At 64.7% G+C, this 57671-nt stretch carries 46 protein-coding genes and 4 pseudogenes (1 of these 50 running past the window's edge); 20 read left to right on the forward strand and 30 right to left on the reverse strand.

Annotated elements, in window-relative coordinates; genetic code table 11:
* Positions 1–912: 912 nt before the first annotated feature.
* Together G6034_RS13235 and G6034_RS19535 are read right to left on the reverse strand one after the other, a co-directional pair.
* The gene (locus tag G6034_RS13235) at positions 913–1530 is read right to left on the reverse strand and encodes an NADPH-dependent F420 reductase (RefSeq protein WP_176635586.1); all 618 of its coding nucleotides are present in this window, start codon (positions 1528–1530) and stop codon (positions 913–915) included.
* 93 nt (positions 1531–1623) lie between these two features.
* Positions 1624–1734: pseudogene (locus tag G6034_RS19535) on the reverse strand (SDR family oxidoreductase); the annotation flags it as partial.
* A gap of 572 nt (positions 1735–2306) precedes the next feature.
* Between G6034_RS19535 and G6034_RS13245 the strand changes: the two are divergent.
* A complete protein-coding gene (locus G6034_RS13245; RefSeq protein WP_176635587.1) occupies positions 2307–2876 on the forward strand; it encodes a TetR/AcrR family transcriptional regulator in 570 nt (189 codons plus the stop codon).
* A gap of 581 nt (positions 2877–3457) precedes the next feature.
* Here the strand turns inward: G6034_RS13245 and G6034_RS13250 are convergent.
* Positions 3458–3751 carry a hypothetical protein gene (locus G6034_RS13250; protein ID WP_176635588.1) on the reverse strand — a complete coding sequence of 98 codons (294 nt, stop codon included), beginning with the start codon at positions 3749–3751 and terminating at the stop codon, positions 3458–3460.
* A 171-nt stretch (positions 3752–3922) separates the two neighbouring features.
* Here G6034_RS13250 and G6034_RS13255 point away from each other — a divergent pair, with 171 nt between their 5' ends.
* The 6 genes from G6034_RS13255 to G6034_RS13280 all read left to right on the forward strand — a co-directional run bounded on the left by G6034_RS13255 (position 3923) and on the right by G6034_RS13280 (position 10952).
* A complete protein-coding gene (locus G6034_RS13255; RefSeq protein ID WP_176635589.1) occupies positions 3923–4954 on the forward strand; it encodes a LacI family DNA-binding transcriptional regulator in 1032 nt (343 codons plus the stop codon).
* Positions 4955–5120: 166 nt separating this feature from the next.
* Positions 5121–6374 (forward strand): sugar ABC transporter substrate-binding protein, encoded by a 1254-nt coding sequence (locus G6034_RS13260; RefSeq protein WP_343038051.1) that lies wholly within the window; start codon positions 5121–5123, stop codon positions 6372–6374.
* 187 nt (positions 6375–6561) lie between these two features.
* A complete protein-coding gene (locus G6034_RS13265) occupies positions 6562–7401 on the forward strand; it encodes a carbohydrate ABC transporter permease (protein WP_218063908.1) in 840 nt (279 codons plus the stop codon).
* Between the two features lie 3 nt (positions 7402–7404).
* Positions 7405–8331, forward strand: coding sequence for a carbohydrate ABC transporter permease (locus G6034_RS13270; RefSeq protein WP_176635592.1), 927 nt, complete (start codon positions 7405–7407; stop codon positions 8329–8331).
* Between the two features lie 91 nt (positions 8332–8422).
* Positions 8423–9325 (forward strand): carbohydrate kinase family protein, encoded by a 903-nt coding sequence (locus G6034_RS13275; protein WP_176635593.1) that lies wholly within the window; start codon positions 8423–8425, stop codon positions 9323–9325.
* Positions 9326–9368: 43 nt separating this feature from the next.
* Positions 9369–10952: a glycoside hydrolase family 32 protein gene (locus G6034_RS13280; protein WP_176635594.1), complete on the forward strand. Its 1584-nt coding sequence runs from the start codon at positions 9369–9371 to the stop codon at positions 10950–10952.
* Positions 10953–11829: 877 nt separating this feature from the next.
* Here G6034_RS13280 and G6034_RS13285 read toward each other — a convergent pair.
* Both G6034_RS13285 and G6034_RS13290 read right to left on the reverse strand, forming a co-directional pair.
* Positions 11830–13575, reverse strand: coding sequence for a DUF5671 domain-containing protein (locus G6034_RS13285; protein WP_176635595.1), 1746 nt, complete (start codon positions 13573–13575; stop codon positions 11830–11832).
* A complete protein-coding gene (locus tag G6034_RS13290) occupies positions 13572–14036 on the reverse strand; it encodes an LpqB family beta-propeller domain-containing protein (protein ID WP_176635596.1) in 465 nt (154 codons plus the stop codon). The genes G6034_RS13285 and G6034_RS13290 overlap by 4 nt, the downstream gene beginning before the upstream one ends.
* Before the next feature lie 858 nt (positions 14037–14894).
* On the opposite strand from G6034_RS13290, the gene G6034_RS13295 reads away from it, so the two are divergent.
* Positions 14895–15620 carry a maleate cis-trans isomerase family protein gene (locus G6034_RS13295; RefSeq protein ID WP_176635597.1) on the forward strand — a complete coding sequence of 242 codons (726 nt, stop codon included), beginning with the start codon at positions 14895–14897 and terminating at the stop codon, positions 15618–15620.
* Between the two features lie 199 nt (positions 15621–15819).
* Positions 15820–16015: pseudogene (locus G6034_RS13300) on the forward strand (cold shock domain-containing protein).
* 174 nt (positions 16016–16189) lie between these two features.
* Here G6034_RS13300 and G6034_RS13305 read toward each other — a convergent pair.
* The 4 genes from G6034_RS13305 to G6034_RS13320 form a co-directional block, all read right to left on the reverse strand.
* Entirely contained in the window at positions 16190–17116 is a 927-nt protein-coding gene (locus tag G6034_RS13305; RefSeq protein WP_176635598.1) for a DMT family transporter, read from the reverse strand.
* A gap of 151 nt (positions 17117–17267) precedes the next feature.
* The gene (locus G6034_RS13310) at positions 17268–17597 is read right to left on the reverse strand and encodes a LapA family protein (RefSeq protein ID WP_176635599.1); all 330 of its coding nucleotides are present in this window, start codon (positions 17595–17597) and stop codon (positions 17268–17270) included.
* A gap of 47 nt (positions 17598–17644) precedes the next feature.
* Positions 17645–18214: a hypothetical protein gene (locus G6034_RS13315; protein WP_176635600.1), complete on the reverse strand. Its 570-nt coding sequence runs from the start codon at positions 18212–18214 to the stop codon at positions 17645–17647.
* A gap of 805 nt (positions 18215–19019) precedes the next feature.
* On the reverse strand, positions 19020–19691 hold the full coding sequence (locus G6034_RS13320) for an NrtR DNA-binding winged helix domain-containing protein (protein WP_343038052.1): 672 nt from the start codon (positions 19689–19691) through the stop codon (positions 19020–19022).
* Between the two features lie 318 nt (positions 19692–20009).
* On the opposite strand from G6034_RS13320, the pseudogene G6034_RS13325 reads away from it, so the two are divergent.
* Positions 20010–20483: pseudogene (locus G6034_RS13325) on the forward strand (transposase); the annotation flags it as partial.
* Between the two features lie 980 nt (positions 20484–21463).
* On the opposite strand, the gene G6034_RS13330 reads toward G6034_RS13325, so the two are convergent.
* The 3 genes from G6034_RS13330 to G6034_RS13340 all read right to left on the reverse strand — a co-directional run bounded on the left by G6034_RS13330 (position 21464) and on the right by G6034_RS13340 (position 25376).
* Positions 21464–22687: a sensor histidine kinase gene (locus G6034_RS13330; protein WP_176635602.1), complete on the reverse strand. Its 1224-nt coding sequence runs from the start codon at positions 22685–22687 to the stop codon at positions 21464–21466.
* A gap of 250 nt (positions 22688–22937) precedes the next feature.
* Positions 22938–24668 carry a transposase gene (locus G6034_RS13335; RefSeq protein WP_218063909.1) on the reverse strand — a complete coding sequence of 577 codons (1731 nt, stop codon included), beginning with the start codon at positions 24666–24668 and terminating at the stop codon, positions 22938–22940.
* A gap of 27 nt (positions 24669–24695) precedes the next feature.
* Positions 24696–25376: a response regulator transcription factor gene (locus G6034_RS13340; RefSeq protein WP_176635603.1), complete on the reverse strand. Its 681-nt coding sequence runs from the start codon at positions 25374–25376 to the stop codon at positions 24696–24698.
* 149 nt (positions 25377–25525) lie between these two features.
* Here G6034_RS13340 and G6034_RS13345 point away from each other — a divergent pair, with 149 nt between their 5' ends.
* Positions 25526–26044 carry a DUF6069 family protein gene (locus G6034_RS13345; RefSeq protein ID WP_176635604.1) on the forward strand — a complete coding sequence of 173 codons (519 nt, stop codon included), beginning with the start codon at positions 25526–25528 and terminating at the stop codon, positions 26042–26044.
* Positions 26045–26070: 26 nt separating this feature from the next.
* On the opposite strand, the gene G6034_RS13350 is transcribed toward G6034_RS13345, so the two are convergent.
* Genes G6034_RS13350 through G6034_RS13360 form a run of 3 tightly spaced genes read right to left on the reverse strand, consistent with a single transcriptional unit; the run spans position 26071 to position 28690 of the window.
* On the reverse strand, positions 26071–26823 hold the full coding sequence (locus G6034_RS13350) for an FAD:protein FMN transferase (protein ID WP_218063910.1): 753 nt from the start codon (positions 26821–26823) through the stop codon (positions 26071–26073).
* A complete protein-coding gene (locus tag G6034_RS13355; RefSeq protein ID WP_176635605.1) occupies positions 26823–27326 on the reverse strand; it encodes an FMN-binding protein in 504 nt (167 codons plus the stop codon). The genes G6034_RS13350 and G6034_RS13355 overlap by 1 nt, the downstream gene beginning before the upstream one ends.
* A gap of 2 nt (positions 27327–27328) precedes the next feature.
* Positions 27329–28690, reverse strand: a complete 1362-nt coding sequence (locus G6034_RS13360; protein WP_176635606.1) for a ferredoxin reductase family protein — start codon at positions 28688–28690, stop codon at positions 27329–27331.
* Between the two features lie 396 nt (positions 28691–29086).
* Here G6034_RS13360 and G6034_RS20495 point away from each other — a divergent pair, with 396 nt between their 5' ends.
* Positions 29087–29521, forward strand: coding sequence for a hypothetical protein (locus tag G6034_RS20495; protein ID WP_425485528.1), 435 nt, complete (start codon positions 29087–29089; stop codon positions 29519–29521).
* 80 nt (positions 29522–29601) lie between these two features.
* Here the strand turns inward: G6034_RS20495 and G6034_RS20175 are convergent.
* A pseudogene (locus G6034_RS20175) lies at positions 29602–30036 on the reverse strand (transposase); the annotation flags it as partial.
* Positions 30037–30742: 706 nt separating this feature from the next.
* On the opposite strand from G6034_RS20175, the gene G6034_RS20180 reads away from it, so the two are divergent.
* Positions 30743–31279, forward strand: coding sequence for a COG4315 family predicted lipoprotein (locus G6034_RS20180; RefSeq protein WP_176635607.1), 537 nt, complete (start codon positions 30743–30745; stop codon positions 31277–31279).
* Positions 31280–32271: 992 nt separating this feature from the next.
* Here G6034_RS20180 and G6034_RS13380 read toward each other — a convergent pair.
* Positions 32272–32700, reverse strand: a complete 429-nt coding sequence (locus G6034_RS13380) for a hypothetical protein (protein WP_246295875.1) — start codon at positions 32698–32700, stop codon at positions 32272–32274.
* A gap of 671 nt (positions 32701–33371) precedes the next feature.
* Here G6034_RS13380 and G6034_RS19540 point away from each other — a divergent pair.
* Positions 33372–33758: a zinc-binding dehydrogenase gene (locus tag G6034_RS19540; protein ID WP_218063915.1), complete on the forward strand. Its 387-nt coding sequence runs from the start codon at positions 33372–33374 to the stop codon at positions 33756–33758.
* A 473-nt stretch (positions 33759–34231) separates the two neighbouring features.
* Here G6034_RS19540 and G6034_RS13390 read toward each other — a convergent pair whose 3' ends face one another.
* Positions 34232–35809: a phospholipase D family protein gene (locus G6034_RS13390; protein WP_343038053.1), complete on the reverse strand. Its 1578-nt coding sequence runs from the start codon at positions 35807–35809 to the stop codon at positions 34232–34234.
* Between the two features lie 323 nt (positions 35810–36132).
* Here G6034_RS13390 and G6034_RS13395 point away from each other — a divergent pair, with 323 nt between their 5' ends.
* Positions 36133–37143: an App1 family protein phosphatidate phosphatase gene (locus tag G6034_RS13395; RefSeq protein ID WP_343038054.1), complete on the forward strand. Its 1011-nt coding sequence runs from the start codon at positions 36133–36135 to the stop codon at positions 37141–37143.
* Between the two features lie 306 nt (positions 37144–37449).
* Here the strand turns inward: G6034_RS13395 and G6034_RS13400 are convergent, their stop codons facing one another.
* Complete coding sequence (locus tag G6034_RS13400; protein ID WP_176635642.1) at positions 37450–38064, reverse strand: bifunctional 4-hydroxy-2-oxoglutarate aldolase/2-dehydro-3-deoxy-phosphogluconate aldolase; 615 nt, start codon at positions 38062–38064, stop codon at positions 37450–37452.
* Between G6034_RS13400 and G6034_RS13405 the strand changes: the two genes are divergently transcribed.
* The gene (locus G6034_RS13405) at positions 38050–38250 is read left to right on the forward strand and encodes a site-specific integrase (protein ID WP_176635611.1); all 201 of its coding nucleotides are present in this window, start codon (positions 38050–38052) and stop codon (positions 38248–38250) included. The two genes, G6034_RS13400 and G6034_RS13405, sit on opposite strands and share 15 nt — an antisense overlap.
* A 383-nt stretch (positions 38251–38633) precedes the next feature.
* Entirely contained in the window at positions 38634–38963 is a 330-nt protein-coding gene (locus tag G6034_RS13410) for a hypothetical protein (protein ID WP_176635612.1), read from the forward strand.
* 153 nt (positions 38964–39116) lie between these two features.
* Here G6034_RS13410 and G6034_RS13415 read toward each other — a convergent pair whose 3' ends face one another.
* The 7 genes from G6034_RS13415 to G6034_RS13445 form a co-directional block, all read right to left on the reverse strand.
* Positions 39117–40178: a glycoside hydrolase family 130 protein gene (locus G6034_RS13415; protein WP_176635613.1), complete on the reverse strand. Its 1062-nt coding sequence runs from the start codon at positions 40176–40178 to the stop codon at positions 39117–39119.
* Positions 40179–40262: 84 nt separating this feature from the next.
* Positions 40263–42323, reverse strand: a complete 2061-nt coding sequence (locus G6034_RS13420) for a hypothetical protein (RefSeq protein ID WP_176635614.1) — start codon at positions 42321–42323, stop codon at positions 40263–40265.
* 48 nt (positions 42324–42371) lie between these two features.
* Positions 42372–43454: a glycoside hydrolase family 130 protein gene (locus G6034_RS13425; protein WP_176635615.1), complete on the reverse strand. Its 1083-nt coding sequence runs from the start codon at positions 43452–43454 to the stop codon at positions 42372–42374.
* A gap of 6 nt (positions 43455–43460) precedes the next feature.
* A complete protein-coding gene (locus G6034_RS13430) occupies positions 43461–44378 on the reverse strand; it encodes a carbohydrate ABC transporter permease (RefSeq protein ID WP_176635616.1) in 918 nt (305 codons plus the stop codon).
* Between the two features lie 4 nt (positions 44379–44382).
* A complete protein-coding gene (locus G6034_RS13435) occupies positions 44383–45345 on the reverse strand; it encodes a carbohydrate ABC transporter permease (protein WP_176635617.1) in 963 nt (320 codons plus the stop codon).
* A gap of 15 nt (positions 45346–45360) precedes the next feature.
* Positions 45361–46668: an extracellular solute-binding protein gene (locus tag G6034_RS13440; RefSeq protein ID WP_218063911.1), complete on the reverse strand. Its 1308-nt coding sequence runs from the start codon at positions 46666–46668 to the stop codon at positions 45361–45363.
* Positions 46669–46759: 91 nt separating this feature from the next.
* Positions 46760–47797 (reverse strand): LacI family DNA-binding transcriptional regulator, encoded by a 1038-nt coding sequence (locus G6034_RS13445; protein WP_176635618.1) that lies wholly within the window; start codon positions 47795–47797, stop codon positions 46760–46762.
* Between the two features lie 792 nt (positions 47798–48589).
* On the opposite strand from G6034_RS13445, the gene G6034_RS13450 reads away from it, so the two are divergent.
* Positions 48590–50695 carry a beta-glucosidase gene (locus G6034_RS13450; RefSeq protein WP_246295865.1) on the forward strand — a complete coding sequence of 702 codons (2106 nt, stop codon included), beginning with the start codon at positions 48590–48592 and terminating at the stop codon, positions 50693–50695.
* Between the two features lie 25 nt (positions 50696–50720).
* Here the strand turns inward: G6034_RS13450 and G6034_RS13455 are convergent, their stop codons facing one another.
* From G6034_RS13455 to G6034_RS13470, 4 genes are all read right to left on the reverse strand, one after another.
* On the reverse strand, positions 50721–52133 hold the full coding sequence (locus G6034_RS13455) for an MGDG synthase family glycosyltransferase (protein WP_176635620.1): 1413 nt from the start codon (positions 52131–52133) through the stop codon (positions 50721–50723).
* 1501 nt (positions 52134–53634) lie between these two features.
* The gene (locus G6034_RS13460; protein WP_176635621.1) at positions 53635–54444 is read right to left on the reverse strand and encodes a DUF1206 domain-containing protein; all 810 of its coding nucleotides are present in this window, start codon (positions 54442–54444) and stop codon (positions 53635–53637) included.
* On the reverse strand, positions 54441–55241 hold the full coding sequence (locus G6034_RS13465) for a phosphatase PAP2 family protein (RefSeq protein WP_176635622.1): 801 nt from the start codon (positions 55239–55241) through the stop codon (positions 54441–54443). The genes G6034_RS13460 and G6034_RS13465 overlap by 4 nt, the downstream gene beginning before the upstream one ends.
* A 925-nt stretch (positions 55242–56166) precedes the next feature.
* Positions 56167–56589 (reverse strand): hypothetical protein, encoded by a 423-nt coding sequence (locus G6034_RS13470; protein ID WP_176635623.1) that lies wholly within the window; start codon positions 56587–56589, stop codon positions 56167–56169.
* Between the two features lie 206 nt (positions 56590–56795).
* On the opposite strand from G6034_RS13470, the gene G6034_RS13475 reads away from it, so the two are divergent.
* A complete protein-coding gene (locus G6034_RS13475) occupies positions 56796–57443 on the forward strand; it encodes a dihydrofolate reductase family protein (protein ID WP_176635624.1) in 648 nt (215 codons plus the stop codon).
* 76 nt (positions 57444–57519) lie between these two features.
* Positions 57520–57671, forward strand: the 5' portion of a protein-coding gene (locus tag G6034_RS13480; protein ID WP_176635625.1) for an AI-2E family transporter. 1057 nt of this gene lie beyond the right edge of the window; the window shows 152 of its 1209 coding nt (coding positions 1–152); the start codon lies at positions 57520–57522; its stop codon lies off the right edge, out of view.

Raw genomic sequence — 57671 nt, forward strand, 5'->3', positions numbered from 1 at the left:
AGGGTCGCGCTGTTCCGCACTCCCCCGACAAATGGCGGTTCTTGGAGTCGATTGGACGCTGATGGAATGAGGGTCCCGAGATTCTCTTGGCCGCCGGCTCGAGTCCGGCCCGCGACACCCAAAAGGGCCTCGGACCTGGGGTTTTTCTGTTCAACCCAGGTCCTCGGATGGGGCCAAACCACGTTCTACTCACGTAATTGAACGAAAACTGGGTCACGTTTTTGGTGGCATGCTCAGGGCCCAAACAGGCCCCATTTCTTCGTCACGTTTCTCAATCAGCGGGCCGGAATTCCGGGAAATTTCCAGACCAGCGTTGCCTTGGCCCGCGCCTGCTAAATATTAGCCCTCCGATCGTCCTACGCCACTCACGGCACTGACGACCGTTGGTTAGCCAAGAACTTCCCTCGAGACTGCAAGCAGCCCGGTTTGCGGAATCTCGGGCATCCGCGACGGGCACTTCGCCCTCACCAGGCGGCGAGAGTCTTTACCTGCCGCCGGCAGGACTCGAGGGGTCGGCATGTTCCTCCACCCCATGGCCTGGCTCCGCTCTGAACGCCAAGTGAGCCACCTAAACCGGACCGTCCCATGGGGAGCGCAAAGGGCCGAGACGGACCGTCTCCCCGGCCTCGGTGCCACCCGCCAATGGGACGTTCTGGAAGAATTTCCACACGTGCAGTGGACCACCTGGGCCGATGTGGAAGGACACCTGTCTTGCGTGCCAGAACATCCGCCTGCAAACCAGCAGACTGTAGGAACGCTCCGTGCATCGTCGGGCACCGGATCTGCCTCGCCTAAGTCCTGAACGTACAAGGAGCCCTCTGCAGCTCAGGTTGCGTGACGGTCGTCGCAAGACCCGTGCCGTGCCTAGGACTGTGACCTATTTATGCATGGTCGAGGAGTTCGCCCCGGTTCTTAGAGGAGCTCGGCGCCGAAGGCGATGTCGAAGCCGGCGCCGTTGCTTGCCAGGCCGACCAGGAGGATGCCGGCCCATTCGAGGGCGTGGGCCATCTTGAGCCCGCCCGCGTCGAGAGGCCGCATGCCCAGGCTCTCCAGGAACGCCGCGACACGGGACTTCGCCTCGGCACTGTCGCCGGCGAAGAACACGTCCGTGGGCTTGTCTTGGGCAATAACGCCGCCGAAGATCGTGTTGAACGCCTTTACGACGTGGGCGTCCTCGGCGGCGGCGGCGGCGATCTGCTCGGACACGGAATTGCCCGGGGTGGTCACGACTCCACTGGCGTCGACGTTGAACGGGTTGGTGATGTCGACCAGGGTCTTGCCGGTCAGTGCATCGCCATAGTGCTTGACTACTTCGACCGCGCCGGAATACAGGACGGCCAGGATGACGATCCCACCTGCCGGCCTTGCGCCGAACGTGCCGACGGTGGCTCCGTTGCCGATCTGATCGGCCAGTGCCTGAGCCTTGGCGTTATTGCGGCTCATGAACTCGACGGCATGGCCGTGCTTGGCCGCCCGGGTGCCGATGGCGGCGGCCATGTTGCCCGAGCCAATGATGCTGATGGTAGTCATGATGTGTGTTCCCTTGTTGTTGATGGATCAGTTGGACGTGGGGTTCTTGCTGGCTTGGTGGGCCGGGGCCGCGCCCCGGCGGCCAGGACGGGGTCAGATCACTGTGGTGCCGCCGTCGACAACCAGCTCCTGTCCATTGACGTAGCTCGAGTCGTCCGAGGCGAGGAACAACGCGACCGACGCGATCTCTTCAGGGTGGCCATTTCCCGCCGAGGGACAGGAGGATCCGGGTCAGCACGTTGACCCGGATCCTCCTGTCCCTCAGCTCGGCCACCCAGCGGCAGAGCTTTTTGAACCGTGAACTGCGTGCCGCGCGCGTTCAGCGAGAAGGCGGCATCGAACTGCTCCTCAGTGATCTCGCCGAGGCTGCCCTGTTCCCCGCCCCGGCACTTGCCCACAACACGCCGAGCGAACCCTTCTCCTGCTTGACAGTTTCGTACAGACGGTCCAGATCGTCGAGGTTTGCCGAATCGCCCTGTAGGCCGGTGACGTTCCGACCGATCACCCGACGGCTTCGTCCAGCGCGTCCTTCCTCCGGCCTTGAATGAAGAGACATGAGAGCCTTCGTCGACGAACAACTTCGCACCGGCCAGCGCCATCCCACTTGTTGCGCCTGTGATTACTGCAACCTTGCCATCGAGCTTTCCCACGAGTACTCCATCCAATCGCCGCGCTGATGTTAGGTACACCGACCTGCGTACCTAACGTATCGAACAGTTTCGCGCTGTGTCAAGCTAAGTACACCGATCGGTACCGATTGGGGTATGCTGGGGAGTATGACGGAGTTGGAGAAGGGGCCGCAGGGCGCGCGCCGCGGTAGGGGCGCACGAGAGCGCATCCTCAGCGCGTCGCAGCAGCTGTTTCCCGACCAAGGCATCAACTGCACCGGAGTTGACCAGCTCTGCGCGGTGGCCGAAGTGTCCAAGCGGACTCTCTACCAGCACTTCACCGGCAAAGACGAGTTAATTGCCGAGTACCTGCGCCGATTCGATCCAGACATCATGCCCGGGGTCTTCGACCGCGCCGATCTCTCGCCTCGTGAACGACTTCTCGCCGTCTTCGACATCCACTCGTCCCTGTGTCCGTTCCTCCGGACGAGCGTCGAGCTCCAGGATCCGGGCCATGCAGCACGCATCCTCGCCCGCGACCACAAGCTGGCATTTGCGCGGCGGCTCACCGAAGCGGCCCGCGAGGCTGGCGCCACCGACCCCGAGCGGCTCGGCGAGCAGCTGGCGCTGCTTCTGGACGGCGCGTCCGTTCGCAGCCGAGTCCTCGACGCCGACACCTTCGCCACCGCGGCCGCCATCGCTTCCATCCTCGTCGACAATGCCATCCCGACGGCCTAACCACGCCTCATGAAACATCGAGGTTAGTTACGTCTAGACGGGACACGCCTTGCGGGACAATCCAAGGTGCGTCCCGTGGCCGGCCTCAATGATACCGAACCTGCATATGAGGTGGTCGCTGCGGTGCCCACCTGACACCTGGTTCGTTTTGATTGCCCCCTGTCGACGCAAGCGCCTCCGGAAAATGGCCACACGGCAGTCGAACGAACTTGTGACAGCGGGTTTCCTTGATGGACACCATGTGTATGGCCAAGCAACTCTCTCACCACGGAGAAGAAGGGGTGGCACGCGCTCGTTACCTGGTGCGGGTGCTCGTCCAGTAGTCGTCGTGGTTGCCCCACATTCCGATTGCTGGCACCGCAGCGTTTTCGGGAGTCGAGTCGTGGTCATTGCGTCCTCGGGATGTTTTTCGGCCGGCCATGTTGTCGGCAAGGGCGCTGGTGCGTTGGGTCCGCGGCGGCCACTGGATCCGGGCACACGGTATAGCCCGCCGTTGACGTCCCTGCCCTTGAATTCGTTGCGCCAGGCATCGACAAGGATTTTCATGACGCAGGGCCCCAGCGCGGGGCCAAAGAGGATGGCTACGTCCTCCGGGCTTCAGCAGTCGGAGTTGATCCCAATGATGGTCCACCGACATGGCCCATGAGTGCTTTCCTTTGGAGTTCATTTCTGGCCAGCCTGGCGACGGGGAGACGAAGGGAGGCGACCGGGTGATTGGTGTCGATCGATCCGGCTCGCTCCCCGTTGTCGAGGCTGTCCTGGATGGCCATCGGGTAGGCCACGATTTCCAGAACCTGGTCATCGGCGTAGCTGCGGTCGATCCAGACATCGATGTCGAACACGGAGTTCAAGTGGGACGGGGTGGTCATGTCCATGGGGTTTTCCTTTCGGGAGTGCGGTATTTGCGCCCAAAAAAGGACCGTCCGTTCCGGTTTTGGGTGCCGGTTATGGTTGCCGGTTGAACCAGTTCGGTACGAATCCTTGACAATGCCAAAACGTTTTTGTAATCTCGTTCACACAATGCCAAAACGTTTTGGGAGTACAGGATGAGCAGCAGGGTAGGGATACGTCAGGTGGCGAAGGCCGCAGGGGTGTCGGTGACCACAGTGTCCCATGCGCTCAACGACGTCGGCGGCGCCCGGGTCAGCGAAGAGACCAAACAGCGGGTCCAGGCCGTGGCCCGGGAAATGAACTATGCACCCAACCGGCTGGCCAGTGGATTGCGCAATCAGCGGTCCGGGACCATCGGATTCATCAGCGACGAAATTTCCACCACACCCTTCGCGGGGCGGATGATTCTGGGCGCGCAGGACGCCGCCAAGAAGAAGGGCCTGTTGCTGCTGCTGCTGAACACCGCCGGCGACGCTGAGGTCGAGGAAGCGGAGATCAGGGCACTGCTCCAGCATCAGGTCGATGGGATCGTCTACGCCACCATGTACCACCGCGAGGTGGACGTCCCCGAACTGCTCAGCGGCATCCCCACTGTCCTGGCGGACGCCTCCGCTCCGGGGGCGCGGGTCTCCTCCGTGGTGCCGGATGAGGAGCGCGGCGCACGCAGTGCTGTGTCCGAGTTGTTGGCCGCCGGGCACCGGCGGATCGGATTCGTCACGAACCAGGACAATATTCCGGCAACCAGGCAGCGCCTGGCTGGCTACAAGACAGCCGTGCGGGAATATGGGGTTGCGTATGAGCCTGCCCTGGTAGTCGCGCACCAGTCCACGGCCGCTGGCGGCTTCAAGGCGGCAACTCATCTTTTATCGCTGGATGACCGCCCTACCGCGCTGTTCTGCTTCAATGACCAGATGGCCATGGGCGCCTATCAAGCCGCTGCGGCGGCAGGGCTGAGCATTCCCGCCGAGCTGTCAGTCATTGGTTTCGACAACTTGGAGATCATCGCCGGCAATCTCCTTCCAGCACTGACCACCATGCAGCTTCCCCACTACGAAATGGGAGTCTGGGCCATAGAACAGCTGGACCAGGAAATTGCCCGGCCCGCCGGCCCAGACGATTCAGTGAAGCGGGTCTTGCTGGACTGCCCCCTGGTAAGTCGCGACTCAGTCGCCCCACCTTCCCGGTAGACCCGGCGCCCGGCCAATGGCCGGGCACCGGGACCGTGGCCACTCTTGCCCGTTGCACCGGGCATCACGAGGGCCGGCGAAGCCGCCGTCCCACATTATCTATGGAGGAAACACTGTGAAATCTCACAAAGTACGGCAACTCACTGCCGCCAGTATAGCGGTCCTCGTGGCCGGCCTTTCGCTCGCTGGATGCAGTTCCGGCCCGACGTCTGCCGGCTCTTCGGGCGCGTCCGGCAACACGATCACGCTGTGGACCCACAACGCGGGCAACCCAGCCGAACTGGCCGCGGATCAAAAAATCGTGACTGCCTTTAATGCCAGCCAAAGCAAATACAAGGTCAACGTCCAGGCTTTCCCACAGGCCTCCTACAACCAATCGGTGGTCGCCGCCGCGGCAGCGGGGAAGCTCCCCTGCGTGCTGGACATTGACGGCCCAACCGTGCCGGACTGGGCGTGGGCGAAATACCTGGCCCCGCTGGACTTGGGGTCCTCGATAGCCAACCAGTTGCCCAGCACCGTGGGCAAGTGGAACAACAAGGTGTACGCGGTGGGCTACTACGACGTTGCCTTGGCCATGTTCGCCCGTAAGTCCGTACTCAAGGACGCAGACATCAGGATTCCCACCGTAACGAATCCCTGGACGGGAACTGAATTCAACGCCGCCTTGGCTGCACTAAAAAAGACCGGGAAATGGGCCGCACCGCTGGACCTGGGCACCAGCGGAACCGGTGAATGGTGGACCTACGCCTACTCCCCCATGCTGCAAAGCTTTGGCGGAGACCTGATCAACCGCACCGACTACCAAAGCGCCGACGGCGCCCTCAACGGCCCTGCCGCCGTCAACTGGGCAACGTGGATGCGCGGACTCGTCACCCAGGGCATCATCGCCCAAAAATCTGGTGCGGATGCGAACGCCGACCTGATCAACAACAAAACCGCAATCGAATACAGCGGCTCCTGGGCGGCAGCACCACTCTCCAAGGCACTGGGTAGCGACCTCGCCGTCATTCCGGCTGTGAACTTCGGCGCCGGCCCGAAGATCGGCGGCGGCTCCTGGGAATGGGGCATGACCAACAGCTGTGGAAACAAGGCTGCGGCCACCGCCTACCTGAAATTCTCACTTCAGCCCCAGTACCAAACCGGGGTGGCCGTGGCCGCCGGCACCATCCCTGCCGACCAGTCCCCCGCCTCGCTGAAGCTTGACCCCAGCTACGCCCCGGGCGGAACGAACGAGATTTTTGCACAGATGTCCAGCAAGTTCGCCGAACTGCGTCCCCCGACACCGGCGTACCCGTTCATCTCCACCACCTTTACCACCGCAGCCCAGAACATCTTGGCCGGGGCCGACCCCAAGAGCACCCTTGACCAGGCCGTGCAGAGCATCAACGCGAACATCAAGACAAACAACGGCTACAAGTAGCCTCTCCCCGGCTCTCTCTTTATCCGGGTGCGGGTGGCACACCTGCCCGCACCCGGTCCAACCCTTTGGACACATCATGCTTCTTTCCCAAACCACCCGCGCCGCAACGGGTGCCCCTCTCCCTCCCCGTCGCAGACGCCGCATCATACTTAGCGGCTCACGAGGGGAATCACTCACCGGCTTGGGCATGGCCGCCCCGGCCCTGATCCTCCTGGCACTGTTCATCCTGGTCCCCGCCATACTTGCCTTCGTGCTGGCCTTCACCAACGCCCAACTCATCTCGCCCAACCCGATCCAATTCACCGGGCTGACCAACTTCATCCAGCTCTTCCATGACCCCGTGTTTTACCGGTCCCTGCTGAACACGCTGTACTTTGCCGCCGTCGTCGTCCCGGTCCAGGCCGGGGCCGCACTGGTCATGGCCGTCCTGGTCAACACCAAGACCCGCGGCACCAGCTTCTTCCGCACCATCTATTTCCTGCCCGTGGTGACCTCCATGGTGGTAGTTTCCATGCTCTGGCTGTTCATGTACCAGCAACACGGCCTGATCAACCAGGTCATCCACCAACTCAGCTTCGGCCTCGTGACCGGGCCAGACTGGCTCAACAACCCCGCAACATCCATGCCCGCCATCATCTTGATGTCCGTCTGGCAAGGTGTCGGCTTCCACATGATCATCTGGCTGTCCGGACTCCAAACCATTGCCCCGGACCTGTACGAGGCAGCCTCCCTCGACGGTGTCACGTCGTGGCAGCGGTTTCGCTACGTCACCTGGCCCGGGCTGCGCAACACCCGCGCCCTGGTTCTGGTGACCATCACCATCCAGGCGCTGAGCTTGTTCACCCAGGTCAGTGTCATGACCCAAGGCGGTCCGCTCTACTCGACGACGACCATGGTGTACGAGGCCGTTCAGACCGGCTATCAGCAGCAACAAACCAGCTACGCGTCGGCCATTTCACTGGTCTTCTTCGCCCTGGTCCTCATCGTCGCCGCCGTCCAGCGGTTCCTCACCCGAGAAAAGGCCTGAGCAATGGCTACCACCACAACAACATCCGCCCGCGCCCAGTCCACAGCAGTCGGCAAGCGCCCTCGCGCACCCCGCCACTTCCTTGCCACCGTCGCCAAAACCGTCCTGGCCCTGGTCTTCGTGCTTCCCATCATCTTCATGTTCATCTCGTCGCTCAAGCCGGACTCACAAATATTCGCCGATCTGGGCTCCCTGAAGGCCTTCCTGCCCGTCGGACACATCTCCTTCGCCAATTACACCGACGTCTTTAGCCGGGTGCCGATCCTGCAGTTCCTGATGAACTCAGTCGGCATTTCCGCCGTCACAGTCATTTTGGGATTGCTAGTCAACTCGCTGGCCGCCTTTGCGCTTTCCCGCATGCGGATACGGGGCAAAAGGATCATTCTCACATTGATTATTGCCACACTGATCGTTCCGTTCGAGACCCTCGCACTGCCGCTGGTCTGGTGGGTCAACCAACTTCCCTGGCTGCAGATCAATGGATTCGACCTGACCTTCACGCACGGCTGGCTTGACACCTACCGGGTCCAAATCATTCCCTTCATCGCCAACGCCTTCTCCGTCTACCTCTTCCACCAATACTTCGACAGTATTCCCAAGGAACTCGACGAAGCAGCAAGAATGGACGGCGCCGGCTGGTTCACCATCTACCGCAAGATCCTCATGCCGCTCTCCGGGCCCGCCATTGCGACCGTTGCCATTTTGACATTCCTCCCGGCCTGGAACTCATACCTGTGGCCCATCATGGTCATCCAATCCGAGAACCTGCGTCCGGTCATGGTCGGCGTCGAATACTTCTATCAGCTCAACGTGGCTTGGGGACAAATCATGGCCTACACCTCCATGATCACCCTGCCCATCCTTGTCCTGTTCATCGCGTTCCAACGCTCCTTCGTGAACAGCATCGCGAGCACCGGCGTCAAAGGGTGAACGGGCCATTCCAGTGACATACGGCTCATCCCCCAAGGACGACCCATTTCCCCCACACCCGCCGCCCGGTGGCGTGCCAGGCCAGGACGTAATGGTTGTCGGCGAAGCGCTGATCGACATCGTCCACACACCCCACGAATCGACCGAACATCCCGGCGGTTCACCAGCCAACGTCGCCTACGGACTCGCACGCCTCGGAGTCTCAACAACACTCCTCACAGCCATCGCCCGCGATCCCCGCGGCCAAATGATCCACAGACACCTGGCCGACGCCGGCGTACGACTAATGCCCGAATCCTGGTCCCTGGCCAAAACGTCCACAGCCACCGCCACCATCACGCCCGACGGCTCCGCCAGCTACGTCTTCGACACCACCTGGCAGTTGGCCCCAACCGAAGACCTTCCCACACCACTGTTACTGCACACCGGCTCAATCGCCGCGTTCCTGGACCCCGGGGCATCCACCCTGCGCGCACTGCTGGGTCGCCTTCACGGTTCCTGTCGCATCAGCTACGACCCGAACATCCGCCCCTCCCTGCTCGGATCCCAGGCCGAGGCGAGAAGCGTCTTCGAGGACACCGCAGCCCTAAGCGATGTAGTCAAACTCAGTCGGGAGGACGCTGTCTGGCTGTACCCAGCCGCCGGACCACATGAGACCATCACGACCATCCTGGGCCTCGGCGCGGAACTGGTTGTCGTCACCGACGGGGCGGCCGGCGCAATCCTCGCCACGCGCGAGCACCGAATAACCGTCCCCGCCGCGCCCACCTGCGTCGTAGACACCATCGGCGCCGGTGACTCCTACACGGCCGCACTGGTCGCCGGCCTGCTGGACACCCGCCCGGGCACCCTCCCGCCCCTCGCCCTCGCCTCGCTGGGGCAAATGGCAGCCACCGCCGCTGCGATCACCGTCAGCAGACGCGGCGCCCAGCCGCCAACCGCCGCGGAACTGAACCTGCCGGAAAACCGGGCAAGCGTCCCGGCTGTCGGCTAAGCAGCCCCATCACTCCCGCACGCACCCAACGAAAGTCCCACCCATGAACCCCAAAACCATCAACCACGCTCTCCACCCCTCGGCCGAGCCGCTGCCAGGCGGCGAAGCCATAGAGCCGCTCCGCGACGTGTCCGGTCCAGAACAGTACCGCCCAGGCATCCACTACACACCCCGCAGGAACTGGATCAACGACCCCAACGGACTGCTGCACCACAACGGCCTCTTTCATCTGTTCTACCAATACAACCCGCTCTCCAGCGTGCACGCGAACATGTCGTGGGGCCACGCCAGCTCGATCGATTTACTCCACTGGGAGGAGCACCCGGTCGCGATCCCTTGTGACGCGAACGAACAGATCTTCTCCGGCAGCGCCGTCTTCGACGCCCACAATTCCAGCGGGCTCGGCACCACAGACAATCCACCCCTGGTGGCCGTCTACACCAGCGCCTACACCGAGGCTTCCCCTCTTGCCGGCCGACAAGCCCAATCGCTGGCCTACAGCCTGGACGGTGGCACCACCTGGGCCAAGCATGCTGCCAACCCGGTCCTGGATCGGGGCTCGGCCAATTTCCGCGATCCAAAGGTCTTCCGCCACACCCACGGGGAAGCCTCCTACTGGGTGATGGTGGCCGTCGAGGCCGAAGCCCACACCGTGGAGTTCTACCGCTCAGATAACCTGACCGACTGGGCCCACCTCTCCAGTTTCGGACCCGCCAATGCCACCGGCGGGGTATGGGAATGCCCGGACCTTTTCGAACTGCCCGTGGACGGGGACCCCGACACCACGCGCTGGGTGCTCGTGGTGAATCTGAACCCGGGCGGTGTGGCCGGCGGGTCCGGGGCACAATATTTTATTGGCAATTTCGACGGCACAGCCTTCACCTCCGAGAACACCATCACCAACAGTTCAGCTACCGGCCAAGAACGCCTGCGGGAGTACGGTTGGCTGGACTGGGGCAAAGACTACTACGCCGCCGTATCCTACAACGACGCCCCGGACAGGCGGCGGATCATGACCGGATGGATGAACAACTGGGACTATGCCGCCGACGTGCCGCACGGTCCATGGCGCGGCGCCATGACCCTGCCGCGCGAAGTGACCCTGACCCGCCAGCATGGCGTCATCCGGCCCGCCCAGCGCGTCGTGGCCGAAGTCGACGATGCGTTCCAGGCCCGACCGTCATCAAGTATCGGACCCGCGGGGATTCCGGGGGGAATCCAGCTTCTCACCACTCACGACGCCGACGCACCGCAGAGAATCGACGCCGTCATCACGCGCGGTACCGCAACCGAGTTTGGCCTGATGATCCGTGGTGGCAACGGGCACGGCACCCGCATCGGCTACAACACGTCCACCGGCTGCCTCTACCTCGACAGGACCAAATCCGGCGTCGTTGCCTTCAACCCGCTATTCGCCTCCATCGAATCCGTCCCCGTGGACCTGGTCAACGGAACGCTGGCACTGCGCATCTACCTAGACCGATCCTCCTTGGAGGTCTTCACCGCCGACGGTCTGGCCACCATCACAGACCAAATCTTCCCCCTCGAAACCACCCAGGAACTCTCCGCCTACGCAAATGGAGGGTCCGCCACCCTGGACAGCCTGACCATTGGATACCTCTCCTGACCGACCGGAGCTGAGGCCGAAGTCTCGCCGGTGCCTCCCCGCGGCCTCTGCATCACTCCACTGCGATTCAGAGGCCGCGGGGCCCTGGGCATCCGCCCCCAGACAGCAGTCCCGACTGCAACGCCCCATGCAAGAGCAGAATGGTCGGCACGGACGGCGGCCTCGACAGTCCAACCGTGGGGCACTAATGAACCTGTTGTCGCAGAGTTGACTGTGGAACCCCAAACGCCCTCGAGGGGCCCGAAAGAGGCACTCCCCGTTACCCCCTTTTTCAACTAAAACCCAACTCAATCCATGACATGCCAAAGCCTTCATGAACGACTAAAGCCGCGGAAACACGTGGATGATGCTAGCCTGCAACACTGTTCCGAATCGGGATGGTGAGATTCTCTCGGGCGTCGGAGCCGCCCGCTCATCCACAACAGTCATCTCGTATCTCCTTGATCAGAGTTACACCATTGACCGTACAGTTCAGCAGCGGGTTAGTCAGAGTCTGGACCCTGGGAAGTCCCGTTCTCCAATGGCGAGCAGTGTCCCCAGACCGCGTCTACGCGGGGATCAACTCCGGCCCGGAAGGTGTTGAGGTCGCTGGCTGGTCCAACTGGACACCACCGGGGAAGGCCATATCGTCGGCGAGAGTGACGGTCGCGTGCAGGGCCAGTCGGTAGTGCATGGAATTCAAGCGGTCAGGCGACTGTGCGTCTTCGATCTCAGCGATCCTCGCGGGATTCGTCGTCGATGGTCTTGCCGCTAGCTATCTGACGGCGTTGTCATGGCCGGGCTATGGTCCATCTCCGCAAGCACCTGAAAGTTCCAGTCGAACACCGAGGCTAGAAGTTTCCTGCCCGTCTTTCCTCGTCCGCGGGGACTTCAAAATTTACGACTCCGCCCTCGGCGCCCACCTTTCTGAAACGGCGGCACCATGACGATCTTCGTTATGAACGAGGGGAATGACATCGATCCTGGAGCCCTGGGCTGGTGGACCGATCACCAGCAGGATGTGCTTTGCGGTGACACCGGCCAGCCCGTCAAGTACCCTCCTGACCAACTCAGGCCCTTCGGGCGGGATCCCCTCCGCAACGGCAGCTTCGGGTCCCGACTCCGCCCTTCTCCATACGGCGACCTTGGCGCCGGTGGCGTCGGTGATCGCCTTGGACAGCAGATCCGAGGGGGAGGCGGTCACCAACGTCACCTGGTGGACGGTGTGCGCCTGGGCGGGGGATGCGGCCGCCAGGAGGGCGTGCTCGCGCCGCCACAAGGCAAAGTGATAGGCGGAAACGAGACCGGCCGCCACCAGCAGGCCAAGTGGAGCACGGATACGGTCCAAGAGGCTGCCTCCGGTGACATCGCCCAGGAAGTACTCGAAGATGCGGTTTCCGATTACCAGGAGGGCGATGAGGGCCACCACGGCACTGATCCCGAAAAACACGATGAGGTAGACACGTCTGGCTGGCGAAATGGCGTCCGAAGTTCGCGGCTGCCGTCCCGGCTTCCAGGAATGCCACCAGACCGGACCTGCCACCATGAGGGAACTGATGCCGCCCAACAGAAGAGTGCGCGTTCCGCCGCCTGCGAGTGGTGACACCACGACGGCAAGCGTTGCGTTGATGATCACGCCAATGCCGGATGCAGTGGTCGCCAGGGAAACCCCGGAAGTCACCAGCCGGCTCGCCCGCCGGGTGGCAACAGAACGGTGAGCAGCGCTGACGCGGTGATAGCGCCACACCAAGGCACCGACCGCGGCTGCAGCGATCGCTGTGCCGAGTGGACTGAGCAGCTCGCTCATCGAGCCATCCCGGTCGAAGGCCATCCTCAGGAGCACGAAGCCCATGACGGCTGCCCCGGCGAGCGCAGTAACGCCTGCAGCGAAGATCCCGACACCAATCAGTGCCACATCCACCAGGGCGGTACGAAGCCTGCGTCCGCCGTCCCGGAACCAGTGCCACCACCAGATCGTGCTTCCGCCCACGGCCCAGACCAGTGCCCTGAGGACTGGTTGCCACCAGGTTTCCACCACTGGAGTCAGGCTGGTGTAGCCGCGAATGGCGACGTCCAGTAGGCTGCCTAGGGCCGAGATGGCGGCGACGGCGCCCACCAGCAGTCCGAACACCGATCCGATGACCGCGGGCACGTCGTCGAGTTTGGCAGGATGCTTGATGGGGTGCCGCCACATCCAGCGGTGCCAGATCCAGATGCTGGCCCAGGCAATCCCTACGGACAAGGGCGACGACCACTGGGGCTCCCCCGCACCGATGAAGGATGCCGCCATCCTCAGGAAGGCCGTTACGGAGGCGATGAGGGCGACTGCGTAGACACCCCCCAGGTACAGGCCCCACGCCGCTGAACTGCGTTCCACCGGGTCATCGAGCCTCTTCCAGACCACCCACCACAAGCCCGCGGCGAGCGGGCCGCCAATCAACGTGAAGGCAAGGGATCGGGCAAGTCCGGCTACATCATTGGACGCCATCACCGCACCGGTGCTGAGCAGGCGTTCCACAAGGCCGCTGAGCCCGACCGTCCCGATCATCACAAGGGCAAACAACAGGGCATAGAGGATTATGCGGCGGAGAACGAGCTGGGCCGAACCTGCCGTGGAATCTCTCGTCGAGACGTTGGCGTTCATGGCTTCACGGACGATCCGGCGCATACCAGGAGCGGGTACGGCGCCTGGTCGACCAGCCATTTGCCATCGGTCTTGATGAGGGAGAAGCGGTCCTCCGTTTCATACTCGGACGGCCCGAACAGGCCGTCCGAGTCCGAACTGACAACAGAGACCCTTACCACTGCAGTACTGCTCCGCTCCGTGGTCGAGATGAGTACCACCCGGGACGGCGGCGGCCCGGGTTCCTGATAGCTACGGCATAACGAACCGGCCGCCGGTGTGAGGTACGTACTGGCTGTGGCCGTATCGCCTTCAATGACTGCCGTGCTGTAACGCTGGACGACCCCCTGCGGCGTGGTTTCATCCAGGACCTGTGGCCCACCCCGCGTGAAGACGGCTGCCAGTGCGACGATGACCAACAGTGCAATTGCCAACACGATCACCAGGAGGACCCGGTCCGGCTTTCCCACGGCAGTATTCATGGCGCTAGCATGGCGCACAGGCGGTCCGGGTGGAAGTGTCTTTCGGCCCTGCTCCCCGCCCGACAGCGCCGCCAGTCCCCGTCACAGGGCTATCAATCTGATCCGGCTTCATCCCGTCAGGATGTATGGCGCCAGTGCCGCGTGGCTCGGGGACGATCCAGGCTGGGTGGGTGGCCGCGGCTTCCAGGCGTCGCTGGCAGGGTCCTCTTCGGCTTGGGGTGCGCCGTGAGGTGCCGGTAATGGAGCGGTGGTGGCCCACGGCCAACTGCAGCACGCTCAGCAAGGGCAGGCCGCGGCCCCGTGAGCGGCCGCGGTTGAACCGGAAGCAGAACTCGTTCAGGTAGCCGGCCAGGTGCCTGGCCCCCACTGCGCCCTGGTGGGTGGAGAGCAGCCACCGCCTGGGCAGCGGTGCGACGCGGTGCACACCGGGGAGCAACTTATCGTTGTCCCCGCCCAAGGGCGTAGCGGCGCGCTGACTGCGTCGCAAATGCGTGCAGCCGGACCTCTCGATACCCGGTGTCCGTGGAGAAAACATGCCCGTCTGTGATCCGCACGCGTGAGCATCACGGACCAGAACACCGAATTGCAGATCCTGACAATGGAAGTCGCGGGCTGTGAACGGATCTACCACGGCGCCAGCTTGACTAAGGCCGGTCTCTACCGAACTGCATAAGACGATGGTCCACCTCAGTCCTGGAATCGAGGTTTTCGTTTGGAAACTGGACCAGCTCGGGCCCACCAATCGGCGCCTGCCCGAACTCAACGATGACTTCAAGCCACGACAGCATCAAGTTCGCCGATTCCAGGCGACAACGAGACCACCGGACTCATGCCTGCCTCAGCAGGAAGCACCCTGTCATGAAGCACACAACACGCCCCAAACGCATCGGCATGATCGTCCCCTCATCCAACACCTGCCTCGAGCCGCAGAGCTACCGCATCCTCGGCGGCCGTGACGACGTCACGATCCACTCGGCACGCATTCCCGTCACCCGAATCGGAACGGACGCCGGTGCCGACAAACAGTTCGACATCGAAGGCATGCGCCACGCCGCGGAACTGCTGGCAACCGCCGATGTGGACGTCATCGCCTGGAATGGAACGTCCGGATCCTGGCTCGGCCCCGGACACGACCGCGCGATCGCCACCGGGATCACCGCAGCCACCGGAATACCTGCGACAACCTCGACCCTGGCCTACTTCGACGCATTTACCGATTTCGACATCCAATCGATCGGCCTCATCACCCCCTACACCCAGGACGTCAACGAAAAAGTCATCACCCAATACTCAAAGGAGGGAATCCGCGTTGCCGGACACCGCTTCCTGGGCCTTTGCGACAATGAATCCTTTGCACGGGTCGCACCCGAAGAACTCATCCCCGGCTCGCTCGAGCTCGCCGCCGACCATCCCGACGCGCTCATATACCTTTGCACAAACCTCTACGGGGCCCCCATCGTCGAAGACCTTGAAGAACGCACGCAAGTTCCGATCCTCGACTCCGTCGCCGTCACCCTCTGGCGATGCCTTCAACTGGCAGGAATACCCCTCCTCCACCGCCGCTGGGGCAGACTTTTGGGTTAAGGCAGTCACCCGCACGAGCCTGCACCAAAATCGCGGGCCCGTGAGAACATCCAGCCGCTCCTGCGTTCCCCTGAAGGGGGTATAAACCAACCAGTTGGAACATCCCGAGCCGGATAGAGGACGACTTGTGAAAAAGTAAAATATCCTGCACTAAGCTTTTGCAACTCCCCTCGCTGTGGCGGATGGTTATTGAGGCACGGTGAGGATTTATCCGGTGTGCTCAGAGCGGGGCTTCGGTTTCATCGCCCCCGATGACGGATCCCCCCGACGTTTTCGCCGACTAAACTGCCATCGCCAGCGGCGGCTACCGGTCCCTGGATGAGAACCAGAAGGTTCAGCTCGAGGTTGTCCAGGGACCCAAAGTACCCCAAGCAGAAAACTTCCGCCCACTCTAACCGGGTGTTGGGGACCAGCGATCGCAGACTTAACGCCACCAGTGCACTGATGATCCACATGGCCGGTTAGGTCGCCTGGGCCGGCGAAGGGCGCGAGCAGTGCCCTTGTCGGCTCGGGAGTGCATCCGGGCGGGTCTGCCAGTTCCATGGGAACTGAATTGGACATGTTGGGAATCAGCTTGGACGGGTTCGGGGGCGGCGGGTCGAGAGTTGGAAGACCCCGTAGACAGCCAGGGCGCCCGCGAGGACGAAGACGATGCCGGCCCAGAGGGGTGCGGAGGAGGCTTCGCCCAGAACGGCAATTCCGATGCTCACGCCGATGAGGGGATCGATGACTGTCAGTCCGGCGACGACGAGGTCTGGCGGACCGGCAGAATACGCGCTCTGGACAAAATAGGATCCCGACAGGGCGGCGGCGGCTAATCCGCCGACACATGCGAAAGTGAGCCCGTCTCCTGGTTCGTAGTGGAATCCGAACTGGGCCAGCGTGTGGACCCGGTCAATGACGACTTTCGCCACGGTTGCCACAAACCCGAACAGGACCCCGGCTGCGACGATGTAGAACAGTGTGGTGAACTTCCTGCGAAAAAACCCGAAGGCCAATGCAAGGAAGGCCAGCACGACGGCGAGAATGATCAGCACGATGATCAGCTGGGCATCATGGATGGGAACCGTCGTCGTGGTAAGGGCCGCGACGCTGACGAACAAGCCAATGCCGCCGACACAGAAAGCCACTGCCCGGATGGTCGGCCAACCCAGCTTTGCCTTGGCGGCTCGTGCGTTGAGGACAGCAGTAATGACGAGAGCGAGGGCGCCGAGAGGCTGAACAACCGTCAGCGGTGCCAGGTACAGGCTGAGAAGTTGCAGGAGGATGGCAACGCCGAGCATAAGCGTCCCAGCCAACCATGCGGGCCGGCGTACCAAGGTCAGTAGATCCTTGATGTTCAGCCCTGATTTAGGGGCGTCCGCCTCGGCGGTTTCACCCTCTGACACTCCGCGGTGCTGGAATTGTGCGCCCAGGGCCAGGAAAACGGAACCGACAAGGGCCACCGGGATACCCAGGGCCTGCATTGGCGTCAGTGAGATCAGTTCGATGGCCATGGCGCCACATTACCGGTGGTGAGCGGAACGTCGGTAGCGGTCGCCCGGACACGAGTCGGGCGATGATTTGATGGTGGGCAAGTCGAATACCGCAGCCGCGGTCATCACCATTTGCTGGCAAGCTGGACGGCTTTCACGCAGGATGCCGCCCTCACAGCCTGGGCTTGTTGCGGCGGACCCTGGCGCGCAGCTGGATGATGCGAACCGTGCCGGCAATGGCCACGATGATGCCGCCGCCTACCGCTCCAATGAACAGTCCCACGCCAATTGACACGGTGCCGTTGAGTCCCAAGTAGTGCAGCGTGACGGATTCCTGGTTCTGCAGGATAAAGATGATCAGGAGCACCAGAACCAGCAGGCCGGCGGCCGTCGCCACCCACATCATGCTCGCACGCGTCACGACGCTGTTGGACGGGGATCGTGCCGGCGCGCCCGTGGGGGGCGGCGGAGTACTTTCCTCTGGGTTCGTTTCCTCAGTCATGGGGGCACTGTCCTCTCCGATGAACTCGCGGGTAATTTGGCCGGAATTTACGCACCGGCGGGCCCGTCGACTTTCTGGGCCGGCGGCGTCAGCATGCCGCTGTCAGATTCGCTGACGTTTGCATGGGTCACCGATAGAGGTAAGTCGTTTGTGGGTTGGCCGGGACTGTGAAGGTGTTCGCCCGGCACTTCCGCCAGGCCTCCACCGGGGATTCGATCGCTCTCTTCGACTTCGAACTGGTCGGTGCACCGCTGCCTGCGGCGCAAGGTGCGGATCATGATGATGGTTCCGGCCACTGTCGCGGCCGCCAGAAGCCCAGCGGCCGCCCAGGTCGTTGTCGTCCTCGTGCGGTGAGGTGGGGGGTGGTGAATCTCGCGGGCTGCATGTTTCAGGGCCTTCACGGCTCGTTTCCGCGCCCGGCGCCGGGCCTTCTTACCCGTCACCGTGCCCATGATCCCTGCCACCGCCCGGGGCGTCCCACACCCGGCCATCTCGGAATGTCCCCACTTGCTGGCCGCGTCAACCACGGCGGTGGGGCTGTTCAGGATCTGCTCCACCCCGGCCCCAACAAGGCTCCGTGCCTGATGAATCATCTTCTTCATATTCATGCCGGACATGGGAAACCTCCCGATTGTTCGTCTTCGCCCCCAGCCTACGCCCGGGCTGAAGAGTAGGAACAGTAGCGCGGGCAGGCGTCCAGACTACCGACGTCGGCTCATTTGTGCCCTCACAGAGGACGGTCCGGCCCCTGGCGACAGTTGCCGTGGAATGACTTTTTGGCAATTTCCCAGTTCTTCATTGGCCCGCCGCCAGTGCCTATCCCTGGGCGCCTGCCTTCCCCCGCGGCACGGCCGGTCCTCTCAGGCGAGCCTGGCGCCGACAATGACGGTCCCCTGACTGCCGGGGAGGCCGGGTAAAATTCATCGTCATGAACGGTGCCGTAACGGAGGTGGCCATCGGCCAGATAAGAGTTCCGAGAGGCCTGAATTCATCCTCATGGACGCCGATACAGCAGCAACCGCCCACCGTCACTCCCCTGCCGTCCATCAATTTGGCCAAATGAGTCGTGGAGCAAGCCATCACGATCATGAAGGCCAGGCACGACTGCGCCTGGCCAACCTCCGGTTCCCCCGATCCTTTCATGCCACCCCGGCCCGCCAGCGGTTCCAAAATCAGCCGCGTCTGTCGGCTGGCAAACATGGTGCTTTCAGCAATGCAGCGACGCTCCGGCACGACACTCCAATCGGTGGTACATCCAGTGGATGCACCCCCGTGTGCGGACACTCTGATCCTTCAAGGTAGTTCCAATCAACCTTCGGTCCCGTCCCGCTGAACGGGAGAATTGATATTGGCGATGAGCTTGCAGACGCAAACACCTGAAAACCAGGTCGGAGCCAGCCAAGCCTTGAACTGCACCCAGCTCTAACTGCGTGCCCGCACCCACAGCCGTGACGGGCGCCCCCTCACGCCGTCCGACATCTGCCCGGTCCCCGCGAGCTTGGGTTCCATGAACCGCCGGAAGGTGTCGCGCATCAGCGACGATCCGGCCACTACTTCGTGCAACTCCCGCAGGTCCTTGAGCGTGAACGGCTCCTCCAAGAGCGCACCGGGGTCCGGCGCCTCGGCATAGGCTGCCTGCATCCATTCCACGGCCTTGGCCACGATGTCGGCATGGCCGTAGGGCAACCCCGCGACTGCGCCAGGCTCCCCCGCCACTGAAGCCAGCCTGGCTTCCTCGGATGCCAGCGCCTCCCCCAGCTCGCGAAGCGGGACGACATCAACGTGTGCCACGGACAGCACCCAGCCGCGGTCATCGCGTGCAGGATCGTCGAAGACCCGCAGCTGCCGCGGCACACGGCCCAGGATGCCGGCCTTTTCGCGCAGGCACCGCAGTACCGCCTGGTCCAGCCGTTCGCGTTCGCGCAGGAGCGTGCCCGGCAGGGCCCACTCCCCCGCCCTGTCACCATCCGCGCGGCGAACCAGGAGCACACATATGCTGCCCCCCGCCACGGTTAGCACCGCGGTGTCCACCGCAACCGACGGGCGCGGGTAGTCGATCAGGGAGTGTCCGGAGCTGTCCTTGAATTCCTTCACACCATCATTTAACGCAGGGTTGCGCAAAAGAAGCAAGCGACGCATACTGAATTCAGTTAGCCCGGGGTTTTCATGGTGATGGCTGCTCGGGGGCGTGTTTGAGCCGCGAAAGGTGCTTCTTTGCTGGGAAATAGTGTTGTTGACGCACTGTTATACCGGCTGAAAGAAGCACCTTTCTGATGTCCAAGATTGCCGGAGTTTTCCCCTCCCCTCCCTTCCCGTCGCTACGTCGGGTCAGTCGCTGATCTCCCATGCCGGGTTGAACGTAGTGACCTCGTTCATCGACGCGCTCGGGTTTCGTGGTTTGTGTGAGGACCGGCCGAGCCCCTCCACCCCGGTGCGCAGGCAACGCTCTTGGATGCGGGCGGGCACCGGGTGACGGCGTTTTTGAGGAACTTCCCGCGCTGGCACGGGCCCACCCTCGATGCCCGCCACCGTGCCCGGGGCCGCTGCGAGAACCGGATCAAGACGTTGAAGAACACCGGGCTGGGCAAGCTGCCCTTCTTCGACTTCAACGCCAACCAGGCCTGGGCAAACATCGCGACCCTGGCCATGAATCTCATCTCCTGGCTGCAGCTGGCCATCCTGCCCAACGGCCACGGCGCACGCGGCTGGGACGTGAAACGGTGGCGCTACCGGCTCTTCGCGACCGCCGGGAAACTCATCACCCGCGCCCGCCGCACCTGGCTCCTCCTCCCCGAGATGTCCCCTGAAGCATCCACGGCCGCCACGCTCCTGGCCGGCATCGCCCAGCTCAAGCACCGCCGAAAACGCCTGCCCGTGCCAGCCTGAAAACCCAGGCCCGGCCCCTCCAACCACCAGAACCCCCCCGGACCAGTGGAAACCGACGCCCACCCAGCAACAACAGGCCCACCAAACACGCCCAAAAACAAGAAAACGACCCAACCGGAAATCAAATCCCAGCCAGGCAGGCCACCCAACCACCATGAAAAATCCGGGCTAAGACTCCGTTTATCATCACGTTTTTCGATCGACCGAGGCATAGAGCGCGAGATCACCGCGGATTTCTTTGATTTGGCCGAATCGGGACCATGACTGCCAAATATTGGCCTTCGATCGTCCTACTCACGGCGCTGAACACGGGAAGTAAACCAGAATCCTGCCCGCCGGACAGCGATCAACCCGGCGCTGCAACATGCCCTTCCAGGTCACACCAATCGACCGCCGTGCATCGAACCGACGGCCCACGAACGGTGACAGAATTGTCGTACCAGCCCTGCTTTCTTCCCGTCAGCCGAACTTCCAAACCGTCCCGGATAGGACCGGCTTTCGCCTTGGCATCCTCTACACGGGACGCCACTTCGGGACGAGCCACGTAGAAACGTTAGTTTGGCGTCAGGGATTGTTGGAGCTACAGACCACCCGGCAATGAATGCCGTCGTCATTCACTGCCATGTGGAGGCCGCGCATAGGGTTCGCAGCACGGGGCCGGAGCCTACTTTTGACCTTGCCGTTCCGACTCAATCCGAGCCTCATGGCTCGAAGGGGCGGATGGGGTCTCCATCAAATCCATGCCGGCAGCCGCGCCCCTCCCTTTGCGACTGCCGGCCTTGGAACGATGTCGTTGGAACATGAACAACAAACGTACGACGACACCGGCTAATCCAACTACGGGCAGAGCGTTCCCCAATGAATCCGTGGGTGGTGCCTAGCTCATGGCCTGCCCCCGTCTTCCGCTTTGCTTAAATTCCTACTTTCATTTTTCCCTCGGTTCCTTTGCGATTTCGTGGACAGGCATAAGGAAATGCTGCTCAGGGCCGCGCGCGGGGCAAAAGGACGTTGACTACGGCCCCGCTCCCATGCAGCCGGGGCTCCACCACGATCTTCCCATTGTGCCGTGCCACGATCTCGGCCACCAGGGCGAGGCCAAGTCCATAGTGCCTAACGGCGCCGGACTTGCCGGCGGGCGGGCGCGTCGACGCGAAGCGTTCAAAGACCCTCGTCTCGGTCCCGGCCGCGAAGCCGGGGCCGTCGTCGATGACGCGTATGGCTGCGTCCCGGCCCTGGACGGTAACCTCGACCTCCACGCTCGTTGCGGCGTGGTCAAGGGCGTTGGCGATCAGTGCGGTGAACACGCGCCGAAGAGCCACCTCCGAGCCCCGGACATTGACCGGGCCCGGCGATCCGGTACGTGTCAACCGGATGAGGCGCTGCTGTGCCTCCGGTTCGGACAGTGCTGCGGCACTGTCCGCGATGGTGACAATGTCCTGGAGGGTGTGACCCATGGCTTCTCGGGGATCCGCGGACAGCAGCAGGTCGTCCAGGATCCCGGTAAGCATCCTGGCATCATCCACAAGCCCTCCCACACCGGACGCCACGTCACCGCCGGAGAGTCCCGTTCCGCTGCCCTGGAGTTTGCGGCGCAGTAGCTGGGCGCGGGTGCTCAACAGGGTCAGCGGGGTGCGCAGTTCATGGCTGGCGTCGGCAACAAACCGGCGCTGCAGGGCCAGGCTCTCCGCCATCGGCCGCATGGCCCGCCGGGCTATCCAGACGGACAGGCCCGCCGCCAATCCTGCCGCGACCACGGTGGCTATCGAGAGGGCGAGCGTCAGGCGGTTCAGTTCCTCCTCGCGCTCGCGCCGGTCGACGGCCACCTGGACGACTCTCCCGTTCCGGTATGTCGTCAAAATGGTGTAGGACTTCCCATCGATCCTGGTGTCAAGCAGTTCGTCCTGCCGGGAAGCGGAGACCTGGGTGATCGCCGCGGCATCGGGCAGACCGGGAGGCGCGGCAGGGGACAGCAGCAACTGTCCGTGAGCGCTGATGGCGACGAAGACCCCCAACGGCGCGTCGGAGGGCGAATCGACCAGGGCCGCGCCCGCCAGGGTCTTGGTGGTCGATTCATGGACGCCCGCGGCCACGATCGAGTAGATGAGGGCGCCGACCAGGACAAACAGCACCACGATCAGCGCGGTGAACTGCAGCGCAAGCCACAACACCGCGCGCCTGAGCTCGGTCTGGTCCCGCGGGTTCAAGCCAGCGGCCCCAGCCGGTACCCGACGCCGCGGACCGTGACGACGCATGACCGCCCTAGGTGGCTGGTGTCGAACGGGCTATCTGGTGGTGTCATTGCTGACTGGGTCCGTTTTTAAGACGGCGTGAGGCTGTTGGTGGTTGCCTGATTGGCGTGTCGGAAGGCATTTTTTGGGGTCCGTTGCGGGCGCTTGGGGGCTGGCAGGGCAGCGCCGGTGACCGTAGTGGCCCGGTCGGCCCTCGCCCCGGCTCTCATGCCGGGACCATGGCCGATCGGACCGGTCCGGAGGGGGTGATGTGGCTGATTTTGAGCACGCCAAGCCGGGCGATGTTCACGGCTGCGGCCAACAGGGAGAAATCGGCGTTGACTTTGGTGCGGCCACGGACCCTCGCCCGCCGTCCGCCGTGCTTGCGCCGCATCAGATGCCCGATCTTGCGTTCGACCTTGGGACGGGTGGCCCGGTACTCGTCCCGCCATGCCGGGTCCCTCTGTGTTTCCCGTGCCCTGACAAGTTCTGCTTCATACCGGCTGATGCTGATCGTGCGCCCATCCCTGGAGGCCGTGCATTGGGCGGCCAGCGGACACGCCGTGCAGGCGGCACCGAAGGCGGCCTTCCCGCCGCCGCCCTTGGCCGGGCGGATCGGCACGGTCACGTTCGCCGGGCAGCTCACCATGCTGGCAGCGGTGTCGATAATGAAGCGGTCCTTGGCGAAGCGTCCGCCCGGTGCCACCGGCGGCTGAACCTTCACCATCACGGTCGCGCCGGCTTTTTCCAGATCCACCAGGAACGCCCCGGCCCCGTACGCGGCATCCCCATACACAGCCAACGGCCCGCCATCAACGTCCTGTCCGCCTCCGGCACCGCCAGCCTCCAGCCCTTCATTGGCCCCGGTGGCCAGGGTGTTGTGGCCTTCACCGGTGTCTTCGAGAAGGTCCTTGTCAGTGTCCTTACCAGCGGATTCCTCCGGGGCAACCGGGGAGGCTGGGGAGGCCGGGGTGCCCAGTTCATCGGCGAGCAGCCCGGCGGCTGGTTCCGCATCGCCGGTGTTCCCGGCGGTGACGGTGGTCGCGGTGATGATCTCGGAGTCCGGGTCGATGGCCAGGTGGCCCTTGTATCCGTCGAAGCCGCGCGCCGCGGTCTTGTGCCCGTGCCGGGCTTCCGGATCGACGGTGGAAATTACACGATCCTTCGCGACGCGCCGGGCGATGTGGAACACCCCGTCCACGCAATCCAGGTCCTGCCCGAGAAGGGTCGCCAGCAGTTCCCCCGCCTGGGCCACGCCCTTCCCGAACTCCTGGCCCTCCAGCACGGCCAGGGCAGCGTGTCCGTCCTTGGCCAGCCCGTCCACTATCTGCTTGCGGGCCGCCGCGTCGTCGTAATCGCAGACCGGTTTCCCGGCCGTTGCGTAGTCATCATCGCGTGTCAGCACGGCACGCAGCAACGCCTCCAGTTCCGGACCGGCCACCCGCAGCAGGCCCCGGATGCCGGAACGGAGCAGTGTTACGGTGTCCATCGTGGCGACCGCGTCATACAACGGGGTCGAATCCAGCACCCGCTTGCGCCCCACCAACCCCGCTGCCTTCGCCGCGTCCAGGGCCACCTGGAAAATTCGTTCCGGAGAATCCGAGGCGGCCAGGCGGGCACGCATGTCCACCAGAACGGTGTGCACGAACCCCGGGTAGTCAAAGGCCAGCCCGCCGGCGGAGTACTTCCACCGCGCGTCGAAGGAGAACCGGTCCACCGCCTCACGGTCCGAACAGCCCTCGATGCGCTGCAGGACCATCACGACAGCCACGATCATCGGCGGCACACTGCGCCGGCCGACGTCGGTAAACAAGTCCGCGAACATCTCATCCGGGAACAGGTTGAAGCACTCCCGATGCAGCACCGCATAGATCGAGTCCTCAGCGACCCGGCCATGGCAATAGCCGACCGTGCTGCGCAGCAAGTCACCCTGCGTCGGCGCCATCCCTAACGTCATCGGCTACTCCTGAATCCCGGGAATCACTTACCTAATTTTCCCAAAGGGCACGCCCGGACCAGGTAGCGCCACACCACCAAATGAAAAACACCACCCACCTAGTTTCTTGCGCAGATAGTGCACGTAGGTGTCCACCACGCCCTCGTCGTCGGCCTCGGCGAAGACGCTGTCCACCAGCGCCTGCCGGATGAAGGTTTGCCGCGGGCTGCGGGCCAGGTACGCCAACAGCCCGCATTCCCGCTCGGAAAGAACGACGACGGCTCCCCCGTCCAGTGTCACGGTCCGGTTCGCGCTCTCCAGAAGGCCGCCGGGGACCCGCACGGCGTCCGAGACGGCCGCATGCCGGCGCACCAGGGACCTGAGCCGCGCCAGCAGCTCGTCAATGTCAAAGGGCTTGCCGAGGTAGTCCTCGGCGCCCCTGTCCAGGCCCTCGACCCGGTCGGCGGGATTGCTCAGCGCCGACAGGATCAACGCCGGGGCCGTGACCCCCTTGGCGCGCAGCCGTCCCAGGAGGTCCAGACCGTCCAGGGCCGGCAGCCCCCGGTCCAGCAGGAGGATGTCAAAGCGGCGGGTCAGCCCTTCATGCAGCGCGCGCTGGCCGTCATGGACGGCCACCACCTCGTAGCCCTCACCTTCGAGTATTTCCTGCAACATTGACGCCAGGGCTGCGTCGTCCTCAACCACCAGGACGGAGAGTGTGTCCGACATGATCTGAAGTATAGGCGCCCTGGACGGGCTCCAGGTTCCGCGGCGCCGTCCAAGAATCCTCTAAGAATGAACGCATAGCGTCGGGGGCAGGAGGCGCCGTGCTTGCGGCCCGGCGCCCGACATCATCCACAGCGCAAGGAGCCCATCGAATGCCCCACTCGTCAAGCCCGGCCAACGACCAGGCCACGGCCCGTCCAACGCCCGTCCAGCGCGCGGGCGGCCGCTTCGGCCTCGAACGCCCCCGGCGAGGACGCCAGCCCGGCCCGGGCAGGTTCCTCGTGGCCGCAGTCGTCGCCATTCTCGGCTCGCTGGCCGCCTGCGCGGCGATCGTGGCGGCCGGCACCGCCATCTTCCCGGCAACGGCCGGCTACGAGCATTTCCGGTTCCTGGACTACGCGAAGTTGACGGTACCGGGGGTGGCCCTGGCCTCCCTGGCCTGGCTGGCCGTCACCCTGTACACGCCGCGGGCACGGCTGCTCTTTGGCTGGCTCACCGTCGTCGTCACGGTGGGCGGCCTGGCCCCTGACCTCTGGATCCTGTACCGCGGGGCCCCGCCCGCCGCCGTGCTGATCCTGGTCGTCATGCACCTGGCCTTGGCTGCGGTCACCTACCCGGCCCTGGTGCTCATTGCGCCGCAAAGGCTGGAGCCGCGCGCACCGCGCAGTTGAGTGGTGGCCGGGACTTCCACCACCGGTCACCTTGGCGCCGGCGCCAGCCAGCGCCGAAGTTCTCCGGCATCGGTGACGGTGCCATCCGCCAACTGGGCAAGGACACTGCAGTCGTAGCGTTCAGCAGCCCAGCGCGGGCCGTCGGGGCCCATCGCGAACACCGTCGTCGCGAGCACGTCCGCGACGGTCAAGTCGGCGGCGACCACGGAAACGCTTGCGAACGCGCGGGCGGGGCGGCCCGTGCGGCCGTCGACGATGTGCAGTCCCCGCTCGTACGTGGCGGATGTGGCAACGGCCATGTCGCGGAGCGCGAGCACCGCCATCATCCGTTGCGGAGACTCCGGGGAGCGGATGCCAACATTCCAGGCCGTGCCGGGCCCGCTGCCTCCGGCGGCCACGACGTCTCCGCCGGCGTTGAGAACGAAATTCGCCACCCCCAGCACCCTGAGCCGCTGGGCCGCCCGTTGGGTGGCCCAGCCCTTCACGATGCCGTTCAGGTCCCAACGGCCGGGTGCGGCCTGCAAGGAAAAGACGCCGCCGGAGACCGCGGCGAACCGTGCCGCCAGTTCGTGCACCTCCAGGAACGCCGGCCCGGTCGTCTCCAGGGTCAGCTCGCCGCGGTTGAGCCGGCTGAGCTGGCTGCCGGGAAGGTACGGACTGAAAATCGCATCCGCCTCATGCAACAGTGCGAAGGCTTCCTTGGCCGCGGCGTGATGGTCCCCCGCGTCGCGGATGTCCAGGGACATGGGGATGCCCATGACGGTGTCCAGAAACCGCATCAGGGCAGCTTGTCGATCGCCGACTGGACCGACTGCAAGTAGCCGGTGGAGGTGTACGTGCCGCCGCTGACGGTGTCGACCTTGGCCGACTGCGAGGTGAGGACCTCCTGCAGGAGGGTGGGGGGCACCACCTGCGCGACCTGCTGGTCGTAGTTTCCGGCGTCGGGAACCTGGAGTACGTTCACGCCGGTGATCTTCCTGCCGGCGAAGGAGACCGCCACCTGCACGTTGCCGTACGGCGTACTCTCGGGATCGCCCGTGATGGTCCTGACCGACGGGCCCGTGCCGGAGCCGGCCGCCCGGGGACCACTGGGCGCCGCGGACTGTGTGGAGGTTCCGGGAGCGGCGCCCCCAGCGGTCGTCGGCTTGGCTGTCGCCGTCGGGAGCGAGCTGGCGAGGGCCGAGTGCTCCTGCGCCGAATACAACCGCAGGCCGAATGTCGCCCCCAAGACGATGAAAATCGCCAGGAAAAGGGCCGTGCCCTTCCACTTCCGTCCGTTCATAATCAATGTCCCATGCTCAGTATTTCGCGGTGGATCATGCGTTTGGAGACGCCAAGCCGTGACAGTGATTCATCCACGGTGTGCGCCATCCCCAGCGGGCCGCAGACGTAGACCTCCCGCTCCGAAATGTCCCTGACCAGGCGTCCGAGCGGTCGCGCCGCCAGTGGATCGTGGCCCAGCTCCGCACGGCTTCCCACCACGGTGTGCAAGACCAGGGGGCGAAGCGCGCGCAGTTCCCGTTCCAGCGCAGGGCGCTCCCTGCTGCTGCGGTAAACCATCACCACGTTCCGTCCTTCAGCGACCAGGCTCTCGGCCAGGACGCGCATGGGGCCGATGCCGGCGCCGCCGGCGATCAGCAGGACCTTCCGGCGCCGGCTTGCGTCGGGCGTGAAATGGCCGAAGGGGCCTTCGGCCAGGACCGCCGTGCCGGGCTTCAAGTGGCGCATGCGGCTGCTGTGGTCGCCCAGCGCCCCGACAGTGATTCTCATCAGGCCGTCGGCGGGCAGCCGGGACAGGGAGAACGGATGCGCCGTCAGCATGTGGCCCACGCTCATGAAACGGAACATCATGAACTGGCCGGCCCGCACGCCCAGCTCATCCAGATGCGGTCCCGCCAGCCAGATGCTGCTGAGTCCATTGCCTTCATCCACAACGTGGGAGACCACCATGCGGTGCTTCCACGCGGCGGCGGCCGGCAGAATGAACCGCCAGGTGAGCACTGCGGAGGCCGTGGCGAGGTAGAGCACTATCCACGCCGCGCGGTTGAGGGGGTTGTTGACGAAATGGACCCCCGCGCTCAGTTCGTGAAAAAACGTCAGGAAGATCGCCACATAGGCAGTGACATGCAGCCAGTACCAGGTCTCATAGGAAATCTTTCCTCGCGGGATGCGGGCGCTGCTGATCCCAAGGACGAGAAACAGCAGCGTGCCGATCAGGGCGGTGAGCATGTCGGGGTAGGAGGTCAGGACGGCAGCCGTCGCTCCCCACGGCGTGCCGGACGTCAGCAGCTGGACACCGAGGACCATGAGCAGGACGTGGCTGAGGATCAGGAAAAGGACGGTGCTGCCGAGCGTCCGGTGCCAGCTGACCAAACGATCCATGCCGACGGCGCGCTCGAACCAGGGAACACGGGCGATCAGCAGCACCTGGGCGCAGACAAGAAAGGCGCCTGCCATTCCACTGAGTTCGCCCAGGGAAGTTGCTGTGGACGCCGGAGTGAAGGTCAGCGACGACGGGGTGGCGAACCACCACGCGGCCAGGACGCCGATGATGCCGGCAACGAGCAGGGCGCGCAGCAGCAGCCGCCCGGACCGGGCGAAGGCGCGTTGTCGCCGCACGGGGGCGGGAGCGGTCATGGATGCCATGCCTGCAACGCTACCCACCCGATCTTAGAGCTTTCTTAGGCGGCGTCCCCCTCACCGAAGCACCCGCGCCTTGGCGGATCCATCCCACCCACTACCGTGAGGGCGTGGTGCAAGCACATGTGAGAGAGAAGCGGAGACCGTCCGCGCCGACCTGAACATCTCCCCCGACGGATTCGCCACCACGACCGGTCAAACCCCCGGGCATCCATTCGGACGCGACTGGGGCCAGCTGGTCGGCGTCCACATGTCAACGCGGCCTTTCCGCGAGCGGGTGCTTCATGATGACAGTGGCGGCGGGACCACGTGTGTGGACGGCCGTTAAGCGCAGGCCTACTTCGCCGACGTCGGCGCCGGGATCATGGGCGCCGGGATGTTCGGATCGGCGGCGGCTCAACGGTGGTTTGCGACTTCGTCAAGGCGGACCTCATGGACCAACTCCACGTTGCCATCACGCCCATCCTGCTTGGCCCGGGCATCCGTCTCTGGGACGTCCTCGAGGCCATGCCCAAACGGCACCCTCCACGAAAAAAGCTCCCTAAGCTGCTTGACGAAAGGCATAGGGACACCAGCCACAATGTGGTGACTCAGGACCCTGGCCCGCGCCGCATGACGGCGCGGATGAGACGCTCGAAGTCGGCGACATGCCGGGCGGTCAGCCGCGCCGCCGAGTCGGGGTCTCAAACCGCGATGCACTTGAGCAATTCAATGGGCTGGGCGATATGCTCGGAAGCCGACCGGAGCTTCGGCAGCACCACGCTCCAAATACGCGTGGCCAGGTTGTCGCACCGGATCAGGAAGTCATCCAGGTGCCGGCTTCCGGTGGCCTCGTAGTTCATGCGGTGAACCCGCATGTCCAGGTGCACAAGATTGCGCTGCGACGGCAAGCGCGGCAGGAGCTGGGCCACTTTCGCGCCAAAAACCGCAGTTCCCGCCGAAGCGTCGGTGCGGCCGTGCGCGCGCACGTCCAGGTACGTCGCATCCAGGAACAGGTACGGGAACCAGGTGTGATCCAGGCGCCGGCCCAGGAACTCATGCACGGCCTCGTCAAGCTCAGAGCAGATCCGCGAGACCGTGGACCGGGAGATGCCGGTGTCGTTGCCCAGTGCACGCACCAGCTGGTCGACCTTGCGGGTGGCGAGCCGCTTGGCCCGCGTGCCGTTGCGCCGGGTGGCCCGCTCCGGGGTGCGCTCGTAACGTCCGGCACCGATCTTCGCGGCCACCTCCGCATTGACCAGGTCCTGCATGCCCGCCTGCAGCATCCGCCGGAACACGTCCTCATGGGCGAGGTCCGGCTCCGCGAGCAGATCCGAGATCAGGGAAGTCAAGGCAGAATGATTATGGCTCATCGTGGGATCGCTTCCTAGGCTTCTTGGCGGAAACAAAATCGGCACCCACAGTGGCCCTCTCACGACCGAGACCCCCAGGAATTGACACCACACGAAGGAACGCAGCCCCGGGGTCCTGCCGACCTACAGGCGCCTGGAAATCGCTTCGTCGTTGAGGGGCTCGCCGGGCTTGAAATCCAGAACGATCCATTCGTCGCGCAAAACCCTGTACGCCTAGTCCGCCAAGGATTCATCGTCATGCCGCACGGGCGGGAAGGAGCCTTGCGGATCCGTGGGTAATCCGTCTTCGTTTGCCAGGTCCAAGGGCCTTCCGGATCCTCCGTGGAGCCTTGACGAGAAGGCTGTCTGTACATAATGTTGCCGGAATTGACTCTCCAATAGTTCAATATGGGAATTGAAGCCGCTGACACCACGAAAACCTGGGGTTTTCGGCCGGCAGCGAAGATTCGCGCGGCAACCCCGCAACAAATGTGGGTGGTTGGCAAGGGGCCATTGCGGACTCGACGGCATGATGCCAATGCCGGCCAGTATCATTCCTGACAGGGGAAGTTCGTCCGTGGGGTGCGAGCAACTTTTGGCATCGGGGGTGGTGCTTGATGCGCCCACGTGAAATGTTCCTGCACCCGGGATGAACCATGGCGCCCGCTACGTCGTGTGATGGGCATGGGGCCACCCAGGTTCCAGTAAGTTGAACGGAGAACCGGCCATGAAACTTCACGCCAGAGTTGGGCTTGCCCTCAGTGCGGTGGCCCTGGCTGCCTTGACAGCATGCGGCAGTACCACCGCACCAGGAGGCAGTGCCACAAGTGCCCCCGCGAGTTCCTCCAGCTCCACCCCGTCCACCTCCGCCAGCGGGGCGCTGCACACGGCCAGCACGGCCCTGGGCACCATTCTGGTCAACGGTGCGGGAATGACCGTTTACTTCTACGATCACGACAAGGCCGGGGAAACCGCCAGCGCCTGCACCGGACCCTGTGCCAGCCTGTGGCCTGCCGTCAGCACAACCTCCGCTACTCCCACCATCATGGGGGTCACCGGAAAGGTGGCCACCATTACCGGGGTGGATGGGGCCAAGCAGGTCACCTTGAACGGGCTGCCGCTGTACACCTTCACGGCCGATAAAAAGGCCGGGGACACCACCGGTCAGGGCTATGGCGGTATCTGGTGGGTGATCGGCACCAACGGGGCCAAGATCACGGCCGCATCCTCGAGTGCGCCGGCACAGGGCGGCAACGGCTACTAAGCCGGCCACGTAATTGCGAAGGGGCCGCGCTGGGCAGCGTGGCCCCTGTGCTGTCCCGGATTTCCAGCCGCGCGATGGCCTGTGCCGGGGCGCTGGTGGTCGAGGCCGGCGTCACCACACTGCTCGGTCCAGCCGTCCAACTGGCGATCCTGGTGTTTGCACCGGAGGTGGAGGGCATGACCAGCTCATATTTTTGGCTGGCTGGCCCGAATGCAGGGAGGCTGGGGCGGGGCATAGGTGCAATGCCAGCTGATCTGGGTCCCCCCAGGGGAAGCTGGCCGGCGTTCCGGTGGCCACCAAGCCAGCCGGGGCCGTACCGGCAAAGGTCAAAGGAACACACGCAGGGGCGCTGCTGACAGCGGAGGGACGCGGAGCGGATCCGGTGTCGCGCCCGGCGGTGATGGCCGCCGTCGTACCGGCCAAAACGATCGCGGCAGCGGCGGCTGCGAACACCGGCCGCCGCCGGCGCCGGGCCGCCAGGGCGGCCAACCCGGCATGGAGCCGTGCAGGCGCGACCGCCGGCACCGGGCTCGCCTTCGTGGGGATTGGTGTGTCGTCCTCACGGGCCCGGGCAAGAAGCCCAGGCAGCCCGGACTGTACCGCCACCTGCAGTCGACGGGCGGAGCATGTAGGGAGGTGGTGCTCGTGCTCCCGGCGCTCCGCCGCGGACAGGGAGACGAGCACATGGGCCGCAGGCCATAATGCAGTCGGGACTTCACCTTCCCGGCCGGGATATCCAGGGCCGCCGCGATCAAGGCCCTATCTTGCCCGCCGAAGGACGCCAACCGGGCCACCTCACGATGTTCCGGGCTCCGGGTTTCCAACGCATCCCCCACCAGCCGGGCATCCAATACCGGTCAGTCCCGTCGTCGCTGGCGGCTTCCGGCACCTGGTCCACGCCGAACGCATGCCGGTGCCCGGCACTGCGCCAATCATCAATGGCCAAATTCCGTGCCACCGTGAACAACCGCGCCCAGTCCTCAATGCGGAAATCATCCACGTGTTGCCGGGGCACTTCGGGGGTGGGGTTTGCGGACGCGGCGGCGTGGCCACACGAAGCCAATCAACGCCAGGATCGCTCCTGCCGCCTCCGCGACCGCACTGAGCGACTTTTGAAAATACCAGACGGGCTCATACATGGCAGGGAAGGGACCAAACGCCGGGACGTTCACGTACCGATACAGCAGGACCACCAACACACCACCCCCGGCGGCGAGCACGGCGGCCGCATACGCTGGCCGGCTGCCACGGAGCAGAAGGTACAAGCCAACAAGAATGGCAACCGTGGCCTCAATCCGAAACAAGTTGCCTTGCCCAATGCCTGCCGGGACAGCCGTTTGGTAGTACGAGGCAAGCTGCAGGTGCACCACCGCATCGATGGCCAACGCTCCGGCCACCAGTAGCCGCAGCACGATGTCCATCACGCCGCTGGAAGATTTCATCTCTGCCCTTCCCCGCATCACCGTAGTACTGACGTTTCCAGAACCCCATCAAAGCGAGTCGGCTCCATACCCTTGCCGGCGCCCAAGCCACAAGGAACCTGTCACTGCCTAGTACGAGTCAGGACCACCCCTGGTTCAATGCTTGGGCGCGAGGAACGTCAAAAGTGTTGACGGTTAGCAGGGCGGGTCCACGGCGGCCCTCTCACGTCCGAGAGCCCCGCAGGAATTGACACCACACTAAGGGACGCAGCCAGCTGGCCGAAGTGCCAGTTCCCACGATTGACGACGACGAGCTACTTGTGCGCGCGGACGCAGTGGGCGGTGGGATCCATGATTCCTATTTCCTGCCCGCTGACGCGAAATACCCCTCTCCAATCGGAATCGAAGCTGCCCGGGTGATCGAACGGACCGGCAGCCATGTCTCCGCTCATCATTCCGATTCCCGACGGCGTGGACTTCCTCGGGGCCGCGGCGGCACCCGTCGCTGGAAACACGATTCTTAGGACTCTTCACGCACTTCCGGCGATGCCGGCAGGCGGAACGCTGTTCATCGCCGGCGGTTCGGGGCCATTGGCACACTCGCCATCCAGATTGCTCGCCGGCGAGGTTGGCGGGTCGGCGCCTCGGCGTCCGAATCCAATCACGCCTGCCTGCTTTCGCTCGGCTCAGAAGAAGCCGCCGACCACCACAACCCGAAGTGGAGCGAACAGGTTCTTCAATGGATGCCAGGCGGAGTCGATGCCGTAATCGCGGTGCAGCCCGGGACGTCAAGCGACAGTCTGCCCGTGGTGAAGGACTCGGGATCATTGATCACCATCTCAGGGGATGCCGTGGCCTCCGAGCGGGGTGTGCATGTGGGCGCAATCCACTACCAGGCGGAAATCCGGAATGAGCTGGTGCACCTCATGACCGACATCGCCGCGGGAGAACTGCGCGTGGGGCTCGAGCGGGCGTATCCGTTTGAGCAGGCTTTAGCCGCTCCGGCGAAGGTGCAGACCCGTCGCGCTCGCGGCAAGCCCGTCCTGCGCCTGGATTGATACGGTTCTTGCCACGGTTTCAGCCGGGTGGTTGGCCTGGCGGGCTTATCGCTGTCCTTGCGCCGCTGCGGCAGGACTGGTGGGGGTTTGGTTTTCACGGGTGATGGCGACGGTTCCTCCTTGCGGCCACGAGCCCGTGGCGAGCCCTGCCGACGTGGGCGACTTCAGGAAGTCGGGGGGCGACCACGGCGGAGAATCCCAATAGCTCGGTGGTCAGGCTTGGGAGCGGAGCTCCCTCAGCCATCGCGTCGCCGTCGGCGACGGGTTCCTCGTCGTCCATGACGAGGGGGGAATCTGTCGCAGCCTTCACGAAGTTCTTCCGCGATCCTGAGCTGAAGGCGTTCATCGGCTCGGCCTGCGCCGATTTCAATGTGGACCCGGGATCACCGCCACAGGTCGCTCGACTCACCGACAAATTCCGCGCCGGCGGGGCTTGGGCATGTGGGGCCCTCTGCTGCTCCGCGGACCCCCGCCTAGAACTCGGCCGTGCCGCGGAGCCGGCGGGGTCGGCCGTCCGGGTCCACCACGAAGCGGCTCAGCGGGTCGGCCCAAAGGCGCTGCAGGGGCGGCACCGGTTCGGGGATGTGGTGCCGAACCTGGCCGACGGGCCGGGGCGGGCGGGCGCCCGTTTCGTGCCACCGGTCGAGGGCGCCGGCGGTGGACTTCCAGAGTTGGAGTCCCGAGGCCGGGTCCTGCAGCCGTGGATCGTCCTGCTCCAAGCCCAGGTGTTCTGCCCAGAGTTCGCACCGCAGTGCGTGCGCCAGGGAAGGGGACGCGTCGTGACTGGTATCGACCACGGCGCAGGTGAGCTCGCTGTCCGTGGTCCAGGATCGACGGTTGAAATTGTCTGAGCCGCAGGTGAACCAGGCGTCGTCGATGATGCAGATCTTGGCATGGACGTAGATCGGGGTTCCGGAACTGTTCTCCAGGTCGAAGATGCCCACCCTGTCCGGCGCAACCTCACGGAGCATCTTCATGGCGCGGAGTTGCCCCAGCCGCATGGGTGGCCCTTTGAGAGCGCCGTCAGAGTCGGGTGTGCGGGGCACCACGGCGATGACGTTCAACTCGGGGTTTTGCTCCAGGGCCGCGGCGATTCCTGCCGCGACGTCCGTTGCCCAGAGGTACTGGTCCTCGATGTAAATCAGCGATCGGGCGCGGGCGAACGCTTTCGTGTAGGCGCGCGCGATGCTGCGCTCCCCCTCCGGGGCGAACGGGAAAGGGGGCCGCTTGACCCCGTAGGTGCGCAGCAGCTGCACGGCGTGCGGGCCCGCCGGTGGTGGCGGCGGGACCACCTCGGGCAGCGGCTTGGGGTGCCGCGGCATCCGGGCGAGGCGTTGGAGCAGCATCCGATAGGGCGTGCGCCGGTCGAGGGGATGCGGATCGTTCCATCGTTCGGCGAACACTGCCAGGACATCCGCCACCACGGGGCCGTGCAGCTCGAGTGTCGCATCGTGCCACGGGGGCCGCGTTCCGTAGCAGGACTCCATGCTTACCGCTTGTGGGTCTCCCGAGTGCCCCGCATCGTCCCGACGGCTGTGCGAAAGATCAATCCCGCCAACAAACGCCACGTCCCTCGAGGGGTCGTCGCGGTGACGGATGACGACCAGCTTTTGATGATGGGAACCGAACAGGCGGACCCGCTGATCAAGCAGAACTTCGCCGCCGGCGTCGTTGATCTGACGGCTCAGCAGCTCGTTGGCCCGGCCGCTTATGGGGGCCGAAACGCGCTCCCCGTGCGATCTCCAGACAAGGCCGCGCACTTCCACGCCCGCGCGCGCCAAGCCAGCGAGCAGGTCCCCGATCGACGGCCCGTCCGGCAGCAGCCGCTCGTTGGCGTCGCCGCGCCAATCAGTGAACCACACGCGGTCACCCGCCCGCAGGACTGTCAGCTCCTCGTGCAGCCGTGCGAAGTACCGCGCCCCATGAATCAGCGGGCGCACCAGGTTGCCCTCCGACCACGAAGGCGATCCGGCACCGCCGGCATGCACCTCCGTGGCCAGGTTTCCCCGCTCCTCGCGGCTCAGGAACCACGAACCGGCGTCGCTTCCCACGCGGCATTCCTTCCGTCCCATGGCCAAGCGGCCAATTCCTGCTCCCCAAAATAGCCTATGGCGGCGTGTCCTCCTACCACCCACCGTCCCTGACGAGTCCGGCCCCGGCGGGCGGGCCCTCTCGAGGCGGCTGGGCAGCTCCGCGATCTGGCCCACACCATGCTGCCGCTCCTGTGTTTTTGCAGCACATGGTCCAACGAGCGTTTTCCGACGTGCCGATTCCATCCGGCCTCGATGCCAACGTTGTGTGGGACAGTGGAGGCATGGTCCCGACTTCGCATCAACGCGAGCAACACGCTCCCGAAAAGCGGAACGACAATTCCGTGCGCGAACCTCCGGCACGGGCGCTGCTGGCGTCGGTCGTGCGCCTCTCCCACGTGATCCACGGTGTCCGCACGCGGGTGGCGGGAGCCAGCGGCTTCACCCCCACAATCGTCGCCTATCCGGGCTACGGCAGCACCACCTGGGTGCGTGTGCTCGCCCGGGTGGTGCTCACCAGCAAGCCCGCCGCCGCCAGTGGGACGGTCCGCGGATGGCATGCCTTCACCAGCGTGCCCGTCCCCCGCAGCGAGGTCGCGGTGGAAATCGGCGGCGTCATCCACCCGGTCCGAGCAGACGACGGTGGACTTGTGGACGAGGTCCTGCAAATCTCCCTCGCACCGGGCTGGCACCCCGTCGTCCTGCGCAGCCCGGAGACGGCCCCCGCCGAGGCCCAGGTCCTGGTCGTGGCGCCGGACGCCACGTTCGGCATCGTAAGCGACATCGACGACACCGTCATGGTGACGGCGCTGCCCAGGCCCCTGCTGGCCTTTTGGAACACCTTGGTCGTCAGCGAGCGGGCACGTACGCCCACCCCCGGCATGGCGGTGCTGCTGGACCGGATCGTGGCCAGGCACCCCGAGACACCCGTCCTCTATCTGTCCACCGGGCCGTGGAATGTTGCGCCGGCCCTCGCTCGATTCCTGGCACGGAACCTATATCCGAAGGGCGTCCTGCTGCTCACCGACTGGGGACCGACACTGCAGCGCTGGTTCCGCAGCGGACGGGAGCACAAGCAAAACAATCTTGAACGTCTCGCCCGGGAATTCCCCGGCGTCCGGTGGCTGCTCCTGGGCGACGACGGCCAGCACGACCCTGAAATCTATGCCGATTTCGCCCGCGCGCACGCCGGACAGACCGCCGCAATAGCCATCCGCCAGCTCTCCGCCGGCGAGGCCCTGCTGGCCGGCGGACGCGCCCACGAGGACGCCACCGAACACGGCTCGGTGCCCTGGGTGACCGCGCCGGACGGGGCCGGAATGGCTGCACAGCTGGGCAGCTACGGCTTACTTTAATCCCGGTGCAGCCAAACTTGTCGCAGCCATGCCAACGTGCGCCCGCGGCGGTACCACGGCCCCGGATGCTACCCGCCAGCTGGACGGCATGGGGGCCTTTTGCTCCGTTTATGGCTCCCTGCCGAACACCGACGCCACCCGGCGCAACTCCGACCTCAGAGTCGCAAGGACCAGCGCTTAGTCGCCAGCCAGAATCGCCAATGTCTCGATCTTCTTGCCATCCACCCGCCCCCCTGGCCCGAGGTCACGGCGTAAAACGCTCCTCACGGACGATAACCCGCACTGACCTGCGGAAGCCCCGCCCACCTACGATGCAGCCGAGGTCACCAGAAGGTTTTTGACGGCTTCAGCGCCCTTGTCCGAGGCGAATTCCGCGCTGAGCCCGACGACGCTGACGCCGTCCTCCAGATAAGTCTGCGCCGTGGCGACCCTCATTCCACCTGTTGCCACGAACTTTACGTCAGGGAACGGGCCTTTCATGGCCTTGACCCATTCCGTGCCGAGCAATGAGGCGGGAAATGCCTTGACCCAGGTTAATCCCAGCCCCTTGGCTCGCAGTATGTCGCCGGCCGTGGACACCCCGGGCAGGTGCGGCAGTCCCCGGCGGATGCTTTCGCGGACTACTCTCTCGTCAAGGCCCGGGGAGACTGTAAACGATGCCTCTGCCGCGGCGGCGGCGTCGAGCTGCTCGATTGAGGTCACGGTTCCGGCTCCGACGGCGGCTCCGCGGTCCGAGGCGGCTCTGGCGACGGCGGCGAGGGTGGGGACGGCTGCGGGCGTCTCGATGGTGACTTCGACGTGCCGGACTCCCGCATCCCAGGCCCGGGTGGCGGCTTGGACGGCGTCGCTGGGGCTGAGGCCGCGGAGGACGGCGATGGAATTCCATGCAGGCGGTACTCCTTTGCCATGTTCTTGCTGCAGGCAGGGGTGGACGTCGACGTCATCACACTCTGGCTCGGGGACGCCGACATCCGATCAACCGACACCTACATTCATGCCGACCTCAGCATCAAAGAGCGAGCCCTCGCGCTGACCACCCCGGCCTCCATCAAGCCCGGACGCTACACGCCACCCGACACTCTCCTGGCATTCCTCGAAAGCCTGTAACCATGCCGGGCACGTATTTGGTCGCGGTCCCACGAAGCCCGCCCCGACAAGGGGCGCACAGCCCCGTGGCGGCACACCACGGCATGGTTCCCCGCTCGGCATAGGTCAAGCTATCCCGACGTCGAGATAGCTTGGCAAGGCACACCTGCTTTACAGCGAAGACCTCGAAGCACTCAGGCTGCTCAGCAACGAAATCTTCATGGCCGAACACGGACGCCGGGGCGTCACCGGACGAACCTGGCACCCCGAAACTCAAGGAATGACAGAGCGATGCCACCAAACCCTGACCTGGTTCCTCGACGCCCATGCCCTAAAGGGCCTTGTACAAGTCGCCAATCTCCTGGTCCGCTTCAGGGAGCACTACAACCACCGGCGGCGAGTTAATGGCGAAGCAGCAGCTGTCCCAGGAAGTCCAGCCGGCCCAGCCCGGCAAGCTCCGGGACCAACCAGAGGACGTGGTAAGGATCAATCGGACCAACCCGCAGATCCGCCACCGCGGCCTGATCTTCAGGGTGCCCATCCACACGGTGGGAGGGCACCAGCTGGTCACCACCGCAACGGCATTCACGATGTTCAGCACCCTCGACGGGGAAGAAGGCCTCTACTTCCCGCTGCCGGTGCGCGTTGCCTCCAGCAAGCGGTTGATGCCGCTGTGGCAGGTCCACAGGGCCAGCGTTCGCGAACCGAGACCGGCGTGGATGCTGAAGCGATGATCTTCATGGGCCAATGGTTGACATTCCTGACAGCTATGTTCCATGTCCGAGTTGCCGCCCGCCCCGAAAAGACGGGTGCCGCTGCCGTACGGTACAAAGTACGACGGCGGTACCCGCCTTGACCTCTTGGCCCAGCTTCCGCTGGGGTCGGCCTCAGCTGTTGCCCGCTGCCCGGTAGAAGTACATTTCCCTGCGGCCTTTGGGTGCGTCCCACCCCTGTGCGAACATCCAGGACCCCTGGTATTTGAGCAGTCCGCCCCATGCCAACGATCCGCCAACGTTAATGGCCTTTTGGGTAAATGGTGCAGCAGTGTCATACAGGGCCTGGGCGGCAGCGAAATTGTTGTCGGCATCGCGGTAGAGGAAGTCCAGAACCAGTGAGCCGTCGTCACCGATGATGGCGCAGGAAACTTCATGAAGGGTTCCGCCCAAGGACTCGATATCCAGATATTCCTGTGGCTGAAAGTTCCAGCGGACCATGTCAGTGGACCGGCCCACGTGGGTGACGCCCCCGCAGCCTTCCGAAAGGTACATGAGGTACTCGCCGTCGATCGTGACGGCTTCGCCGCGGGCGTTGCGAGGTATGACGGCCCCCTTGGCCCAGTATTGGGAGATTTCGTGCGGCACGGCCAGTCCGCACTTTTCCCAGTGGACCAGGTCATCGGAGACCGCGACGTTGATGTCGCAGCCAACAGCGCCGAGCGGATGCACCTCGCCGCCTTCCCCGTTGGCCTTGGCTGCTTGGTCAATGGTCCAGATGCCGTTGTAGAACATGTAGTAGCGGCCGTCGGCGGCGTAGACCTTGGGGTCCTCACAGCCCAGTATTTCGTTGTCCAGGGTTGGGTAGATCGCCGGGTTGGATCGACTGTCCCGCCAACCTGTTTGGGGATCGTGGACGGCGACACCAATCCTGCTGGACACCGATTCCTTGCGCGGCGAGGCGCGGTAGAACAGGTACAGCTTCCCCCCGCGCTCCATGAGGGAGGGGTTGAAGATGGAATCGGATGTCCAGCCTATTCCTGTGGGATCCGCCCAGTCCGTTGTCTGGGTGAAGGTAAGCGGGCCGTCCTTGCTGAACGGACCCACCGCCCAGGCGGGCCGTTGCGGGTACGTGGATGAAAACTGGTCGGTGGAGATGGTGTCCGTCAGCGGGTTGCTGAATGTCAGGGCCTCCCGGTAGCTGTCGCGGAGGGCCTCCGTGGTGATCTTTTGCAAGGTTCTCTCTTTCGGGAAAGGATGCCGTGCATGCCGCCCGTTGGGACGCCATGCACGGCGACGGATGGTCTGCTGCGGGTGAGGCTACTTGCGGGCGAGGCCCACGGACGTGAATCCGCCCGGTGCCACGGCGACCCGGCCGGAATGGTCCCGCCCGTTTTGATTCGGGGCAGCGGGGACCGGCCGGCCCGATGCGTTGTAGGCGCGTTGGATGAGCTTAAACCCCCGGGGCAGGTCCATCCGTCGTTCCACGGCAACGTCGGCGGCACTGACAAAGAGTGTCAGGGGTCCGGCCGGCCCGTCCACCGCGACAGTGGATATTTGCGGTTGGAGGAGCAGGGCGTCGATCAGGGCGGGTCCGTCGCTGCGCCCCCTGACGGTCACGGCCCCGGCGGGCAGGGCCCGCGCCAGCGCGAAGGGGAACAGGATTCCGGGTGCGTCGGTGATGCCCTGGGCGCCTGCCCCGCCGTTGTCCGTGGCCCCCACATCTGCCGGTCCGGCCGTCCATGTTGTCGTCCCGGCCTGGGCAACGGCCTGGTAGACGATGGGGTATGCGTTGCGGGGCTGGTCGGCTGCGGGTAGGGCGATGGCCAGCGCCCCACCGGGCTGCAGGGCGACGTAGGCGCCGCCGGAAATGTTGGCTTCGCCCGTCCATGCCGATGCCGGTGTGACCACGGTGCCGCCGGTCACGATGCCTGATTCGGCCTCCACCACGGTTAGCCCGTCGACACCGATGGTCCTGTTGATGCCCAGCGCGCGGGCCTTGAGGCCGGGATTTGCGTCCAGGAGCAGCATGGACAACAGTGCATGGATGGTGGACTCGGCTCCGGAGTTCATATTGACGCGCCCGTCGCGTTCGATCCCGTCGACGGCGGTTCCCGTGGCCCGGTTGTAGGCCGGTCTTCCGCTCCTGTTTGCTCCGAAGTACCAGGCTGCGGCGATGGCGGCGACTTCCAGGAGGCCCGGGGCATTTGCTGCCTTCGCCGTTGCAACGAGTCCCTGAAGGCGGGAGTCGACGCCGTAGGCGATCTGGGCCTCGCCCGGGGTGGGGGTCCAGGCGTTGTCGGGTCCGCCGGCGGCCAGCAGTTGCGGCGTGAATTGCGCACAGTCACGCACGGCGGCCGGCAGCAGGTCCTGCCGGTCCAACACCAGTGCGGCGCCGGCGACGGCGGCGGGTGCCATTCCGCCCCAGGCATGCCACAGCGTACGGGACTTGGTCCATGGCAGAATCGCACCAAATGGCCAGATCCCCACACCTCCGGAGGACATGGCGGCAATGCCCTCGGTCAGTTTCCGCAGCGCCTCCCTCGCGGAATGGCTGTCCGGGATAGCCCGGACGTACGCTGTCAGGCCCAGCACGGCTTCGGCAGACGCGTCCGCGCCGCCGGTGATCAGCCAGGCCGGGACCTGGACTCCGTCTGCCGTGTCATGGTTTCCGTATTTGGCCAGGCATTGCCGGTTCAACGACGCCAACGCCAGATCGAGCCTCTCCTGGAGGAAGGCGGCAAAGCCGGCATCGTGGGAAGCGAAGGCGGCGTAGCCCTCCCCGAAGGCCCAGATGGTCCGGGCCAGCCAGTACGATTCGGCCGAGTCGCTTGGATCCGGGAGTTCCACGGGTTTGGCGCTGGGGGTGAGGGATCCGTCGGCCTGCTGCCAGAGGACCACGTTGCCGGCGTGGGGGCCCGTGGTGGTTTGAAGGTAGGCAAGCGTCCGCAGCAGTCCATGGGCCTTGTCCTTGCTGGAAGGATCGTCTGTCTGCTGCCAGTGGCGCAGGTACACCACCGATGCGCGCGCAATGTCGTCCGCGTTGAAGGCACCTTGGCTCCAGTAGCCGGTGACCGGGTCCTTCGAGCCGCCGCCCACCCGCGTGTAGCTCCCGTCGGGATGCCCGTCCGCATAGGTCCAGGGGGCCAGTCCCGGGCGAAGTCCATCCATAGGGTAGGTGGTGTGACCTGCCACCGGTACCAGCGGGACAGTGTCCAGGAGGAAGTTCAGATGCGAAAGATTGGCCAACGCCGGTGCGTCCGAAGGCGAAGGCGCCTGCCCGGGGGCAGCGGTCCCGGCCGCCGCCGTCGCCAGGGTTGCGGCGGCGGCCGTTGCGATCGAGGCGAAGGTGCGTCGGGAGAGAACAATGTGGGGATCCATGCGAACTCCTAAGTCGGCAACGAACGAAGATGGTGCAAGAGGGTGGGGCTAGGCGCGGTCCAGCCTGGCCACGCCGATCTTTGAATCCGCCATGCCGTAGAAGACGAACAGCTGGTCGCCTATCTTTTCGATGGCGGTGGGGAAGACGACGTTGGGCACAATCCCGGACCGTTCCTCCGCGGTCTCGGGCTCCAGGAGGGGTTTGTCGCTACGGGCTATCACGATCGAGGGGTCGTCCGCGTCGAGGATCATGGCGCCGGCGGTGTAGTTCACGTTTTGCTGGTGGTCGAAGGCGGACTTCTCCATGGTCCCGGAGACACCATGGTGGATCAGCAGCCATCCTTCGTCGATGCGGATGGGGGCCGGCCCCCCGCCAATCTTGAGTTCCTCAAACGGGAATTCACTGAGCGCCACCTGCTTGTGCTTGCGCATGTGGACCAGGTTGCGGATGTCCTTTTGCACATCGTCGACGGCCACGTAGGAGATCCAGATTCCGGGGCGGGCGTCCGTCACGCCGGCTGGAAGGTGGTCGCCCTCGCCTTCGCGGATCCAGCCCAGGTCCCACATGGGCCGGTGCAGCATCGCATACGACAGTACGCCGTCCGGGTCCTTGACGGGTTCCGGAAAGAAAACCGCGTCCTTGTTGGAGAACAGGTTCAGGTCCATGGACAGCTCCGCCTGGTACTCGAAGTGGCACGGGCCCAATCGCTCCCAGTTCCGCAGGTCTGCCGAGTGGGCGAAGGCAAGCCTGGGTCCCAGCGGCCCGTAGGCCACGTAGGTCATCAGGTGCTTGCCCAGGGACGGAACCCAGGTGAGGCGGGGGTCCTCAGTGCCGGCGTTGTTCCGGCCCCTTTCCCATCCCTCGTCGGGTGCCAGCACGATTCCCTGGCGTTCGACGCCGGACGGGACGCCGTCGTCGTCGATCGTCACCTTGGCCAGGCCCACCCGGGAAACGTTTCCCTTCGCCACGAGGCGGGGCAGGAGGTATAGCTCGCCGTCGGGGCCGCGCCCGCTGGCCGGGTTCAGCACGCCGTCGGCCTCGAACTCGTTGCCCGGCTCAGGTGACATGATGACCCCGGCCCTGGTCAGTTTGAAGGGAACGGTGGGCAGTTCGGTGATGGAAAGTGTCATGGGAGATTAGCCTTTTACGCTGGATCCAAAATCGGATGAAATGAACTGTCGCTGGAAGAAGATAAAGAGGATCACGGCGGGGGCTGCGAGGACGCAGGCGCCGGCCAGTATGGCCCCGAAGGGGTTGGCTGCCGTGGCGGCAATGTTGGAGATGTAGTTGGCCAGTGAAACGGCCAGGGGTTGCATGGAGGCTTCCTTGGTGACGAGGAAGGGCCAGAGGAACTCGTTCCAGGGCCCGATGAAAGTCAGGAGGATGGCCGTCACAATGGCGGGCCGGACCAGCGGGATCGCAATTTGCCACAGGATGCGCAGCTCGCTCGCACCGTCAATCCGCGCCGCCTCGAACAGGGTCGAGGGCAATTGCATGAAGTATTGCCGGAAGACAAAAACCGCAGTGGAGTTGATGGCGAAAGGCAGGATGATGCCAACGTAGTTGTCGGCCAGCCCGTAGTTCCGGACAATCATGATGTAGAGCGGTATGAGCAGGAGCTGAAAGGGGATCATCTGGACCAGGAGCATCATGCCAAAGACCACTCCGCGTCCGCGGAAATGCATTTGGGCCAGGGCGTAGCCCACGAGCAGGCCGAAGACCACCGTACATAAAATGACGCCGCCGGTGAAGATTCCGGAGTTCACCAGGCCTGTGAGCAGGTTGATGGAGCCGTTGATGTTGGCGTAGTTCGAGCCGGTCAGGTTGCCGGGCTTCGGGAATGCGCCGGCAACCGAGGTGTCAGGCGAGGTTTGCAGGGACCCGATGAACATGTAGTAGAAGGGGAACAGGAAGACAAACGCTCCGAGGGCCAGCAGCAAAAAGCTTCCAATTCCAAGGCTGCGCCGTTTTTCCGTTTGTGAACGGCGGCCCTTCGCCAAGGTCGGGACGGCGGCTTGTTCCGTCGCGCCGCTGGGGGTGGTTTCATTCAGCATGGCCTCACTCCTCTTTCCCGCCGACAAGGCGTTTTTGAATCAGGGCGATGAGCAGGACCCCGATGACCAAAACCACGCCCAGTGCGGCCGCAACGTCGGGGTGGCCCTGCAGGATGCCTTTTTGGTACATGAGGAACACGGGCGAGGTCGAGGCCCCGTCCGGGCCGCCGCCGCCGGTGAGCAGGTAGGGCTCGGTGAAAAGGTTGGCACCGGTGATGGTTGCCAGCAAAGTGACCAGGACGCTGGCCGGCCTGACGCCGGGAACAGTGATGTTCCAGAACTGCGACCATTTGTTGGCCCCGTCGATGGCCGACGATTCATAGAGCTCTTCGGGAATATTTTGCAATGAGGCCAGGTAGAGCAGGATGAAGAATCCCAGCTGTTTCCAGGTCACGTACAAGGCCACCGTCGGCATGGCCAGCCAGGAGTTTGTCAGCCATGAGGGATTCGGTGCAAGGGGGCCGAGCAGTGAGTTGACCAGCCCACCCTGCTGAAAGAGGAACAGCCACACCCCGATGACGGCAACGCTGGCCGTCACGTAGGGGACGTAGTAGCTGACCCGGAAGAAGGTTTTCAGCCGGCTGACCCGGTTTAGTGCGTTGGCCAGGACGAGCGAGAGGACCACCGTCAGTGGCACGTTGATGATCAGGAAGACCCCGATATTGGCGAAGGACTGCAGCACCGCCGGATCCGTGAGGATCGTGACGTAGTTGTCGAAGCCGACAAAGGGCCGATCCACCGCCACGCCGGGGGCCGTGAAGAAATAGCTGTGAAAGGAGATGTAGACGGCATACCCCAACGGAAAGGCCAGGACTGCCAGGATGTAGACAACATATGGTGCACTGAAAAGCAGGCCAAGTGGCTGTTGGCCAAGGATCGCATTTCGCCTGGCCCGGCGGCCGGGCCGGCCCGCCACACCGCGGATGCGGTTGGTGGCGGACCCGGCCTGTTGGGTTGGGAGTGACATGGTTGGGCCTGTCTGCTATTTCTGTGACGCGAGCTGGTCGATCTTCGCTGAGGATTCCTTGAAGGCGTCGTCAATGCTCTGGTTGCCGAAGATGACGGCCTTGGAGTAAGCGTTGCGGAACGTCTGCCAGATTTCGACCGAGTTCGGCACGTTCGGAACCTCAACGGTCCGTGCTGCCTGGTCGGCGAAGTTCGTGTAGAGCGGGTTTGCCTTGAAGTAGTCGGCATAGGTCGTGGTCAGGTCCTTGCGCATCGGCATCTGGCCGGTGCCGGTCAGAAGCTTGCCGTCCTGGTCAACGCTGGTCGCAAACTTCATGACCTCCCACGCGGTGCCCTGGTTCTTGCACGCGGAGTACATGCCGATGTTCTTTGCGTCGGAGAACGTGTAGGACTTCGGTGTTGCCTGGGCGGCCGGAACGGGTACGGCACCCCAGTTCACCTTGCCCTTGTAGGCGGCGATGGCCCACGGGCCGGCGAGTGACATGGCGGCCTTGCCTTCGGCAAACGAATCGCCCTGGTAGACCTCCTTGGAAGCCAGGTTCTCCTTGTAGAGCGTCTGGAACATGGTGGCTACCTGCTTGCCTTCCGGGCTGTCGAAGGTCGACTTGCCGTTTTCGATCAACTGCTTGCCGCCGGTGTTCGCCGCATAGAAGGGATAGAAGTCGAACCATGACTGGTAGTAGTCGCTGGAAGGTGAGGGCCAAATTGCTTTGGGTGCGGCCCCGGACTTCACCAAAGTGCGGGCTGTGTCCAGGAATTCCGCCTGGGTGGCGAGCTTGGGATGTTCAGGGTCGAGCCCGGCCTTCTTGAAGATGTCCTTGTTGTAGAACAGGACAACCGGGTTCGACTTCCACGGCAGCTGGTAGAAATTGCCGTCACTGGACTTGTACTGGTCCGCGATGGCGCCGGTCCTGCCCTCAATGTACGACTTGCCGTCGGGGAAGGCACTCAGGTTGACCAGGCCTCCCTGCTTTTCAAACTGGGGCACCGCCACGGGTGCCGTGTTGAACACCAGGCACGGCGCATTTCCTGCCGTAATGGCTGCACCGATGACTTCCTCGGAACTCTTGCCGGCCGGAATTTCCTGGGCGTCGATCTTCTGGTCCGGATGTGCTGCGTTCCATGCAGCCACCATCGATTTGCCCCAGGCGACCTCGAACTGGTTATTGGAGTACCAGATCTTTATGGGGCCCTTGGCCGTGAGCGCGGCGGTGGCATTGTTCCCACCGCCGCCACTGCCGCCCCCGCAGGCGGTCATGCCCACACCGAGGACCGCGACGAGGGACATCGCGAGGATTCGTGAAATGTTCTTTCCGTGCTTCATTGCATCTCCTATTTTGATGAATATACTTCAGGCGACGTGAGGTGATCTTGGGTGCGAAAGGCCGCACCAATCACCCCGGGGATGACTGATTTCAATCGGGACTGTTGGCAAAATCCATTGAGGGGGCGGGTCCCGTGGATCCGCCAAGCACAAGCTGTGGTTCGGGCAGGACAATGTCCCCACCCCGGACCCCATTGAGTTGGTCGAGCAGGACCTGCGCGGCGACCCGACCCCAGAGAACCGGGTCAGTTGAAATGGTCGTCAACGGCGGGTTGAGGAACGATGCCAGTTCGGTGTTGTCATAGCCGGTTATCGAGAGATCTGCCGGGACTGCAATCCCCTGGGACTGTGCAAACGACAACCCGGCGATCGCCATCAGGTCATTGGCGAAGACGATGGCCGTGGGCCGGTCACGACGCCGAAGCAGGTCGGCAGTGGCCGCGGCACCGGCAGCGGCTGTAAAGTCGGCCTCGACGAAGAGGTCAGTCTTCAGGCCACCCCTCACCATGGCCCCTTCCCATGCGCGGCGTCGACTGCACCCATGGATATAGCTTTGAGTTCCTCCCACATGGGCGATCCGCTCGTGCCCCAAGGCAATCAAGTGCCTGGTGGCACCGGCAATGCCCTCCGTATCGTCCATGCACACGGCAGGAAAGCTCGAGACCCCTTCGGGGCGGTTCAGGGTGACCGCCGCCAGCCCCAATTCCTGCATCAGGGCGATTCTCGGATCGCGAACGCGAACGTCTGTCAGGATGACGCCGTCAACCCGCCCATCCCTGGCCAGCTTGCGATAGCTCTGTTCCTCCTTGTCCTGCCCCATCGCCGAAGTCAGGACAAGGACGAAGTCATTTTCGACCAGGGTGGACTCCACACCCGCGATGAACGCCGGAAAGAAGGGATCCGTGCCGAGCAACCGCGGATCACGTGCCACGACCAAGCCAACCGCAAAAGCTTTCGACGTCGACAGGGCCTTGGCACGGAGGTTGGGCTTCCAGCCAAGATCGCTGGCCACCTGAAGGATGCGGGCCCTCGTCGACTCACTGACGCCCGCATTGCCATTGAGTGCATGCGATACGGCACCCTTGCTCACTCCGGCAGCAAGGGCAACATCGCTGATCGTGACAGACATTCCCACTCCCCTCACTCAGGTGACCTGAATCACTAAACCGGTTTCGTAGGTTCAACTAAACCGGTTTACAGAGTGATTGTCAATGGTCCGCGCATGGAACTTCCGGCAACCCGGGTCTTCGTACCAGGTACGGTTGGCGGGACTGTTGCTCTACGGGAGGAGCCGCCGGCACTGGGCAGCTTGCCCAATCGGTGGTTCGGGAAGGTACGGAAACCCCTGGGCAATCCGGCGCGACGTCTCATTAACCCCACTGGATGGCCTCGATGGGGCCATTCGAAGCGCCACTGGTTTGAAGGTAGGCGGGGACCTCCTGCCGCGGGGTCGCTCGCGTCCCATGACGAGGATGCTGGCGGCCGCTTCGACGCGGGATCATGGGCGAACGTCCCCAGCTCGGGGTTTTTGCCGGGGCGTTTTCAGTGCCGGCGGTGGGCGGAAAGGAGCCCGTCGCGTCCCAGGGTGCGTTATCGGTGGGACAAGCCAACGCGAATGAAGGGCGGCGGGTAGCGGCCGAAGCGTTGGCCAATTCCGGGCATCCGGTTCAGGATTACCGCGCCGCGTGGCCGCGCCCCGGTTGGTAGTCACCGGACCGGGCCAACAGGGTCCATAATTTAGGGCATGGAAATGGCTGGAGTGCGTCGGACTGCGCGAGCGCAGAAGGGGTGGGGCGCCGGTACACGACCCGCGTTGAGGAAAACGATGGCGGCGGAGGGGGGCGCGTTTGGCGAGGCAGTCCGGGCAGTCCGGGCTGGCGAGCTCGAGGCGGATGAGGCGGCAGACCAAATGATCGGCAGGATGACCGATCGGGAGGTCCTCAGTCTGCTTGACGGCGACTCCCACAGTCTGCTGCTGCCGCTCATCCCGGTGCTGCTGGGTCGGCGGCCGTTCGTAGCCGGGGCGGTCCCGCGGCTCGGCATCCCGGGCATCCGGTTCAGCGACGGTCCCCGCGGCGTCGTGATCGGCGCCTCCACCGCCTTCCCTGTGACGATTGCACGGGCCGCGACGTGGGACCCGGCGCTTGAGGAGCGGGTCGGCCACGCCATCGGTCTGGAGACCAGGGCGCGGGGTGCAAACTACTCTGCCTCCGTCTGCGTCAACCTGCTTCGCCACCCCGCGTGGGGCAGGGCGCAGGAGTGCTACGGCGAGGATCCGGTGCTCACCGGCCGGATGGGGTCGGCCCTGACGCGGGGCGTACGTGTGCACGTGATGGCGTGTGTGAAGCACTTCGCGCTTAATTCGATGGAAAACGAGCGCTTCGAGGTCGATGTGTCGGTCGACGAGCACGCCCTGCACGAGGTGTACCTGCCCCACTTCAAGGCGGTGGTGGAAGCGGGCGCCGATTCCGTCATGACTGCTTACAACAGGGTGCGGGGCGAGTACATGGACATCAATCGCCCACTTCTCACCGATGTGCTGCGTGACGAATGGGGCTTCTCCGGGTTCGTGACGAGCGACTGGGTGTTCGGTACCCATGACGCGGTCCTGAGCCTTCAGGCGGGGATGGACGTGGAGATGCCGCTGCGGATGCTGCGCGCCCTCGATCTGCCGGGCGCCCTCAACAGGGGCGACGTCGCCCGCGAGACTGTGCGGCGGTCCGCGCGCCGCATTCTCCGGACGAGCGTGCTGCATGCCGCGACGCGGGAGGCTGCGGGGCCGGGCGCCGCGCTCATTGCCTGCCCGGCGCATCGGGCGCTGGCCCGCCAGGCCGCCGCGGAATCGATCGTGCTGCTGAAGAACGAAATCGCCGGCGCCGCGCCGCTGCTGCCGTTGGCCCCCGCCACCGGGCACCTCGCGGTGATCGGGCGGCTCGCGGGACGGGCGAACCTTGGCGATCACGGCTCGTCGCGCGTTCGCCCCCCGTCCGCGGTCTCGCCGCTGCAGGGGCTGAGGGAGGCCCTTCCCCGGGTGCGGATCACGGCCACCTCCGGGCGGAACGTACGCGCCGCTGCAGCGGCCGCCGCCGACGCCGAGACGGCCATCGTCGTCGTCGGCCTGGACCAGCATGATGAGGGCGAGTCAGTCGTCACCGCCGGCGTGGACGTTGGCGTGCTCGGCCGGGCGTTCGGCTCCGGGCGACTCCGCGGGCCGCTCATGGCCCTCGCACACCTGGCGTCGCGGTTCGTCCGCGGTGGCGACCGCAACTCGCTCGACCTGCGCCCCTCCGATGTGCGCCTTATCCGCGCGGTCGCCGCGGCCAACTCCCGGACCGTCGTCGTGCTGATCGGCGGCAGCGCGATCCTGACAGAGGCGTGGCGGGACCGCGTGCCGGCGCTCCTCCTCGCCTGGTACGGCGGGATGGAGGGCGGACGCGCGTTGGCGAGCGTGCTCACCGGGGCCGTGGAGCCCGGCGGACGGCTGCCATTTGTGCTGCCGACGGATGCCGCCCATCTCCCACCTTTCGACAGCGCGGCGAAGTCCGTCATCTACGACGACAGGTGGGGCCAACGCCGGCTCGACGGCGACGGGCACGCGCCCGCATTCCCTTTCGGCTTCGGCCTGGGCTATACGACCATCGGTCACCGGCTCCTCGATCACAAGTTCGATGACGCGGGCGGCAGCGCGGACGTACTCGTGACAAACACCGGTGATCGCGAGGGATCGACCGTGGTGCAGGTCTACGCCGCTGACGTTTCCCTCCGCAGGCCGGTAGCCCAGCTGCTGGGCTTCAGGAAGGTGACGCTGCAGCCGGGTGTCGAGGCGACCGTCCGGGTCACACTGGACGCCGGACCCACGCTGCAGCGCGATCCGGCGACACGGCGCTGGGCCCCCCGCGCCGGCGACTGGGCCGTGCTCGCCGCCCAGCACAGCCCCGGCAGCTGGGCGGGCGCGCGCCCGTTGCGACGCCCTGGGCCTGGGCCGTTGACCGGCGGAGAATGCGCCGTGGAAGGTTCGGCGGGCTGAGATCGAACGGTGGGTCGCGCCGCGCTCATCCGCCGAGGGTGCGAGGGGGTGCCGAGAGGGACTCGACGCGAACGGGAAGCACGTCGTCGCCCCTCAGCATGGCGCGGAGCAACCGCCGCGCTTCCCACCGAAGTGACACCGGTGCCAGATCGCGGCGCAGCTCCAGCCCCCCGTCCGGACCCGCGTACCGCTTCTGCAGATCGCCCAGCTCCTCCGATCGCAGCAAAGCCACGGTGCTGCCGGTTGCCTGGTCGACCAGCCGGACCAGCGCGGATGGTCCCGTCAGGTCAGTGGCGACGACGCGCCGCTCGCTCGCGGCGAGGATCGACTTCTGCGCCGCGCGGGTCACGACCAGAGGACGGAACGGCCCGTCCAGCAGGCCGTTCAGCACGTCCGCCGCGGCGTCGGGGCACCCGATTCTTTGCGCCGCCGCCTGCATCCGCTGCAGGCGGCCCGGCTCGCGCAGCAACTCATCGATCTTCCAGCCGATCGCTGCGGTATTGTTGCAACGCACGGCCGCACCTTGCTCCAACAGGTAATCGCCGTTGCGAACCTCCTGCCCCGGGATGGGGTTCACCAGCACCATGGGCAGTCCTGCAGCCATGCACTCCGAGGCCGACAACCCGCCCGGTTTGCCCACGAAAAGGTCCGCGCGGCGCAGCAGCTGCGGCATCTCCGCCGTGAAGCCGACTACCCGGTAGCGGTCGCCGGCAGGCGCCACCAGCGCCTCGATGCGTCGCCGCAGCGCGTCGTTGTATCCACACACAATCGTGGCCGTGAATGGGGAGCGCATGTGCAGCGTCTGGCGCACGACCGCGACGGCGTAGTCACCGCCTTTTGCCCCTGCCGAGATCAACAGCATCGGGGGCTTGCCGGCATCGCGAGTGTGCACATCGTTTGGCATGGCCGCGATCGGGATCCCTGTGGCCGAGACCCGGTCGGCAGGCAGACCGAGCGCCGTCAGCACCACGCGCCCCTCCTCCCTGGCCACGAAGAGCGCGTGAAACGCGCTCGTAAGCCACAGGCCCTGGAAGTCGTAGTCCGTCGTGACCACAGCAGTCCTGGCATTGATCACGCCGCGAAGGAGAAGTGACGCCATCAGCTGGGCCGGCAGGAAGTGTGTGCACACGATCGCGGTGGGGCGGAATCGCTTGATCGCACGGACGACCGGGATGGCGTTCATCCACGTCCAGGGGTCGATGGGACCGCGGCGCCCGAACGGCGGGTCGCTGGCGTCATAGGCCCACTCGACCAGCCATGGCATCTCCTTGACCAGAACGAAGTAGCCCTTCCCCAGCACGTCGCGGTAGAGCGCGCTGCTCACCTGCAGCACGTCCACCACCTGCACCTCGACGATGTCGGCGCGCGAGGCACACGCCTGCTGTACCGCCGCCGCGGCACTGTTGTGCCCCGATCCCACCCCTGCGGTCAGGATCATGACGCGTTCCCCGCCAGCGCTGCCCGAACCCCGTGCCGACGTCCTGCGCTTGAAGGGGTGATGGCCGCCCGCGGCAGCGCGGCCGGTCCCGATGATCTTCCCGACACCGACCGGGACGGGCCCCCTGATGTTCAGGTCGCGGGCTCGACGGACTGGCGTGTCCGTCCCGGCGGCCTCACTCGTCCCGGCCGCCCGCGCGGGTTCGGCGGGCAATGCCGTCTGCTGCAGATCCGCGTCCCGATTTGGCGTGCTCACGCTGACATGCCCTAGAGTTCGCACGCGCACTCCCCTAACAGCTCATCAGAAGCCAAAACTACATCTGTTTGGAACAGTGCACTGAGAGCCAGTTTAGCCCACGAAAATGATCCACGTTCAGACCCACAAATTGGCAAACGGGAGGAAAGCAGGTGCGTATTTTGTGAATATCCACGCCCCTCTCCAAACAGCCGGTGACATGCGATCAAGCATGTCGGCGGACCCGAAAACTGCCATCAAACGCAGGATCCGCCGCTACAGGGCAGATCCAAGTCACGTTTACTCACATTCTTCAACCGGCCGGCGGGATATCCCCGAGATTGTGGGGTTTTTCCAAATCCGGACACATCGACACAGCCACCGGAAAGAATTAGCCCTTCAGTCGCCGTATTCCCAATTTTTGGGGACAAGATTTTGGGGACAGGGACCAATGGTCGTCCTGCGCGGCACTGGAGCTGTCGCGACGGTGGTGGCGCGGCACAGCAGGTTCTTGATCGTGCTGGGTCTGCCACAGGACAAGTAGGCCGACGGTCTCCCTGACGTCCTCATAAATCGGGCCAATGACCCGCCGCGCACAGCTCACCGTCTGCACCCACCCGCCGGTGCACCTCACCCACCCCACCCACTGCTGTAGCGGCCCTCAATGCTGCTAAGCCGGCTTGAAACCGTCGTGGGCGCTCCATTCAATGCGCCTTGTCACAAGGCACCGTTGGGCGAACACACGAAGGAACGCCTACAATCCCTGGAAGCCTCCGTGCTCGGGCACGGAATCATGGCCCGTGGGGCTGACCGCATCGATCCCACGCACTTCCAGTAGCTGTGGACCTTCGAGAGCCCTACCCTTGAGTGAAGACGACGAAATCCCACCCTCATATTTCAAAGTGGGATTCCGGCGACAAGCTATGGCATGGTGCGTTTAGGCTCTGTTGCGTACTTGACGCAACACTGCCATCACGGCGCCGACGACCAAGAGGATAATCCCGATCCAGAGCAGGAACATTGCAGCCTTCACTGCAATGCCAAGGACGAGCAATATGATTCCAACGACTATAAGTGCTATTACGATTCCCATTTCCCTAAGGTACAGGCCCGGCTTTGGTTGGGCAACCTTGGGCTCAAAAAACGCTCTTCCCGTATTGCCCCGGCCGTCGAGGACCGCCCTGCGGTGTTCCACACTGGTTCTGGCCCCCAGGGGCGCAACGGTGGTGTGTCGGTGCGGTATTTTCCTTTGATGTGTTCAGTGAGCTCAGAGCGTGGCCAGCCGGGCACGGGCGAAGCTGTAGAGTCCGTAAGCCATGAGGCCGGTGCCGACCATGACGAGGATGGCTTCCCCGAAAGGTAGTGCGGCCAGTGCCTTGAGGGCTCCGTCGAGTCCGGAGGCATCCTGGGGGTCGACTTTGACTGCAGCGACGACGAAGAGAATGCCGAGTGTGAGGATGGCGATACCCTTGGCCACGTATCCGGTCATGGCCAGTGCTGTGATGGCCCTCTGGGAGGGGCCTGAGGGGAGCATGATGTCTTCACGAAATTTTTGCCGGGCACCTTTGTAGATGAGGTAGCCCCCGATGCCTGCCGTGGCAAGTCCCACGACGATGAGCAGGGCCTGCCCTCCGGCAAGGGAGAGCAGGGTCGCGGTGGCGTGGCGGGTGGCGGTCGCGGAGTTGCTTGGGCGTCGCAGGGCGAAGGAGAGCGCAGTGATGGCCAGGGCCAGGTAGCAGGCGCCCTTGCACAAGGAAACCAGGCTGCGGACCCAGCGTTTCTTGGAGGATGAACCGATGCCAAGGCTGGCCTGTAGCAGCAGCCACAGTCCCAGGGCCGTCAGGCCGGCCACGGTGGCCCACAAAACGATGATTCCCCCCGGGAGCTTCGTCAGTTGCGCGAAGGCACCTGATTGGTCTGATTCCCCGCCGTGGTGAAAGGCTATGCGGATGGCGATGTAGCCCATCAGCAGGTGCATAAGTCCGCTGGCAGCGAACCCGATTCTGGCAATGAGGGTGAGTGCGCGGCTGTTGTGGGCGCGGCCAGCCACCCGGCGGGCCTTCCGGCCGGCCCTCATGTGCCGTCCACCTGGGGCTGGGAATGCGCGCCCTGGACACTTTCACCATGGACGCGGACCGTCCTGGCCGTGTCGATCGCCATGATGGAGCCCAGAATGACAAGCGAGAGGGCCATGGACGCCGACGTGTCCGTGATCCAGTGGTAGCCCAGGTAGAGCCGGCTGGCGACCTGCGCCAGAACTATGACGCTGGCGCTGCTGAACAGGACCACCGTGAGAGACGTCCTTTGGCGCCGGCTGGCGATAAGAAAAGCCAGGATCAACAGGAAATCCGAGGTGCCAAGGACATGGCCGGAGGGAAAGGAAAAGGTGCTGTCGGCACCAAGCAGCATCAGGTCCACCGGTGGTCTCGGATGCCGGACAATGGGAGCGAGGACTTCGGCCAGGACCACGCCGACGACCATGCCGGCGGCAAGCAGCAGCGGCCGCCAGGCGTGCTTGGCCAGCACGCTCCAGACCACGACGACGACAAGGACGATGATCGGCAGCGCTATGGGGCCGAAGATGATGGCCAGCGCGATCATGACGCCCGTCAGCGCCGGGGAGCGCACGGCCACGAACCAGGAGTTCACCGGCTCGTCCAGGCGCTCAAAGCCCGTGTGCGTCAAGACCGCGTCAAGGAGGAAAAGGAAGACGATCAATCCGATGGCGATGAGCACGAACGAGGTGGCGTAGAGCCGCTTGCGGGTGGGTGCCGGAACAAAACGCTCCTCGACGATGAACTTTTGATGCCAGCCAGAAGGCGGATGACCATCCTGGCCTGGCGGCTTTTGCACTGACTCGTCCTTGTGGCTCATGTGCTTCTCCTTCCGGGCCAGCTCCCGTGCGCATCCCCCGCTGACCGGGTGACTGAGTAAAGTATGCTGCGCTTCCGCGTCCCAGGGAACAACCGCCACGGCATTCTGATGGCTGGGGCCATCGGATCTGCGGTGACTTGCAGGTGGGTTGCGGGGCCCAAGTGATCACCGTTGAGCTGGATTTCCCGTGAGCGGTCCAGCTTGATTTCCGTCGACCTGTCCGAAGGGCCCGCCCCCGTCGGTTTCCCGCGGATTGCCCGTTGTCGCAGCTGCTCGGGCGACGGATGGAGGCTGGTTCTGAGGGATGCAACGGCGTGGGTGGAGTGTAGCCGCGATCATCGTGGTGTTGGCGGTTGTCGGGGGCTTGACTGCCCCGGGCGGGAGGCGTGGACGCGTGCCGGCCGAACAACAGGGGCACGAAGTCCGGGGGAAGGCAGTCCGGCAGGCAGCGGAGGAAGCGGAAAGGCCAGGGATCCGGGCAGGACAACAACGAGCCGCTGGTCGGGACCATCCTGATGGGCGCCGGAACCGCCGGCTTTGTGCGTGGACTGATTTTCAGCTTCCGCCGGCGCCATTCAGATTCCACACGCCGGACCGTCAATCGACTTCGATCAGCACTAGCCAGGTGACAGCGTCGTGCCCATCTGACCCGGATCCAGATATACCGGCGGCGACGTGAGGCTGGAGCATCGCGAGAATGCCTGCGGTGTTCCGGTCCACGCCGTGGTGGACCAGCATCTGGTGGAAGTCTGCGACGGGCAGGTTCCTGGACGCAATTGTGGTGCAGTGGGCTTCGGTTTACCAGCCGTGGCGCCCAGGACCGGCAGGGGCAGCATCAGCACGCCCACGACCCCGGGCTCACTTCCGCGGGCCTGCTCGAGCCGCCGGCCCTCCCCGTACAGTACGCCGTAGATGCCCGCGAAGCTCAACATCGGGCGAGGTAGGTGCGCTGGAGCGCGCCGTTGCTGGCGAGCATCCGCACATCCAGGAACGGCGAGGCGTGCCGGCGCTCCCACAGGGCCGGCGCCACGGCGAAGAGCACGACGACGGCGTCGGAGACGATGGGCAGGCCCGCGGCGTTCCCGACGATGCGCGCCTCGTCCTGCCCGGGGGCCATCCCGAGGATGCCCTTCTGCAGCTCGATGGCGGATGCCAGTGCCACCTGCTCGGTCTCGCCCAGCTGTGACTTGATCCGATCCCGGACCCAATCCGTCTTGCGGCGGCGCACTGCCTCGATATGGTCCCGCCCGACACCGGTGAGATGCAGCTGGCGCCGGCGGCCGTCCTCCGCGGCAGGGGTTGCAGGCACATGGCCGCCGGAGATGAGGGCACCGACAATCGCGCTCATGGACGACGGCGCGAAGCCGCCACGGGAGGTCGGCGGGATCCGGTTGGTTGCTCAAGTCTGCAGCCCAACTTGATCAGCCAAACTGATCAAGTGAACTGATCACCTGACGATGCACCGCGCAGGGCCTTCGCCGGCACTCCCCCTTGACTGGGTCCTGTACCCCACTACAGTGATTGCATGCTGGAATCACGCTTGAGGGAGGAACCATGACCGTCCGCGCCGACCTGAACATCTCGCTCGACGGCTACGCCACCACGACCGATCAAACCCCCGAGCATCCATTCGGCCACGACTGGGGCCGGCTGGTCGACGCCTACGTTTCGACGCGGACGTTCCGCGAGCGGGTGCTTCACGATGACAGCGGCGACGGGACCACCGGCGTCGACGACCGCTACGCGCAGGCCTACTTCGCCGACGTCGGCGCCGAGATCATGGGCGCCGGGATGTTTGGGCTCCACAACTTTCCGGACGATCCCGACTGGCGCGGCTGGTGGGGCGACGAGCCGCCATTCCGGGTGCCGGTGTTCGTCCTCACGCACGCGCAGCGGCCCCCGATTGAGATGGCAGGGGGCACCACGTTCGAGTTTCTCTCCGCATCCCCGCACGACGTGCTCGCCCGGGCCCTGGACGCGGCCGGCGGCAAGGACGTGCGGATCGGCGGCGGCCCAACGGTGGTCCGAGACTTCCTCAAGGCGGGCCTCATTGGCCGACTTCACGTGGCCATCACCCCCATCCTGTTGGGACGTGGCATACGCCTCTGGGACGACCTCCGGGAGCTCGAGTCCGGCTATGCCGTCAGTTCCGAGGTCGCGGAGAGCGGGATCATCCATGTCACCTTCACGGGGTCCGACTAACCACTGGCGGCGGTGACAGGCGGCGCGAGGGTCTTCATGTGCCACCCTCATGCTCCGCGGTGCGAGAATTGCGTTCATGGCGCACACTGAAAGCAACGGCCCGGCAGATCCGCTCCCGCCCTTGGCACCGGCAGCCAGCCGTGGCGGGCGATGGGCACAGGGGCTGCCGGCAATCTGGGGCGACGCGTGGGGACGGTCGGCCATCCGCTCGGCCCAGGCGCTGCTGGT

Source organism: Arthrobacter wenxiniae (assembly GCF_013376105.1).
In the GTDB taxonomy this organism is placed as follows: domain Bacteria; phylum Actinomycetota; class Actinomycetes; order Actinomycetales; family Micrococcaceae; genus Specibacter; species Specibacter wenxiniae.

Coding starts and splice junctions, on each gene's coding strand:
- G6034_RS13310 (WP_176635599.1), bottom strand. CDS start 17,597: ATGACTGAGGAAACGAACCCAGAGGAAAGTACTCCGCCGCCCCCCACG.
- G6034_RS13255 (WP_176635589.1), top strand. CDS start 3,923: ATGAGCAGCAGGGTAGGGATACGTCAGGTGGCGAAGGCCGCAGGGGTG.
- G6034_RS20180 (WP_176635607.1), top strand. CDS start 30,743: ATGAAACTTCACGCCAGAGTTGGGCTTGCCCTCAGTGCGGTGGCCCTG.
- G6034_RS13445 (WP_176635618.1), bottom strand. CDS start 47,797: ATGTCTGTCACGATCAGCGATGTTGCCCTTGCTGCCGGAGTGAGCAAG.
- G6034_RS13405 (WP_176635611.1), top strand. CDS start 38,050: ATGTTCTTGCTGCAGGCAGGGGTGGACGTCGACGTCATCACACTCTGG.
- G6034_RS13280 (WP_176635594.1), top strand. CDS start 9,369: ATGAACCCCAAAACCATCAACCACGCTCTCCACCCCTCGGCCGAGCCG.
- G6034_RS13355 (WP_176635605.1), bottom strand. CDS start 27,326: ATGAACGGACGGAAGTGGAAGGGCACGGCCCTTTTCCTGGCGATTTTC.
- G6034_RS13430 (WP_176635616.1), bottom strand. CDS start 44,378: ATGCTGAATGAAACCACCCCCAGCGGCGCGACGGAACAAGCCGCCGTC.
- G6034_RS13455 (WP_176635620.1), bottom strand. CDS start 52,133: ATGATCCTGACCGCAGGGGTGGGATCGGGGCACAACAGTGCCGCGGCG.
- G6034_RS13235 (WP_176635586.1), bottom strand. CDS start 1,530: ATGACTACCATCAGCATCATTGGCTCGGGCAACATGGCCGCCGCCATC.
- G6034_RS13245 (WP_176635587.1), top strand. CDS start 2,307: ATGACGGAGTTGGAGAAGGGGCCGCAGGGCGCGCGCCGCGGTAGGGGC.
- G6034_RS13460 (WP_176635621.1), bottom strand. CDS start 54,444: ATGAGGGCCGGCCGGAAGGCCCGCCGGGTGGCTGGCCGCGCCCACAAC.
- G6034_RS13285 (WP_176635595.1), bottom strand. CDS start 13,575: ATGAACGCCAACGTCTCGACGAGAGATTCCACGGCAGGTTCGGCCCAG.
- G6034_RS13435 (WP_176635617.1), bottom strand. CDS start 45,345: ATGTCACTCCCAACCCAACAGGCCGGGTCCGCCACCAACCGCATCCGC.
- G6034_RS13465 (WP_176635622.1), bottom strand. CDS start 55,241: ATGAGCCACAAGGACGAGTCAGTGCAAAAGCCGCCAGGCCAGGATGGT.
- G6034_RS13350 (WP_218063910.1), bottom strand. CDS start 26,823: ATGCGGTTTCTGGACACCGTCATGGGCATCCCCATGTCCCTGGACATC.
- G6034_RS13380 (WP_246295875.1), bottom strand. CDS start 32,700: ATGGACATCGTGCTGCGGCTACTGGTGGCCGGAGCGTTGGCCATCGAT.
- G6034_RS13250 (WP_176635588.1), bottom strand. CDS start 3,751: ATGGACATGACCACCCCGTCCCACTTGAACTCCGTGTTCGACATCGAT.
- G6034_RS13340 (WP_176635603.1), bottom strand. CDS start 25,376: ATGTCGGACACACTCTCCGTCCTGGTGGTTGAGGACGACGCAGCCCTG.
- G6034_RS13305 (WP_176635598.1), bottom strand. CDS start 17,116: ATGGCCATCGAACTGATCTCACTGACGCCAATGCAGGCCCTGGGTATC.
- G6034_RS13360 (WP_176635606.1), bottom strand. CDS start 28,690: ATGGCATCCATGACCGCTCCCGCCCCCGTGCGGCGACAACGCGCCTTC.
- G6034_RS13425 (WP_176635615.1), bottom strand. CDS start 43,454: ATGACACTTTCCATCACCGAACTGCCCACCGTTCCCTTCAAACTGACC.
- G6034_RS13335 (WP_218063909.1), bottom strand. CDS start 24,668: ATGACGTTAGGGATGGCGCCGACGCAGGGTGACTTGCTGCGCAGCACG.
- G6034_RS13420 (WP_176635614.1), bottom strand. CDS start 42,323: ATGGATCCCCACATTGTTCTCTCCCGACGCACCTTCGCCTCGATCGCA.
- G6034_RS13275 (WP_176635593.1), top strand. CDS start 8,423: ATGGTTGTCGGCGAAGCGCTGATCGACATCGTCCACACACCCCACGAA.
- G6034_RS13270 (WP_176635592.1), top strand. CDS start 7,405: ATGGCTACCACCACAACAACATCCGCCCGCGCCCAGTCCACAGCAGTC.
- G6034_RS13345 (WP_176635604.1), top strand. CDS start 25,526: ATGCCCCACTCGTCAAGCCCGGCCAACGACCAGGCCACGGCCCGTCCA.
- G6034_RS13470 (WP_176635623.1), bottom strand. CDS start 56,589: ATGAGCGCGATTGTCGGTGCCCTCATCTCCGGCGGCCATGTGCCTGCA.
- G6034_RS13410 (WP_176635612.1), top strand. CDS start 38,634: ATGGCGAAGCAGCAGCTGTCCCAGGAAGTCCAGCCGGCCCAGCCCGGC.
- G6034_RS13265 (WP_218063908.1), top strand. CDS start 6,562: ATGGCCGCCCCGGCCCTGATCCTCCTGGCACTGTTCATCCTGGTCCCC.
- G6034_RS13475 (WP_176635624.1), top strand. CDS start 56,796: ATGACCGTCCGCGCCGACCTGAACATCTCGCTCGACGGCTACGCCACC.
- G6034_RS13315 (WP_176635600.1), bottom strand. CDS start 18,214: ATGTCCGGCATGAATATGAAGAAGATGATTCATCAGGCACGGAGCCTT.
- G6034_RS13440 (WP_218063911.1), bottom strand. CDS start 46,668: ATGAAGCACGGAAAGAACATTTCACGAATCCTCGCGATGTCCCTCGTC.
- G6034_RS13295 (WP_176635597.1), top strand. CDS start 14,895: ATGAAGCACACAACACGCCCCAAACGCATCGGCATGATCGTCCCCTCA.
- G6034_RS13450 (WP_246295865.1), top strand. CDS start 48,590: ATGACCGATCGGGAGGTCCTCAGTCTGCTTGACGGCGACTCCCACAGT.
- G6034_RS13290 (WP_176635596.1), bottom strand. CDS start 14,036: ATGAATACTGCCGTGGGAAAGCCGGACCGGGTCCTCCTGGTGATCGTG.